Origin of the sequence: Flavobacterium ajazii (genome assembly GCF_010614725.1) — a bacterium.
Classification (GTDB): domain Bacteria; phylum Bacteroidota; class Bacteroidia; order Flavobacteriales; family Flavobacteriaceae; genus Flavobacterium; species Flavobacterium ajazii.
Genome location: NZ_JAAEHL010000015.1, coordinates 1 through 57,671 on the forward strand (window position 1 = coordinate 1; position 57,671 = coordinate 57,671).

The 57,671-nt window shown below is 33.8% G+C and carries 43 protein-coding genes, 2 tRNA genes and 1 pseudogene (1 of these 46 running past the window's edge); 22 read left to right on the forward strand and 24 right to left on the reverse strand.

The genetic code is table 11. The features are described from left to right. Positions 1-131: 131 nt before the first annotated feature. From GWR14_RS21435 to GWR14_RS21475, 9 genes are all read left to right on the forward strand, one after another. Positions 132-1,226, forward strand: a complete 1,095-nt coding sequence (locus GWR14_RS21435) for a hypothetical protein (RefSeq protein WP_163411198.1) — start codon at positions 132-134, stop codon at positions 1,224-1,226. A 168-nt stretch (positions 1,227-1,394) separates the two neighbouring features. Continuing rightward, positions 1,395-2,048: a hypothetical protein gene (locus GWR14_RS21440; RefSeq protein WP_163411199.1), complete on the forward strand. Its 654-nt coding sequence runs from the start codon at positions 1,395-1,397 to the stop codon at positions 2,046-2,048. 65 nt (positions 2,049-2,113) lie between these two features. Further along, a complete protein-coding gene (locus GWR14_RS21445) occupies positions 2,114-2,485 on the forward strand; it encodes a nuclear transport factor 2 family protein (protein WP_163411200.1) in 372 nt (123 codons plus the stop codon). A gap of 149 nt (positions 2,486-2,634) precedes the next feature. Continuing rightward, entirely contained in the window at positions 2,635-3,189 is a 555-nt protein-coding gene (locus GWR14_RS21450) for a PH domain-containing protein (RefSeq protein ID WP_163411201.1), read from the forward strand. A gap of 40 nt (positions 3,190-3,229) precedes the next feature. After that, on the forward strand, positions 3,230-3,658 hold the full coding sequence (locus GWR14_RS21455) for a hypothetical protein (RefSeq protein WP_163411202.1): 429 nt from the start codon (positions 3,230-3,232) through the stop codon (positions 3,656-3,658). A 109-nt stretch (positions 3,659-3,767) separates the two neighbouring features. Further along, on the forward strand, positions 3,768-4,487 hold the full coding sequence (locus GWR14_RS21460) for a hypothetical protein (RefSeq protein WP_163411203.1): 720 nt from the start codon (positions 3,768-3,770) through the stop codon (positions 4,485-4,487). A 76-nt stretch (positions 4,488-4,563) separates the two neighbouring features. Continuing rightward, positions 4,564-4,926 (forward strand): nuclear transport factor 2-like protein, encoded by a 363-nt coding sequence (locus GWR14_RS21465; RefSeq protein ID WP_163411204.1) that lies wholly within the window; start codon positions 4,564-4,566, stop codon positions 4,924-4,926. A gap of 190 nt (positions 4,927-5,116) precedes the next feature. Next, entirely contained in the window at positions 5,117-5,998 is an 882-nt protein-coding gene (locus tag GWR14_RS21470; RefSeq protein WP_163411205.1) for a toxin-antitoxin system YwqK family antitoxin, read from the forward strand. 289 nt (positions 5,999-6,287) lie between these two features. Further along, a complete protein-coding gene (locus GWR14_RS21475) occupies positions 6,288-7,739 on the forward strand; it encodes an FAD-dependent oxidoreductase (RefSeq protein WP_163411206.1) in 1,452 nt (483 codons plus the stop codon). A gap of 75 nt (positions 7,740-7,814) precedes the next feature. Here GWR14_RS21475 and GWR14_RS21480 read toward each other — a convergent pair whose 3' ends face one another. From GWR14_RS21480 to GWR14_RS21490, 3 genes are all read right to left on the reverse strand, one after another. Beyond that, positions 7,815-9,767, reverse strand: coding sequence for a hypothetical protein (locus GWR14_RS21480; RefSeq protein ID WP_163411207.1), 1,953 nt, complete (start codon positions 9,765-9,767; stop codon positions 7,815-7,817). Then, a complete protein-coding gene (locus GWR14_RS21485) occupies positions 9,707-11,938 on the reverse strand; it encodes a hypothetical protein (RefSeq protein WP_163411208.1) in 2,232 nt (743 codons plus the stop codon). The genes GWR14_RS21480 and GWR14_RS21485 overlap by 61 nt, the downstream gene beginning before the upstream one ends. 410 nt (positions 11,939-12,348) lie before the next feature. Then, positions 12,349-13,122, reverse strand: coding sequence for a T9SS type A sorting domain-containing protein (locus GWR14_RS21490; RefSeq protein WP_163411209.1), 774 nt, complete (start codon positions 13,120-13,122; stop codon positions 12,349-12,351). A gap of 389 nt (positions 13,123-13,511) precedes the next feature. Between GWR14_RS21490 and GWR14_RS21495 the strand changes: the two genes are divergently transcribed. Continuing rightward, a complete protein-coding gene (locus tag GWR14_RS21495) occupies positions 13,512-14,426 on the forward strand; it encodes a DUF6625 family protein (RefSeq protein ID WP_163411210.1) in 915 nt (304 codons plus the stop codon). A 72-nt stretch (positions 14,427-14,498) separates the two neighbouring features. After that, a pseudogene (locus GWR14_RS21500) lies at positions 14,499-14,982 on the forward strand (nuclear transport factor 2 family protein). Between the two features lie 245 nt (positions 14,983-15,227). Here the strand turns inward: GWR14_RS21500 and GWR14_RS21505 are convergent. From GWR14_RS21505 to GWR14_RS21520, 4 genes are all read right to left on the reverse strand, one after another. Next, complete coding sequence (locus GWR14_RS21505) at positions 15,228-15,608, reverse strand: hypothetical protein (RefSeq protein ID WP_163411211.1); 381 nt, start codon at positions 15,606-15,608, stop codon at positions 15,228-15,230. A gap of 2 nt (positions 15,609-15,610) precedes the next feature. Next, complete coding sequence (locus tag GWR14_RS21510) at positions 15,611-16,516, reverse strand: hypothetical protein (protein ID WP_163411212.1); 906 nt, start codon at positions 16,514-16,516, stop codon at positions 15,611-15,613. Positions 16,517-16,579: 63 nt separating this feature from the next. Then, the gene (locus GWR14_RS21515; RefSeq protein WP_163411213.1) at positions 16,580-25,141 is read right to left on the reverse strand and encodes a T9SS type A sorting domain-containing protein; all 8,562 of its coding nucleotides are present in this window, start codon (positions 25,139-25,141) and stop codon (positions 16,580-16,582) included. Between the two features lie 10 nt (positions 25,142-25,151). Next, entirely contained in the window at positions 25,152-26,024 is an 873-nt protein-coding gene (locus GWR14_RS21520) for a tail fiber protein (protein ID WP_163411214.1), read from the reverse strand. 486 nt (positions 26,025-26,510) lie between these two features. Between GWR14_RS21520 and GWR14_RS21525 the strand changes: the two genes are divergently transcribed. Further along, positions 26,511-28,223 carry a tetratricopeptide repeat protein gene (locus tag GWR14_RS21525; protein ID WP_163411215.1) on the forward strand — a complete coding sequence of 571 codons (1,713 nt, stop codon included), beginning with the start codon at positions 26,511-26,513 and terminating at the stop codon, positions 28,221-28,223. A gap of 149 nt (positions 28,224-28,372) precedes the next feature. Here GWR14_RS21525 and GWR14_RS21530 read toward each other — a convergent pair whose 3' ends face one another. Then, positions 28,373-29,575, reverse strand: a complete 1,203-nt coding sequence (locus GWR14_RS21530) for a PQQ-binding-like beta-propeller repeat protein (RefSeq protein WP_163411216.1) — start codon at positions 29,573-29,575, stop codon at positions 28,373-28,375. A 341-nt stretch (positions 29,576-29,916) separates the two neighbouring features. Between GWR14_RS21530 and GWR14_RS21535 the strand changes: the two genes are divergently transcribed. The 4 genes from GWR14_RS21535 to GWR14_RS21550 are packed head-to-tail and all read left to right on the forward strand — an operon-like array spanning position 29,917 to position 32,680. Beyond that, positions 29,917-30,732, forward strand: a complete 816-nt coding sequence (locus GWR14_RS21535) for an oxidoreductase (protein WP_163411217.1) — start codon at positions 29,917-29,919, stop codon at positions 30,730-30,732. A 27-nt stretch (positions 30,733-30,759) separates the two neighbouring features. Beyond that, positions 30,760-31,200 carry a DUF2147 domain-containing protein gene (locus GWR14_RS21540; protein WP_163411218.1) on the forward strand — a complete coding sequence of 147 codons (441 nt, stop codon included), beginning with the start codon at positions 30,760-30,762 and terminating at the stop codon, positions 31,198-31,200. Further along, positions 31,197-31,745, forward strand: a complete 549-nt coding sequence (locus tag GWR14_RS21545) for a sodium/proton-translocating pyrophosphatase (protein ID WP_163411219.1) — start codon at positions 31,197-31,199, stop codon at positions 31,743-31,745. The genes GWR14_RS21540 and GWR14_RS21545 overlap by 4 nt, the downstream gene beginning before the upstream one ends. Positions 31,746-31,771: 26 nt before the next feature. Next, complete coding sequence (locus tag GWR14_RS21550) at positions 31,772-32,680, forward strand: helix-turn-helix domain-containing protein (protein ID WP_163411220.1); 909 nt, start codon at positions 31,772-31,774, stop codon at positions 32,678-32,680. Between the two features lie 272 nt (positions 32,681-32,952). Here the strand turns inward: GWR14_RS21550 and GWR14_RS21555 are convergent, their stop codons facing one another. Continuing rightward, positions 32,953-33,522, reverse strand: coding sequence for a hypothetical protein (locus GWR14_RS21555; protein ID WP_163411221.1), 570 nt, complete (start codon positions 33,520-33,522; stop codon positions 32,953-32,955). 178 nt (positions 33,523-33,700) lie between these two features. On the opposite strand from GWR14_RS21555, the gene GWR14_RS21560 reads away from it, so the two are divergent. Both GWR14_RS21560 and GWR14_RS21565 read left to right on the forward strand, forming a co-directional pair. Beyond that, complete coding sequence (locus GWR14_RS21560) at positions 33,701-34,591, forward strand: winged helix-turn-helix domain-containing protein (protein WP_163411222.1); 891 nt, start codon at positions 33,701-33,703, stop codon at positions 34,589-34,591. Positions 34,592-34,973: 382 nt separating this feature from the next. Further along, the gene (locus tag GWR14_RS21565) at positions 34,974-35,276 is read left to right on the forward strand and encodes a VOC family protein (protein ID WP_394367941.1); all 303 of its coding nucleotides are present in this window, start codon (positions 34,974-34,976) and stop codon (positions 35,274-35,276) included. A gap of 133 nt (positions 35,277-35,409) precedes the next feature. On the opposite strand, the gene GWR14_RS21570 is transcribed toward GWR14_RS21565, so the two are convergent. The 4 genes from GWR14_RS21570 to GWR14_RS21585 all read right to left on the reverse strand — a co-directional run bounded on the left by GWR14_RS21570 (position 35,410) and on the right by GWR14_RS21585 (position 40,935). Then, positions 35,410-36,531: a PDDEXK-like family protein gene (locus GWR14_RS21570; RefSeq protein WP_163411223.1), complete on the reverse strand. Its 1,122-nt coding sequence runs from the start codon at positions 36,529-36,531 to the stop codon at positions 35,410-35,412. Between the two features lie 196 nt (positions 36,532-36,727). Beyond that, on the reverse strand, positions 36,728-36,919 hold the full coding sequence (locus GWR14_RS23760) for a hypothetical protein (protein ID WP_187356556.1): 192 nt from the start codon (positions 36,917-36,919) through the stop codon (positions 36,728-36,730). Positions 36,920-37,232: 313 nt separating this feature from the next. After that, on the reverse strand, positions 37,233-40,340 hold the full coding sequence (locus tag GWR14_RS21580) for a metallophosphoesterase (protein WP_163411224.1): 3,108 nt from the start codon (positions 40,338-40,340) through the stop codon (positions 37,233-37,235). 190 nt (positions 40,341-40,530) lie between these two features. Beyond that, entirely contained in the window at positions 40,531-40,935 is a 405-nt protein-coding gene (locus tag GWR14_RS21585) for a helix-turn-helix domain-containing protein (protein WP_163411225.1), read from the reverse strand. A 487-nt stretch (positions 40,936-41,422) separates the two neighbouring features. On the opposite strand from GWR14_RS21585, the gene GWR14_RS21590 reads away from it, so the two are divergent. Together GWR14_RS21590 and GWR14_RS21595 are read left to right on the forward strand one after the other, a co-directional pair. Beyond that, complete coding sequence (locus tag GWR14_RS21590) at positions 41,423-42,166, forward strand: ferritin-like domain-containing protein (RefSeq protein WP_163411226.1); 744 nt, start codon at positions 41,423-41,425, stop codon at positions 42,164-42,166. A gap of 24 nt (positions 42,167-42,190) precedes the next feature. After that, the gene (locus GWR14_RS21595; RefSeq protein WP_163411227.1) at positions 42,191-43,003 is read left to right on the forward strand and encodes a ferritin-like domain-containing protein; all 813 of its coding nucleotides are present in this window, start codon (positions 42,191-42,193) and stop codon (positions 43,001-43,003) included. A 385-nt stretch (positions 43,004-43,388) separates the two neighbouring features. Here GWR14_RS21595 and GWR14_RS21600 read toward each other — a convergent pair whose 3' ends face one another. Then, a complete protein-coding gene (locus GWR14_RS21600; RefSeq protein ID WP_163411228.1) occupies positions 43,389-44,024 on the reverse strand; it encodes a transposase in 636 nt (211 codons plus the stop codon). Positions 44,025-44,584: 560 nt separating this feature from the next. Beyond that, positions 44,585-45,772: a leucine-rich repeat domain-containing protein gene (locus GWR14_RS21605; protein WP_163411229.1), complete on the reverse strand. Its 1,188-nt coding sequence runs from the start codon at positions 45,770-45,772 to the stop codon at positions 44,585-44,587. A gap of 319 nt (positions 45,773-46,091) precedes the next feature. Here GWR14_RS21605 and GWR14_RS21610 point away from each other — a divergent pair, with 319 nt between their 5' ends. Beyond that, on the forward strand, positions 46,092-48,239 hold the full coding sequence (locus GWR14_RS21610; protein ID WP_163411230.1) for a response regulator: 2,148 nt from the start codon (positions 46,092-46,094) through the stop codon (positions 48,237-48,239). 214 nt (positions 48,240-48,453) lie between these two features. Here GWR14_RS21610 and GWR14_RS21615 read toward each other — a convergent pair. The 9 genes from GWR14_RS21615 to GWR14_RS21655 form a co-directional block, all read right to left on the reverse strand. Then, positions 48,454-48,534: transfer RNA gene (locus GWR14_RS21615), tRNA-Tyr, on the reverse strand. A gap of 166 nt (positions 48,535-48,700) precedes the next feature. Then, positions 48,701-49,732, reverse strand: a complete 1,032-nt coding sequence (locus GWR14_RS21620; protein WP_163411231.1) for a PDDEXK nuclease domain-containing protein — start codon at positions 49,730-49,732, stop codon at positions 48,701-48,703. 121 nt (positions 49,733-49,853) lie between these two features. Then, positions 49,854-52,838: a DEAD/DEAH box helicase gene (locus GWR14_RS21625; protein WP_163411232.1), complete on the reverse strand. Its 2,985-nt coding sequence runs from the start codon at positions 52,836-52,838 to the stop codon at positions 49,854-49,856. Between the two features lie 237 nt (positions 52,839-53,075). After that, positions 53,076-53,156: transfer RNA gene (locus GWR14_RS21630), tRNA-Tyr, on the reverse strand. A 531-nt stretch (positions 53,157-53,687) separates the two neighbouring features. Continuing rightward, entirely contained in the window at positions 53,688-54,428 is a 741-nt protein-coding gene (locus GWR14_RS21635; protein ID WP_163411233.1) for an SDR family NAD(P)-dependent oxidoreductase, read from the reverse strand. A 46-nt stretch (positions 54,429-54,474) separates the two neighbouring features. Next, positions 54,475-55,065: an NADPH-dependent F420 reductase gene (locus tag GWR14_RS21640; protein ID WP_163411234.1), complete on the reverse strand. Its 591-nt coding sequence runs from the start codon at positions 55,063-55,065 to the stop codon at positions 54,475-54,477. 24 nt (positions 55,066-55,089) lie between these two features. Next, positions 55,090-55,419, reverse strand: a complete 330-nt coding sequence (locus tag GWR14_RS21645) for a MoaF-related domain-containing protein (RefSeq protein WP_163411235.1) — start codon at positions 55,417-55,419, stop codon at positions 55,090-55,092. Positions 55,420-55,522: 103 nt separating this feature from the next. Beyond that, positions 55,523-56,320: an alpha/beta hydrolase gene (locus tag GWR14_RS21650; RefSeq protein ID WP_163411236.1), complete on the reverse strand. Its 798-nt coding sequence runs from the start codon at positions 56,318-56,320 to the stop codon at positions 55,523-55,525. A 196-nt stretch (positions 56,321-56,516) separates the two neighbouring features. Continuing rightward, on the reverse strand, positions 56,517-57,095 hold the full coding sequence (locus tag GWR14_RS21655) for a Crp/Fnr family transcriptional regulator (RefSeq protein WP_163411237.1): 579 nt from the start codon (positions 57,093-57,095) through the stop codon (positions 56,517-56,519). 392 nt (positions 57,096-57,487) lie between these two features. Here GWR14_RS21655 and GWR14_RS21660 point away from each other — a divergent pair, with 392 nt between their 5' ends. Continuing rightward, positions 57,488-57,671, forward strand: the beginning of a protein-coding gene (locus GWR14_RS21660) for a class I SAM-dependent methyltransferase (protein ID WP_163411238.1). It continues 446 nt past the right edge of the window; 184 of the gene's 630 nt are visible here — the first part of the coding sequence; its start codon is at positions 57,488-57,490; the stop codon falls past the right edge of the window.

Genomic DNA, 57,671 nt, shown 5'->3' on the forward strand with positions numbered 1-57,671 from the left:
TCACTTACAACTCGTGTAAATAACTATTTTTGGGTAAACGTAGTTAACTAAAAAGGGTTTTTAGACGAACTGACGTTGTGTGCCATTCTAAGAAAATTAGCAAAAACATTAGACCATAAAGCAAACAGATAATGAAAAACATTTTAAGACTTTTAATTATTGGAGCCTGTATCTCAAGTTGTAATAACAACAAAACAACATTGGACAACAAACTAACATCTGATAACAAACCAAAACCTGATGCAAAAACTGAAATTAGAAAAATTAACGACCTCTTAAAACAATATGAAGAACCTTCACAAACGTTTAAAGTTTCGGCTGACAAACCTACACAAGTTACAGGTAAACAAGGAACAATTATTTCAGTAAACCCAGCCGACCTAACTACAGAAAATGGACAGCCATTTGGAAAAAATATCGAAGTAGAATTAAAAGAACTAACGAATCAAGAACAACTCTTTCGGACAAACGCACAAACAACCTCTAATAGACAGCTACTTGTTTCAGGAGGTGCTTACTTTATCAATATAACCTCCGACGGGAAACAACTAAAACTTAAAGATGGTAAAAGTTTAAGTGTTGAATTTCCTAAAATCACAACAAACAAAATGTCTTTATTCTACGGACAACGAGACACTTTAGGACAACTCAATTGGCAAAAAGCGAAACAAAATTTTGAGAGCAAACTAAAACCGAAAGCAAAAGTTGTTTCAACAAAAGATACAATAGCAAATGAAACAGATGAAATAGAGGATATACTTGAATACATAAAAAACGAAGACAGAAATCCTTTGACAAAAAAAGAAAAGAAAGCTTTAAAAGACCAAGAGAAAAATATAGCACTTGCTGACAAAGTTTATAAAGCAATTGAATTAAAACAGTTCGGCTGGATTAATTGTGATAGGTTTTATGATGTGCCTAACAAAACAAACTTGCAATATGCTTTGAATGACAAAAGTTTTATTAGTGCAAATGTTTATCTAGTTTTCAAAGATATCAATAGCGTTATGCAAAGCTGTTATCTTTCATTTAAGAACAAAAAATTTAACTCCGGATTCCAAAATATTCCTATAGGTGCAAAGACAGAACTTATTGCATTTTCAATCAGGAACGGAAAGACCTTTATCCATAAATCTGACTTAACAATTAAAGCAAATGAAACAATTCAATTGGTACTGAAAGAATTCAGCCAAGACCAAGTGGATAAAGTATTTCAATCCAATTAACAGAAGAAAATGACATACAACAGGCATTTAGCAAGACTGGAAATTATATGGCAAAATTCACGTTTTCGTTTTCACGAAATTTTATCTTTAACAGAAAAAAGCAGTTAGGAAACTCGCAAACAAAAGCGTATGAACGTTGACTGAAACAATATCAAATAACCATAAATAATGAAAGAAACAGATGATTTGTCATTTTATGAAAATTTATTATTAACACAAATTTATTGCGACCAACAACTTCTGAATTCTGAAAAAAACATTGCATCAATTTTCAGGAGTATAAACCCGATTCGGAATGGAAAGAAATTATTCGAGTTTAAGATTACGGACTATGGATATACTCCTGGTACCCGATTCAGCTTCTCAACAGAATGGACTCAGGATCCGATAGATTGGAGTTCTGGTTTATTTATAGAATTATTTAATTTCCAGCTTTTAAAAAAGCGAGAGAATATAAAAACTACCGTTTCCGACCAGGAATTCCAAGGGAAAATTTTAGTAGCGGAAATCGGTAACACGGTTACAGATGGTGTGTCTGAAATTTGGTCAGACGGACTAATTGATTTTTATGATTATCCTCCTATTGATACCTGGTTCCATCTTGAAAACAATCCAAATGGACGGCTTCTTTTTGCATGGATTCCAATAGAATTTGTATACAATGCAACTGAGGCTATGACGGTAAATTGTGTAGATTGTCTCTATTGGTTTGACGAAGAACAAACTGAACAAAAAGAAAAAGAAGTTGAACGTCGGGGCGACAATTCAGAAAAATCATTTTACAATAAAATTAGGCAGTTTTTAAGAAAAAAGAAGGAATAAAAGTAAATACAGCTAACAACTGCAGGTTTATATACTATTCGAAAAACTACAATAAATAAATAAGTATGACGGCAACCGAAAAAATAACCCAAGCTATTAACAATTTTGTTAAAGGCGGAGACAATAGCGATACTGATTTACTGGACAAAGTCCTGCACCAAGACTTTAGGGTAACCAATAATGGATTTATGAGGACTCCGGGAGTTACTATCATTGACAAACAAAAATATTTATCAAATATCAGAGAGGGTGTTTTTGGAGGGCTTCCAAGGAAAATGATAATTGAGGATTTGACTTATGATTCAACAATTGCAATGGTTAAACTTCGTTTAGAAAGTTCAGAAAATTATTTTGTATCCTATAATTCTTTAGTCTTAGACATTGACAATGAATGGAAAATCATAAATAATCTTGCGGTAGTGAATTCTAAAAAGTAGCAAAAAATTATAAAAAAACGCTGCGAAATATAGCTCCTATAATGAATTTCGTATTTGAAATCATTTCGCAAGTCTTAATTGAACTCAATTTAGTTTCAAACCTGCAGTAGTACCGGAAAACCAATATATAATAATTGAAAAATAGATTTATGACAAATTACGACATTGAAAACGAATTAAGACCTAACCTGAGTTTAGACGAAAAACTTATTTGGACCGGAAAGCCAAAAACCGGAATTATATTTAGGAGTTCAGACTTCTTTTTAATTCCCTTTAGTTTGCTTTGGGGTGGTTTTGCAATATTCTGGGAGAGTACTGTTATCATGACAGATGCTCCTTTCTTCTTTAAGCTTTGGGGAATTCCATTTGTATTAGTTGGGCTTTATATAACTATTGGACGTTTTTTCATTGATGCCAAAAAACGAGCAAATACAATTTATGGAATTACATCTGATAGGATAATTATTAAATCAGGGATATTTGACAGAGATATCAAGTCCCTCAATATCAGAACACTTTCTGATGTGACTATAAATCAAAAAACTGATAATACAGGAACAATAACGCTAGGTCCAACAGACTCAAGAAGTTCAATGATGCAAGGAATAGAATGGCCTGGAGTTAAACAAACTCCAAGGCTTGAATTTGTTGAAAACGTAAAAAGTGTTTATGATAAAATCATTGAATTACAACGACAAAAATAATTACTTATAAAAGCCCATCGGTAAACAGATAACATAAGCCATGAAAAAAAACGCTATTCAAAAAGAACTAACCGACGCTGTTAAAAGTCTTCTTGAAATGGCCAGGGACCTGACCTTTAATAAAATCTCAAGCAATTGTTTCTTTATAACTTCAGAAATAGAACGCAGCGAGCGGAATTCCTTTGAGCAAAACAAAATCAGAATAAATTCAAACAATAAAAAAACAGCCAAAACTTTAGCAGATGTTATACCTGACATTGAAAAGTTATATGACAATCTTTACGACTTAAATCTTTATGTTTACAAAACAGAAAAAAAGCAAACGATAATTGAAATACAATATTACCCACTATCTTCTCTTGACTTCGATTATCAAAAAAAAATAGAGAGAACAGAACCAATGTTACACTTTAAGATTTATACACCTCCATATTATTCTGAAAACAACAAAAAATTTGATATACATTAGCAATTCGGCACATTAAATCACAAATGGAAAATGTTTTGGTGGAATCGAAAAATCAACAAAATTATTCAACAAAGAAATTTAACCTAACCCATAAAAATAATACAACAATATGAATGAAATATTTCAAATCAGAGCCAACGGATTTAATGAAATCAAAAAGCAAATGATAATCAAATCAATACCAACACTTTTAATCTCAATGGGATTTGGAGTTGGTATCGTATTTTTTAACGCAGAAGACAAAGAAAGTCTTATAAGTATTCTTCCTTTTATGATTCCACTTTTAATTTTGTGCTTAGGATTTGGGCTTTACACAGGGTTAAAAAGACAAAAAATGTTGTTTCAAAGCTATAGATTAATACTATCAGAAAATAATATTGTAAGAGAACAGGCAAACACACCAACCGTTAATATTCCGCTTACAGACATCCAATCCATCATTAAAGACAAAAAGGGAGGTTATGCCATAAAGGGAAAAACGGCTGTAGAAACTATTTTAGTCCCTGCCCAAATTGAAAATCACGAAAAATTAGAGCTATTACTCGACCATATTAAACCCGTTGAAGAACTTACTCAGCCTTCATTTGATGAGAAATACAGATTTCCAATTCTACTTTTGATGCTTATCTGTATGGCGACAGTCTACATTTCATTTAACAAAATTCTTGTTGGAGTTTGTTGTTTAATTGTCAGCAGCCTTCTAATCAGATCTTCGATTCAGATTTTAAAAAATAAAAATATAGATCATAAAACCAAAAGAGTTGGGTATTATTCACTTGTCGTTTTGGCATCTGTTGTTGCTGTTACAATTATGAAATTTAATTTATAAATGATATTAAAAAAACGTCAAGTAATATGATTCCGAATAGAGAAATATCTTAAATAAAAAATCAAAAATGACAAAAATGGCAAATCAATTTCAGGATATTATCAAAAAAGCTTATACCGCTTTTAACGAAAGAAACATCGACAAAGCATTATCAACAATGCAGAACGATGTACAATGGTCAAAAGCATGGGAAGGCGGCTACATAAGTGGTCACGATGAAATTAATCTGTATTGGACTAGACAATGGACAGAGATAAATCCGAAGGTAGAGCCGATTGGTTTTACTGAAAGAGAGAACGGAAGTTTAGAAGTAAAAGTGCATCAAAATGTAAAAGATCTTCAAGGTAATATACTATTTGACGGATTAGTAAAACACATTTACACCTTTCAGAACAGACTGATAAAAACTATGGATATTGAATTAGCAGAAAACAATTAGTCAAATCTACATTTTACAATTCGGATTATTATTGGGTTTGATTTCAACAATATTAAAATAATTTTCAAAATAATTTTCACTTAAATAAATTTAGCTGTTTAAATTCGTTTTTCTCATAATAAAAGATTTTTTCTATATTAGCTGATATTAAATTCAATTTCCTGAAACAAAGCCGGTTCAAATTGGATGAATGAGAGCCCTCTTAGGGCTGACGTGTGTAAAATCGGATTATATTATTATGATTAAAAATATTCTTTCTCTCTGTTTTATTTGTTTAGCCATAACTGTAAATGGTCAAAACAGCAACAAAGCAATCAAAGTTTCACAAAAAGCGCTGGAACTCGTTAAGTCTAAAAAAACCAATGACTTAATCCAATTATTTGAAACAGAAGTTCTGCCTGTTTTAAGTGAGGAAGAAATGAGTAAATTTATTGATCAGTCTTTAAAAACCATCAACAACGAACCAATTGATTTTAAAAACTACAAAACAGATTTAATCAAATCGGATCAGGATAATTCTAAAGAGTTTTATCGATTCAGGTTTCCGTTGGGAAGTAAAGGCGATGGAAAAGATTTTTTCCAGGTCACTTTTTTAGCTGCTGGAAATTATGAAAAAGTATATTCGCTCAATTTCATACGCATCGAACGAATGAAAGATGTTACGGTAACGTTTGGAGCAGAAAACGAAAAAATCCCTGGTGTTGGCGAGGTGAAAACAGAGCTTTACAGCGATACCGGATTCATAAAAACGATTAAATATCGTGATTTTCAATATTTCATTATAATTGAATTTGACGAACACCAAAACAAAGTTTCTGAAAGCAAATTTCCATTGGACAATCTGACTTTCAAAACCCTTACACAATTTTATTCCAACGGAAAAATTGAACTGATAGCCACTTATGAGAACGGTTTCATAACAGGTCATTTTCAAAAATTCTACGAAAATGGTAACTTGGAACGAGAAGGCTTTTACATCAAAAAACTGAAAAAAGAAGGATACTGGAAATATTTTTCAGAGAATGGAAGTCTTGATAAAATAGAACAGTATGTTGATGGAAAGAAGATGTAGAACGTTGTATTATTAACCCGTTTGGTAAAATTAAAATAGGTGTCAGGCTGAGCCCATTCGACTTCGCTCAGGATAAACTTAGTCGAAGCCTCTTTCGATTAAAAAAATAATCGCAATCTTTTTTTCACTAAAATAAAACTCAAAGACTAAATACAATCTCAAGGTATTAAGTTTCTTGCATTATGAAAATCCTAAACCATTTTCTTAATCATTTGTCTTAAATTTGCACAACTGTCACGGACAGCAAAACACTGAAAAATATATTTTTTCACGTTAAATTTAAGAGGAAGTGAAAAGTGAAAAAACAAGCTGGTCCATTTGTCCGGAATGTCAGGGACAAGGCAAGAAAAAGCAAAGACTCAGCAAGAAGGTAAAACTTCAATACCAAAGGACATTAGAACAATTTGAGAAAACAAATGGAGAAGGAACAGCTCCCGCTCGTCCTAAACCTCATCTATACCAGTGTTTAAACTGTAACGGATCCGGATTAATTTCTACTGACACATACCCTCTTCCAGATAAAGTCAATTATCCTCACGTTGCTATTATTGGCGGCGGTATAGGAGGTACTGCTCTTGCTGTTGCCTGTCTGCACCGCGGAATTCCTTTTACACTTTATGAACGCGACAGTCACTTTGAAGCACGATCACAGGGTTATGGACTCACTTTGCAGCAAGCCAGTAAAGCGATTGAGGGATTCGGTATTTTTTCGTTAAACGAAGGAGTTGTTTCAACACGTCATTTGGTGCATACAACAGAAGGAAAAGTGATTGGCGAATGGGGAATCAGAAAATGGATTCCGTCTGATGCGAAAACTTCTCCAAAACGCACTAATGTACATATCGCCCGACAGGCTTTACGCTTAGCCCTGCTTGAAGAACTTGGCGGAAATGACGCTGTTCAGTGGGGACACCAGTTAACAGATTTAAAACAATCAGAAAACAACAGTATTGAACTAAGTTTTCTAGTGAATGGAGAAACAAAAAACATCAAAACAGACCTTGTAGTTGGTGCTGACGGTATTCGCAGTTCGGTACGCAAACTGCTGATTGGAGAAGACATTACTCCCCTACGTTATCTGGGCTGTATTGTGATATTGGGGATCTGTCCATTGAAAGCTCTTGAAGGACTTGATAGTTCTTTATTAGATTCTGCCACCGTTTTTCAAACTGCCAATGGCAATGAACGAATTTACGTGATGCCTTATACCTCTGACTCAGTTATGTGGCAGCTTAGCTTTCCGGTGACAGAAGAAGATGCTAAAATATTAAGTGCAAAGGGAACTAAAGCATTAAAGGAGGAAGCATGTCGAAGAACCCAATGGCACTCCCCTGTTCCGCAAATTTTAGAAGCTACACAGGAAACTCAGATTTCAGGTTATCCTGTTTATGACCGGGAATTGCTTAAATCTGAATTGCTTCAAAAAGCGAGTCAGGTTACTCTTATCGGGGATGCAGCGCACCCAATGAGTCCCTTTAAAGGACAGGGTGCAAATCAGGCACTGCTGGATGCACTCACACTTGCACGTGAAATCACAAAAGGCTGCAGACCTTTATCGAACTGGAGAAACGCAGGAATCAGGGAAAGTGTATTAAATGAGTTTGAATCGGAAATGCTAAAACGCAGTGCTGTCAAAGTAAAAGATTCAGCGGAAGCTGCAGAATTTCTGCATTCTGAAATTGTACTTCGTGAAGGCGATGAACCCAGAGGACGATGTCTGAAGAAAAAAAATAAACCTTAATCTGAAACCTCATTTATAAAAAAAATCCCGATTACGTTATGCAACCGGGATTTGTTCAATATATTTAAAAAACAATCAATGAGATATTACTTGTTTCGAGCTAGAGCCGATATTAGTAATCACCCTTATAAAATAAATTTGTGGTACACCTGTATTAAAATTATAGTTGACAATAACATCTCTGTCTGTGTCACTTCCATCAAAAACATCAGATTGACTATAAACTACTGTTCCATTTGTATTAAAACTTCTCACCTGTATTGTCACATTGGTAGGATAGTTAAAATTATAATGAATGGTAGGATAATCAACTATCGGAACCGGATAAACAACAAACGAAGCTCTGTCCTCAATACAAGTCAAAGGAGTCTGGTCGTAGCCCATTGAAATTTTACAGCCGTCAAATGCATTGTTAATTATATCAACAGCATTCGCAAGTCCTGACAAAGTTATACCTGCCGGAAGAGGATCTCCTCCCAAGGCTTTATTTGCCATTTCAAACAATCCCTGAACTGTTTTGTTTGGTAAAAGATTTACAATCGCGGGTATATCATAATATTTGTACTCGTTAATGGTTGGCGTATATTCACCATAAGAACAGCTTCTTGGCTTTGGAGTGTTGGATCCGCATCCTCCCTCAGGCTCTGCAACAGCCAGTTTTCCGGAATGCAGTTCAAGATGACCTAACTGGCTGTCAATACCTAAATTAAGTCCCAGAGTAATAGTCTGAGCCAACAAAGTATTATTTATAGTTCCTTTTTTCAGGTAACTGCCGGATATTGTTGTTATTTCTTTGTCACCGCCCAAAGTTAATGCATAACTGTTTCCTCCGCCAGGCAAAATCTCTATAATTTTATCAATATCAGCAGCACTGTCTGTCATCCAAAATGAATTTCCGGCTTTTCCGATAACCATTTTATGATCAGGATAAGAAGATAATGCTTTGGCAATTAGTTCTTTTGTTGAATACGTAACCCCGCCTGCACAAGATTTACCTCCCAGATTTCCATAGTATCCCTGAGTATAGGTACATAAAGCAGTGCTGCAATTACTAACTACTATTGTCGCATTAGCCGATTTCTGACAACCTGTTACGGAATTCATATAGGTATAAGTCACGGTATAAGAACCAGCAGAAAGACCTGTTGCATTAAAAGTATTACCTGTAACATTTTCCCCACTCCAGGTTCCGCCAGAAGGAGAACCCGTAAGTCCGACAGTACTTCCGGAACAAACATTTTTAGCATCTGCTGTTACTGTTGGCAATGCGTTGACAGTGATTGTAGTATTAACACTTCTGGAACAGCCATTAGCACCCGAAATGGTATAAGTAACCACATAAGATCCCGCACTAAGGCCATTAGCACTAAAAGTATTTCCTGTTACATGGTCACCACTCCAGGTTCCGCCTAAAGGAAGCCCGGTAAGATTTACCGAACCATCAATACAAACATTTTTCGGATCTGCAGTTACTGTTGGAATTGTAATAACGGTAACTGTTCCTGAGGCAGATGGACTCGGACATCCATTCAAAGTATAAACCACAGAATAAATAGTAGTTGACGATGGACTTACGGTTATCGAAGCTGTAGTTGCACCTGTATTCCACAAATAAGTTCCGCCAGCAAGTGAAGGCGTTGCAGTCAAAGTTGCTGATGTACCGTTACAAACTGTAGGACTGTTAACACTGACTGTTGGTACCGGTTTTACAGTAACGGTTCCTGAAGCTGACGGACTTGGACAGCCGTTCAATGTATAAACCACAGAATAGATTGTAGTTTCTGATGGAGTTACAGTTATAGAAGCTGTAGTAGCACCAGTGTTCCATAAATAAGTTCCACCTGCAAGTGAAGGGGTCGCAGTCAAAGTAGCCGATGTTCCGTTGCAAACAGAAGGACTGTTGACACTAACTGTTGGTACTGGTTTTACGGTAACGGTTCCTGAAGCTGATGGACTTGGACAGCCATTCAAAGTATAAACCACAGAATACGTACGGTTATAGAAGCTGTAGTTGCTCCTGTATTCCATAAATAGGTTCCACCAGCAAGTGAAGGTGTCGCTGTTAAAGTGGCCGATGTACCATTACAAACTGAAGGATTGTTCACACTAACTGTCGGTACTGGTTTTACCGTAACGGTTCCTGAAGCCGATGGACTTGGGCAGCCATCCAAAGTATAAACCACAGAATAAGTAGTAGTTGACGATGGACTTACAGTTATCGAAGCGGTAGTTGCTCCTGTATTCCATAAATAGGTTCCACCAGCAAGTGAAGGTGTCGCTGTTAAAGTTGCCGATGTTCCGTTGCAAACAGAAGGACTATTGACACTAACTGTCGGTACTGGTTTTACGGTAACCGTTCCTGAAGCCGATGGACCTGGGCAGCCGTCTAAAGTATAAACAACAGAATAGATTGTGGTTTCTGATGGAGTTACAGTTATCGAAGCGGTAGTGGCTCCTGTATTCCATAAATAAGTTCCGCCCGGTAGTGAAGGAGTTGCAGTTAAAGTTGCCGATGTTCCGTTACAAACTGAAGGACTGTTGACACTAACGGTCGGTACTGGTTTTACAGTAACGGTTCCTGAAGCTGATGGACTTGGGCAGCCATCCAGAGTATAAACCACAGAATAGATTGTAGTTTCTGATGGAGTTACGGTAATTGAAGCAGTAGTAGCTCCCGTATTCCATAAATAAGTTCCTCCCGGTAGTGAAGGAGTTGCAGTTAAAGTTGCCGATGTTCCGTTACAGACTGAAGGGCTGTTGACACTAACTGTTGGTACCGGTTTTACAGTAACAGTTCCTGATGCAGATGGACTTGGGCAGCCATTCAAAGTATAAACTACTGAATAAATTGTTGTTTCCGATGGACTTACAGTTATCGAAGCGGTAGTAGCGCCTGTATTCCATAAGTAAGTTCCCCCTGCAAGTGAAGGAGTTGCTGTCAAAGTTGCCGATGTGCCGTTACAAACAGAAGGATTATTGACACTAACCGTTGCTACTGGTTTTACAGTAAATGTTCCACTTCCTGATAAAGAAGGACAGCCTTCCTGATTGGTAATAATAACCGAATATGTTCCTCCTATTGTTGCACTAAAACTGGCTACATTACCAGGATTATTAGCTCCCTGAGGCACAGTCCATGAATAAGTATAATTTCCCGGGCTGCCCGGAGTAGCTGTAATGGTAGCGCTTTGTCCATCACAAACTGTTGGTGAATTTACTGTTACTGTAGGCACGTTTCCTAATGTACTTCCAATAAAATCATCTAGTGAAGCAGTAACTGACTGAGAGGATCTTGTTTCAAGCAAAACGGTTGCAGAACAGGTAAAATTGGTATTACCGCCTATCGCTCCCAAATCTACGAAACCTTCATAAAATTCATTTGCCTGATACTGTCCTGAAGTAAAATTCCATCCGGCAGGAACAGTAGAGTTTCCTGTATTATTTTCTGCAACAATACTCGCAATATTTGTCGTTTCCAGATTGCCGTCTGTGTTCGGAACAACTGATGAACCGGGTGTAACTGCTCCACCTCCTATCCATCGGTACACTTTTACGGTACCTAATCGACCACCTCCTGTAAAATCTGCCAAAACCAGCAAATCTCCCCGAACATGTGGTGGGGCAAAATACCTGCTGCCATTAATCTCTACAGGGGCTGTTGCATTTAGATAAAACCAGAATCCAATCTGGGCGTCTCCATTGTTTGATGTCCTGTCTCCTGCAAAAACAAGGAAACTTCCGTTAAGGGTTTGTGTTACATTATTGGCATCAACATATTTTACCTGATTAGCCAATCCGAAACCTCCATTGGCAATATCATTTTTAGCTTTGGTTTGTCCTATTACCCAGGACAAATTTGAAGCCAGTAAAAAATCTTTAGACCCTTCGGTAAACTGATTATCAACCACACCATTACCAAAAGCATCCTGCACATGCTTGACGCTGGAATTACCAGACCAGTCACCTGTTTGCCCATCAATAGTAATTACCTGGGCTGCTGAAAAATTAGAAAACAAAAAAAGTCCAATCAGTAAAATTAAACTGATTATACTTTTACCATCGCTCGACAGATTTGAACACTCATGTTCATTTACATCTTCCGAAAAATCCTGTTTTAAACTGCTTACTGCTACATCTCTGAAAAAGGGATAGTTAGTACCAATACAGTTACAACAAACTGACAAAGTAAATTTTTTCATGATACATAAGATATTAGTTTACAAGAAATTAGAAGTAAAATATTTTATGTAAATTAGGGATGAATCCGATCGCTTTGCAGTAGGTAATAGATCGAATGTTTTAATATGAAGTAAAATTATAGAAGTGTTTTTAATTCGGAAAACTTTCTCCATTAAGTATGCTATTTCATCGACAAAATACACACCCATCAAAAACAAATCACTAACAATCAACAATTTAAACCTACTTTTCTTATTGTTTTATTTTTTTGTAAAACTGATTCCTATTTTCAGATTTTAATAATGATTTTAAAACTAACCATAAAGCATTTTTTAATCTAAACAATACAAAACCAATTAATCTCCAAAAGTAAAAAAGGGCCTTAAGTTTTAACTTAAAGCCCTACTATAAAAATCCTTGTTAAAGAATTTTAATTTTTTATAAACTTCCCTGACTTATCTCCCAGTTTGTAAATATAAACTCCATTCTGCAATGCACTAACATCTATTTTAATCTCTTCTTCTGCATGTTTTTCTTCTAATACTTTTTTACCATCTGCAGAAAATATTTGCAATGTTGAAGCTCTGCCTGTATTACTTGTATTCGAAATATTGATTACGTTGTTACTTGGATTCGGGAATACGACGGTTTTTTGAGTCAAAATATCCTGTTGCTCCGTTGATAATGTTCCTGTTAGTCCATAAACATCATAATCGTATGAATTTGTAGCAGGATTTTGCAGTGCACCTGAAACAATCATTTTGTAATTGTTCGAATTATCTTTAACTATTCCTGCATAATACTTACCTGGAAAACTCTGCAGAAGAACTCCCGTATCATTACACAGGTACATTTTTTTATTATCAGTATCACCAGTCTTATATGATTTGTACAAAAACTCAATCTGGTTATCATTATTAAAAAGCTTATCTGTTACAAAAATAAACTCTGAAAGAAAATGCCCTGCATCCAATGGGATAGTAAAAGAAGTTTCTAGTACATGAGATTGATTGTAAATTTCGACTAAGTTGGTTGATCTGTTGAAAGTATAATATTTAAATCCATTAGCGGTATTAACTCCCAGAACACCAGACATATTTGCTTTTTGTACACCAGAACTATACGTATGCTCTAAAGTTCCCTGAGAGTAAGAATAACTATAACTAAAAAGGGTTGTTAATAATAAAAAAGTAATTTTCTTCATGAATTGAAATTGTATAATTGCCCTACTTTCAGATCTTTTAAAGTCGCTGTTTCGGTTTTCCGACTTAACATTATTTTTATTTTACACACTAATAATCAACACGTTGCTAAAATTCCATTTTTTCCTGACAAAACCTCGTTAGAGCTGATTTTATCAAGGATTCTCTTCAAAATTTAGTAAAGCTAAAGTAGGAAAAGTATTTTAATTTTTATTTACTCTTTTACTTTTTCAGATTAATAATTTTAGTTATTGATTCAGTACAATTGAGAGAAGATATTTACAATTGTAAGTTTATAAAATTTCAAAAAAATAGTACATTTGGATGTAAAAACAACTTTTTTTAAGCCTTAAAAGTTTTCGCTAATATCATTTTAGAATAAACACAATTTATGAGTCAGCATTCAATAGCCCTTCTTACCTGTTGGTATGGGGATTATCCATGGTATTTTCCTTATTTTATCAAATCCTGCATTTATAATCCAACAATTGATTTTATAATTGTAACCGGCAATACACAGGAAATCCCAAATAAACCCTCCAATGTTATTATAATCCACAAATCATTGGGCGAACTGAAAGCCGAAGCTGGCAAAAGGCTGGGTTTTGATCTCAATTTTGATAATGCGTATAAATTCTGTGATTTCAAACCAGCCTTCGGTCTGTTTTTTCAGGATCTACTGGGAAAATATGATTTTTGGGGACATGGCGATATTGATATGGTTTATGGGGATATCAGAAGTTTCATTATACCAGATATTCTAAACAAATATGATCTCATAAGCGCCCATAAAGACTTTATTACAGGAACATTTTGTTTGTACCGTAATAATGATGTTATGAGAACTTTATTTATGGACAATCAGGATTATCAAAAAGTATTTTCTGCCCCGGAATATTTAGGTTTTGACGAATGTGATTTTTTATTTGACGAATTACAGACATCAGACAAATCAGTTTTTGACTATCCGGACAATATTAGCATGACTCATATTGTCCGAAAAGCAGAAAAAGAAGGCAGGATAAAACCTCTTTTTGAATTGTATTTCTACAAAACCATGCATGACAAGATCAGGTGGGATAATGGTCGCATAATATATTCCAACAGAAAGGAGTTTCTGTTTTATGATCTGATAAAGTATAAAAATGAGTGCGAAAATAAAACTGTAGCTCTTCCCTTGCCCGAAATATTTTATTTCAATAAAAAGGGTATTAATAAAAATAGTTTTTGGAGGTTACTGGGATTAAAATTAATACCGAAGAAAAAATATTTAAAAAAAGTTCAAATTCTTCAAGGGGCAAAATAACCCAAAATTTATTTAATTAAAAATAATGAAGGTAATTTTATGTATTCTGATAAAGGCGGAGATGCATTTTACATGGCAGACAGCAGGTTTGTAACCGGACAAGACCCGAGTGCTGCTTCTAAAGTAGCTAATGAGGTAATCGCAATTTTAAAAACGAACTTTAAAAACACTCACACCATTATAAAAAATGATTCAGATCAAATTACAGAAATCCTGCAGGATTACATTGAAGGTACAGCAAACGGACAGCCCGAAAGACTCCGAAAGGCTTTTCATCCCAATTTTAATCTGTACAGCGTTGCAAATGACACGTTATGGACACGCTCTGGCGAAGAATACATTTCGAACATAAAAGCCGGCGAAAAATCTAACAGAATTTGGTCGTATTATTTCGATTGATATCGAAAAAAATACCGCAATAGCAAAAGTGGAAATTATTGTACCCAATTGGCGGGCTTTTACAGACTATTTTTTAATTCTTAAATATGAAGATAACTGGAAAATAGTACATAAAAGTTACAACTGGAGAGAACTCCCAAGAGTGAGAAAGAAATAAAGAGCCGCTGTTCAGCTTCTTTGGTTCTTAAGGCATATCCTTTTTATCATGGGGAATTCCGACTCAACTTCTATTGATAGTAATAATACTGTTTTATCTTGTCAAAATTGATAATTTACAAAGCAGTGATCAAAACAGAATCGATTAATTAAAGCTGAAAAATTTAGACCTAAAGACAAATACGACTAAAAAAAGAGCTGTCAATAATTTGACAGCTCTATCTTAAAAAACTTTGGCTTCTTTATTTATTCTACCAGTTCAAAATCGCCCTGGTCAACATACTTGAGCACTGCTTTATGGTCAGTTCCTACTATTTGTGCTGCGTTATCACCATTAGTCAGCGTGATTGGATTAACCTGAGACGTATTTACTGTAAAAGTCATTGCATATATCACTCCGTTTACAGAATAATCTACCCTAAAAGGTCGGTTTATATCAACAAAATTAGTTTCGATTTTTATTCCGTATTTTACATTTGGGCTGATACATTCATTTTCGGATAATTCTGAACCATCAGCATGCACAAAAGAAATGCTTTTAGCATAAATAGTTCTTTCTTCAATATCTGAACAAGCCAAAAACAGAAACATGACTAATGTCAAAATATAGTATTGCTTAATTTTCATTATTATTGTTTTTGATTTATTACTATTTCTTTTGTAGTACCACCTATACTCACATTGTATTTACCGGCTTCCAGATTGCTAAAAATGGTTTGGCCATTCTGAATGTTTTGAGTACTAATTTTGATACCGTCTTTTGTCAAATCAGCTATGGCTTCATTCTCACCGTACAAAACTTTGATAACCCCGCCGGCATAACATACCGCATCTTTTTTGTAAAATTGTGCAGTACCTAATTTAACAGTCACTGTCCATTGTTTTACGACTGACTGATCTTCTGAAAGTACCTGAAACAATACAGGGTTAGTAAAATCTATAGCATTTGATCCTGAAATTTTATTGGCTGTTCCAATGAACAAGCTGGCTCCGGGGCTTAATTCAAACAAAGCATTCAATGCCGAAACATTTGTGCCTTTAGCAGCGTAAAGTGTTATTTGTGAGCCATCAATAATTTTAGCAGTTTTTAAATCCTTAAAACTGAAATCTAAAATTGCTGCTTCAGTTCGCAATGCCGGGCTTGCAAAACTATAAGCCTGGAACAAATCACCATAGTGTTTGTTATTTTCAAATACTTTTGTTTTTTCTACATTTTTTACAGCATTGTTTGCAGCATCGTAGATTTTGAAATTGACTACTTCACTGTCTGTATTGGAAAAAACCGTTAAATAAACTACGTACTTTTTTTCACTTGCTACATAAATCGGGCTGGCAATTCCGCGGCATTCTCCATTTACAAAAGCGGCTACTTTATCATTGGCGCTTGTTAAGTTTTTTCCGTCAACATTAACGAAACCTTCAAATGACATGGTATACTGAAATTTATTTTCATTTACTGACCAGTCCGGCGATTGGCCAAATACAGTACTGCTTAGTACAAAAAGCAATAGTATTATATGGATATAATTTCTCATTTTTAATTGATTATAAACTCCTAAAACAAACTTTAAAAGCTGTTTTAGGAGCTCAATTTTTAATTATTTCTTTTTTACAGCTTTAGTTCTTACCACTTTTCCATCAACTTCTACTTCTACTATATAAATAGCTTCGGCTATATTTGGAGAAATTGAAATCACATTGCTGCCGCTTTCAATAATCGCCTTTTGGCTAAATACCAACTGACCGTTTACTGCGTAAAGCTGAACGTTTACTTCCTGCTTTTTAGCTGCATTAAGTTCGATGTTCAAAGTTGTTGCAAAAGGGTTTGGATAAATACTGTTTTCACTTTTTGAAACTTCTTCTAAAATAACCGGATCCGTAATGGTTCCCAGTACTTCATTTCCTTTAAAAGTGAACGATTTAGAAGTTCCTTTTTTCGTAAATCCGTCTCCCAGCGTAAATGAAAGTTCTTCTGTATCTTCACCAAAAATGGTTATGAAACTTAGTTCTTTTCCGTTTATCGTCTGATTTTTTGCAGTTCCTTTCAGAACACCTTTTGAATCGTACACAAACAATTCATCGAATCCCTGCGGAAGTAAAACAACCGCATTCATATTTTGTGAATACTGTTTGAATTCTGATGCGATCGCTTCCTGCTCATTGTTTGAAGCCGGTTTTCCGGTTTTGCTTTTCTCTAAATTATCAGGATACTTAAAAGTCTGGTCTTTACTTGATTTAATCATGTACCCTTTTCCGGCTTCTAAATATTTTAATGTTCCGTTCCATCCAATAATAGGATCATAGATCGCAAACAGATTCTGAGATTTAATAACATCTCCGTCAGCTGCATCAAAATAAGCCAAAGCCTCATTTGTAGTCTGATTAGATCCTAAAGGATAAGCAAGCCAGTTCCAGTTTTCTTTTATTGGGAAACTCCATGTCGTAACATCTACACTTTTTCCTTTGATTTTTAAGGTCTGCTCTTCTGTAACATTTATTTTGTACATTTTAGTAGAAGAAAGTCCTCCGTTAGCACTAATCGTACCGGACCATCCGCTGTTTGCAGGATTTGATTTATCTTTAAAATAAGTATCTAACAACGCTGGAGAATGACTCAAAATACGGTTAGAAGTTTCTAAAGTTAAATTTTTTGTCAGTGTATTTAAATCTGAAAAATTAGTGTCATTGGCATTTAAAGAAATCCATGTCCATCCTTTGTTCAGTTTAACTTCCTGTTCTATTAAACCTGAATTTACAAAAATATAAGGCTTGCTTAAGGTTCCTAATACTTCGTTATTCATAAAAGTAACAGATAAATTGGACTCCAAAGAAGCTTCTAAAATTTTGCCCTGAGACGCATCCCAGATTTTAAATTTCAGATTTTCCCCTGAATTTGTATTGCTGTAAATCGTCAAAAAGGCAAAATATTCTTTATAAGCTTCATTGTAAACCAGTTTTACAGATCCTCTTGCTTCTTCATTATAAAAAGCAGCAATTTTATCGTAAGAATCTGCAGAAAGTACGCCGTCTACTTTTACTTTTCCGATGATGTTCATACTGTAATCAAAACGGGTCGGATCAACACTCCAGTTTGGTTCCGGAGCCAGCACTCTTAATTTTACCTGTAATTTCTGATCGTAACCAAAATCAGTCTGTAAATACAAATTCTCCAGATACTCGCCAACAGCAACATCTTCATTGACTACAGCCTTAATAATCGTTTTACTGTTAGGATCAATAGATCCGGTTGTTTTGCTTAAACTTAACCAGCCTGGTACATTACTAATGGTATACGGCTGTTGTTTTCCTCCTTTGTTAACCAGTGTAATTTCGAAAGTTTTGGTTTCGCCGCTATTCTTTGTTAGGTCAACAATTTCATTGTATCCTTCGGCAAACCAGCTTACTTCGTTACGATTAACATAAGCAGTCCATGTAACCGGTGATTCCTGCATATTATTGGCACTGTCAAACATTCTGTGCACGGTAATATCTAAAATCTGTCCTTCTAATGATGCCCAGTCTGTAACGACCGGTGCAATAATCATTTCACCGTCTTTAATAACATTTGTGGTGACAAATTTAACCAGCTGTCGTTCAGGCTGAATCGCCGGTGCATCATTTGAATAATTTACAGTTCCGCTGCTTAAGACTGCGTTGTTTACCACTACAGTCTGATTGGTGTCTGCATGATAATATCTTGGTCCGTTTGCCGTAACCGGATCCGGAACATTCAATCGTGAGTACAATAATAAACCGATACTTTCAACATCAACCTCATTGTAACTGTCTCTGTTGATTTGCTCGAGATTACGAAGCGTATTCCACAAACGGAATTCGTCTATCTTACCCGTAAAGACACGATCAACAGTTTCTTTTCCTGAAAGATCTTTTGCTCCCCTTGCTCCGAGCCAGATTTTATTTCCGGAGAAACCTCCAATAGCTGTCATCTGGTTTGAAGATACTAATTGTGTATCTACATAAGTTCTTAACGAACCGGCTCTGTTGAACAATAAAGTTACATGATGCCATGTGTTATCAGCAACCGTTTTTGATGTCAATACATAAGATTTACCTTCACTGTTCAGTAAAAGATTACCTGTGTTAGTCATATCAACAGACCATTTATTAGACAATCCATTGCTTTGAACAACGTCTGTACCATCTCCTTTTCCGTTGGAGAAAATAGTAGCTTCCTGTGAAGTACCTGTTTTAATCCAAAACTCCATAGTAGCGTCCATTTCTTTAGTTACCTGAACAAAATTAACATTGTCCATAACCAGATACTGTCCGTTATTAAAGTCGTATGAATTTCCTTTTGGCTTGATATCCCATGAAGTATTTACAGTCGCATGCTTAAATCTTGCCAAATCTTTGGCTAAAGCATCTCGTCCTTCATTCATTGGCCAGAAACCAACCAGATTAGCTTCATTACCAATTAATTTAGTATACATTTTTGCATAAGAATCTTCTCTGCTCACTGTTTTATTCCATAAACGAAGATCATGTACATTTCCTGCAAATGTGTTTCCTCCAACTGTCAACGTATTGTTATTGGCAAATTGTGTATTGGCTTTACCACTTTTGGAACCAATTTCAACATCATCTTCAAAAATTCTGTAATCACCGTTACTGCTGTTATAGGTAAAGGCATAATGATGAAACAGATTATCGTTTTTAAATCCACCTTGTACGGTAACGTCTCCTAATGTAAACGAAATATTTCCATTACTTAATCCTATATTTAAACCACCATCCTGAGAAATGACAGAAGCAGTTGAAGCTTTGGTTTCATTATTCATCCAGAATTCAAGACTTAAATTTCCTGAACTAATTCTCGGATTATTGATTACTGCTGTATTGCTGCTTCCTTCAAAATGTAAGCTTACATTATGATCAATTTTTAACTGATTTGTCTGTCCTTTTATTTCGATGGTACTTACTGCCGGGTTATAGAAAATATTTTCGTTAAAACTTACTTTCAAATCTTCTCCGGCACTTAAAATACCGTTTGTCGGCAGTGGTGTTCCAAATAACTGAGGCGCACTTAAATCAACAAGCCCTGAAATGATTTCAGATATAAATTCTGTATCATTCGTACAGGTGCTTCTGGCTCGAATTTGATAATTGCCATTTGCTAATTTTAAAGCTGCAATATCAAAATTGTAGGTTAAACTTACCGCTGCACCTATCGATGTGATTTGAGTTTCATTGTTTTTTACAGCCTCATTATAAAATTCAGGAGTTCCGTAATACGTATGCAGACGAATCCAGTTTGGACTTGTCGCTAATTTATACTCCAGATCAATTTTCTTGAAACTCTTAAACTTGGTGTTATAACCCGTTAAATTTATTGCTAACGGCTTGGTTGATCCATCTGTATTAAACGCTTTTTCTCTATTGTAAACCCAGTTGTTCAGCGGTGCGCTTACCGTTACACTAGAACATGACGGAACGAAACTTGCCGAAATAAGCACTTCTGAACTTACATCTGCACCATCACATAATGACTGTAGTCTGATTTTTATGTCTTTATAATCATAAATATCTGAAATAGATTTACCTAAAGTCAGTTTATAGATCACTTCTTTTCCATAAGGTACATTTACAATCGTACCATTTGGCTCAACATTAATTACAGCATTATTTGGATTAGTGGTATTGTCTACAACTAATAAGAAATCAGCATCAGCACCGGATGCACTGTTGTTTTGAAGCTTTAATTCAAATTCAGCATTTTTAGTTTCTACTACATTGCTAACATCACTATTTGTTACCATAAGTACAGGAACTTCCACTTTTTGAGTAGCAAAACTTAATTTTTCACGTTTATCTTCCGGCAGCTCATTAATCGTAGTTGCTGTAGCGCTATAGTCTGTTTTATTATAAAAATGAGTTTGCTCTGCATCTTCATACGGACAAGAAGTTCTTCCTCCCTGAGTAATAAAGACAGGCCCGTTACCATCAAAAGAATTGACTACATCTACGCTTAAAAAGTTCGCTTTATCATTATCTTTAAAAGTATAATTTATGTTTGTCGTTGTTGCTTTTTCTGTAGATAATGATGAATTAAAATCTTGTTGAAAAAACGCTTTTGTGTTAAATTCCAGACCAACTTTATTTACTGAAGTACCAAGTATCGCTGCTACCGACTGATCAATAACTACATTATATGAAGTAGATTCTGCCGATACTACACTTGTTTCTACACTACGGGAATACGATCCTAAACCTGCATCAAAAGAAATGTTTTTCTCAAATTCAGATTCAAGCATATTTTTAATCAGATTCGACTGAGTAAGCTGATTCGACAATTTTTCTTTGGATGCCGCAAAGCTAATGTCATCATAAGCTTCTTTAACTCCTTTAGTAAAGTTTGCTATCACGCCTGCCAGACCTGTTTTATAGGCAGCACGATCATTTTTAGCGGTATATTTAACTCTTTCATTATCCAGAATCACTTTTCGCCACAGTCTTATCTTCTCTTTATATTCTTCTCTCTTCTGTACATTTGCAGCAGAGTTAGGATCCGGGCCATTCAGATTAGTTGTAATAAACAACTCATATTCCGGAATTAAAGTGGTTAAAATATGCTTCTGCGAATACATAAAAAATGTTTCGGTAGGCTTATCCACAAAACTAAGCGCCTTTTGTTTACTCACATACACCGGAGCATTTGCTGTACCTAAGTTTACATATTCTGCAGGACTTAACGGAACAGCCACACCATTTACAAATTTTTGTGGTATTGTTTTAGACGTTTCGATGTTATCATACGATCCATAAAATATGTTTTTTGAGTTTCCGATGTATAAATCTCCATCAGAACCTACATAATCAGGGGCATCACTGGTTGAAATTGCCTTACTAAAGGTATAGGTGCTTGTTACACTTTTACCATCCTGAGAAGTTTTGGAAATACCTACACCTGTAACTGCTGAATTTTCCTGCTCTATTGATACTTTTGGTGTAGGAACTAAACCTCCCTGAAGTTCAAAGTACATTCCGCCTGCAATGGTAAGCTCTTCCGATACTCCTTCCTGATGCGCAAAAGTAGCTTCGGATGTAAACGAAATACTTTCGCCTGCTTCAATTGTGGCAAAACTATTCGATCCCGGCGGATCTCTTAAAATAATTGCAGGAATATCCGGTGCTGCTGTTACAAAAGTCTGGCTTCCGTCAGCTCTTCCACCTAAAATAATTCCGGTATCTTTAAAATTCTCAACCGGATAACTGACTTCGTTTAATCGGTACTCTAAAGTGCTTTTGATCTCAAACGGAGGTGTAATGGAAGGAATTCCTCCTTTAAATGCATATGTCAAAGTACTTCCATCTGCTGTAATCGTTTCTGAATCCGGCAGAGCAAGGTTGTTTGTTTTTACCAATTCACCATCTGTTACAGGGACTTTTACTTCTACAGCAGTTCCTGAATCATTGTTGGTGTAACGTTCAAAACGATTCATAACAATTTTATACGCCATAAACTGTGTGTAAACGGGTGTTGCAAAATTGTCTGTCGCTACTTTTGTTCCTCCAACATCGATTGTCTTATCAGAAGTCTGCTCTGTTACCTGTAATACCGGAGTTGATCTGTAGGTAAAACTTTTCTCGTAATGATATGGAGCTGCGGTTAACGTTTTATCGATACTGTTTTCTTTATACTTAAATTCAGGCGTTTTAGCAACTGGGATCACAGAAAAATCAAATGTTTCAGTAGTTCCGGCTTTTAATAACTTAATGCCTGTATTGCTATTAATTACCAAATCATTGGCCTCCAGATTATATTTTAATGGCATTACTGCAACTCTGTATTCTCCCGAAGTCGTATTGGTGGTATAATTAAACTTGGTATAATCGGTTACATTGGCCCCAACCGGTGCATATCCTAATTTAAAACCAGCTTTACCAATATTGTTTTTAGCGCTGACTTCCAGATTTTTTGTAATTCCGGCATCGGTAATAGTTTTTGTTACCACGCCTTCACCTCCAAAACCAATCGGTTTTTCAGCTTCTACAGAGCCTCCTACTACTTTACCTACTACGGTAACTTTAGTGTTGTTTACAAAATAGACCGGTTCATTAGAATCTTCAAAAAACTCTTTAAATTCACTTGTTGATGCCGGAAAACGTCCATCATAAACAAATTGATGGCCGTCTTTTTTTATCGTGATATAATGTTTTCCAATAGGAACACTTACATCAAAATAACCATTGTCATCTGTAACTACCGGAATATTATTGGCATCCAGTACAATATTTCCGTCAATGTATACATTCGCTCCTGCTGTGTATATAGTCGCATAACGATCTAAATAATCATCCGATTTATCATCCGGAGTTCCTGCATCATTTTTCCAGTATTTCCCTTTAGAATACTTTTCACCATTGATTTCATAATAGTTGTATCCTTCATCAAGAATATTAGCTCCTCCTGCTATCCATGCATCATTTTCATTGTTAGCTTTTTTACCGTCTACTGATACATAAGATGGAAAAACGCCTCTTGTATCAAATATTGCCACACCTTTAAAACTAAACGAAGACTGATCGACAAAATCAATTTTATTGACTACTTCAGACCCCAGTCCTAAATAAACCAGCTGCTGGTTTGGTTCAAATTTATGCTGACCGTACATTGGAGTAATATTATAAGATTCTCCTGTACCCGAATACTGAATCGCGCTGATTTGGTAATTTCCTTTGCTGTCAGTTACACCTAAAACACCTAATTGGGATGTTGTTGGATAATTATCTGCCTCAGCTGCCCATAAAACTTTACTGCTTTCTGCTGTATTGGCATCCCAAAGTTTACCGTGATTTTGATTAAAGTTAAATCCGCTTCGGGATAAATCATAAGCATATTTTCCTGCTTTTTCATTTGCTCTCAGGTAAGTGACCATTCTGGAATCGTTTCCGCTAATGAATCTGGAATAATCAGTTCTGATTACAGCCGATTCTAATGCCGCCTTCCAGATTCTTATTTCGTCAACATAACTTGATTTTCCTCCTCCAACTTTAGCATTATCCCAGGTCACACCAGAAAGTTTTGTTGTACCGGTAGGGATTGTTGCTTTAAAATAAGGAGCAGTATAAGAGGCATCAACACCTTTCAGTTTACTGTCTGCCTCCGTTACATAAGCCTGTGTAATCTGTCTTCCGTTAATATATAATAAAGGAGTCTGGTTGTCATTTACTACAACAGAAAAATGTACAAAAGACTTATTGAATTCTGAAACAGGTACAAGCAGATCATTTCCTCTTGAGTTTAAATTACCTGAAGGAAAATAGTTCTCTATTGTATATTTATTCCCGCCAATAGTAACATCTATTGATTTACTGACTGCATTCAGTTTTACTGTAACATCAATATTATCACTGCTTGTCGAACTGGAAATATTAAACAGTCTGATCGCAGCTTCTGAATCGCTTGCATAAGCTCCATTTGGTTTTACCCATGCCTGAAAAGTTGCTGAATTCGAAATTACTGTTTTTAAATCTTTAATATCTACAAAACCCGAAGCAGGAATATTCAAAGCACTTCCTTTTACAACAGCACTGCCGCTTGGAGTTGCTGTTACCACAACATCACTAACTGGATTTCCACCTTTATAACTAATATTTCCCGTTACAACAGCGGTAGGATTTCTGTATCCTATACCGGTAATATAAGTACTATACAACCCCGGTGTTCCGCTAATTCCCTGGGCTTCTACCTTATATTCATACAAAACGCCACCCTCTACATATTTATCTTCATAAGTAGTTTCTGAAGAAGAAAGGCCTACTACTAAATTATAAGGAAGATTTCCCGTCTCTGTGTAGACTCTTCTGTAAATCTTGATACTTTTTACCAGGTTTTCATTGGCTCTTAAATTCCATGTAATCAAAATCTTATCTCCATAAAACCCTTTTGAAACGTCAAAAGATTCTTCTGCAAATGTGTTATATAAATACAGTGTATTCCATGGAAAACGAATATCAGCAGGATTCGTACGCCTTGTCCCTGTTTTATTTTGTCCTAAAAACGGAAGTCCAACCTGTATGCTGAAACCATTTTTTTGAATTGCCTGCGAAACGGGTACTATTTTAGCTCCATTAGTATTTTGAGCATAAAGTCCCGCTCCCAGAACAAACATTCCGAGAACTGCAATTATTTTCTTCATAATTACAGCCTTACAATTTAATGATATAGTTTACACCGTAGTTAACAGGTCTTGTTTCTGTATCTCCTGAATTTGCTGTGGTTACAGATATATTTGCATGTCCGGTATCACTAGTTCTCCTAATTTCAAGCCCCATATTATCATTATCTGTATTACCATTTATTCCTATATTACTAGTTACAGTAACTGTACCTCCTTTACCGCCTTCAGAATAAAATACGTCCCCATATCCATGAGTATGCCCGGAATCACTTGCTGATGCACTATGATTATGGCTTTTAAAAGCGTCCCCTTGTGTTCCTTTTAAAGCAGGTCCTGCCTGACTATTTACAGGGCTTGTTCCGGTTCCTCTTAGAAACATACCTTGCAAGTTTGGTGCATTACTTCCTACCATTGCAATCAAAGCCTTTGCTGTTGTTGGCAAAGCAGCTCCGTTGCAAAGTGCCCATCCTTCAGGAGCAACAGTACCAATAAAAGGCATAATAGAACCTGTGGGAACACCATTATTAGCAGAAATAGCATATGGTACATGACGTAATTTTTCATCAGAAATAACCTCTGTTCCTTTCTCAATTCTAAGATAAGCGGGATTATTAGCAAATAAGCTGTTATTAACCGCTGTTGGATCTATTACATCAGAGAACACCCCAAAAGCATCAGTCGTTACATTTTTAGTGATTTTATAAATAGTCTGTTCAATACTCGAGGCATCCAGGTAATACAGCGTAAACGTAAGATTAATAGTCTGATTTAATAAAGTAGTATTATTAGCATCTCTGGCAATACCCTGCACTGCGATTCCTGACTGAGAAGCTGAACTTTGTGCATAATTTGACATTGTTGCACAAAAAAGACACAACATTAATAGTAATTTTGTTTTCATAAACATCATTTAAAAATTTAATAATTTGGTGTGATAAAAGATCCTTTTAGATATGTTAAAATAAACGCCGAAATTATTTTAAAAAAAATGATTAACTAAATAATCGGGAGAGACAAAACGAGGACAAATTTGAACCATAAAAACACAAATAACTAGTTTACAAATACTTCAAAAAAACATTCTTTCTTAGCATTCGGAAAAGAGTGTCAAAGCAAAAATTTTGGACTTTCTATTACAAATATTCCACAGCAATTTCTTCTAATTTCATTACATAAAAATATTCCCACAAACCATAACAAGTGCCGCCAGATATTTTTCAAAAAATTTCTTACCATACTTAAAATGATTTTTTAAACCGTATAAGAAAAATTTTATATTTAAGATTTTCAGACTATTACCATGAAATAATTTAGTCCTGTGTTCAACTTTTTTTTAACTAAAACATTATTTTTTATAGTTTAGCTACCTCTAAGCCCCTGTCACAAAATGATTTTCTCTACAAAAAAAATTAGATTATTTTTTGTCTTATTCGCCTTTGTTTCTATTACACAATTATATGCTCAAAAACCATCTTCATCTTCTACAGATTTAATCAGTGATATTGAATCTGTAATCATCAAAGAAAATAATGCTAAAAAAGACACTGTAGCACTAAAAAAACGTTTGTCTTTTTTAAAGAAATCTTCAAGTAAAAAATCACATATTTTATACCATGCACTGCTTGCAAATGGCTTTTCTGTATTTTTTGACAAAATAAATCAAAGAAGTGAGCATTATTTTTTAAAATCAATTGAAGAATCCAAAAAACTAAATGACCCCAGTCTTATTATCTGGACCCAATTGAATTATTCAAAATATTTATATTTCTATTGCCAGATTGATAAACTAATTCCAATTGTACTCAAAACAATGGAAGAAAGTAGTCAGATTGATGTCTCAGAAATGATTTTACCCGAAGAAACTTTTAAATTCTTTGGCTGGATAATGTCTACCGTAGAAGATAATTCTGCTATTGGCTATTATAAAAAATCCATGCAGTATATGGAAAAACCCTCTTCAGAATCTGCGGGAGTTTTAAATGCAATTGGCAACTGTTATTTGAGAACTAATGATTTATCAAATGCAATGCGCTATTTTAATCAATCTGAAACCATCGCATTAAAAATAAATGACAGCGTCAGATATGCAAAAATATTAGGCGACAAAGCACTTGTTTATGAAAAAAAAGGAAATCTGAAAGATGCTGTACGTTTCTTAAAACAAGATATTTTCTATTCTCAAAAATTCAATATTGACAAGAATGAGATGTATGCTTCGATACTATTAGCCAAAATTCTTTTAAAGCTGAAAGATACATTTCAAACTGAAAAAATTTTGGAAAGAGCCGCAAAAATTGCAAGTTCAAAATCGTACTACAGAAGTTCATTAAAAGAAATCATTGAATTAAAGCTCAGTATTCTAAATGGCAAAAATCCTGAAAAAGAACTAATGTTAAGACGCCAGCTTAAACAAATTGAAGAATATCTTCTTAAAACAAACGGCAATACAGTATTGCAAAGATCGTACTGGCTTATTCAAAAAGAGAAGTATGAAAATGATACGAATAAAATTCGATTACAATTAGAACAGGGTGAAAAAATCAAAGGTATCTTAATTCTAATTTCAGTCTTAACAATAGTATTAAGTCTGATTACCTATAGCTATTTAAATAAAAAATTACAGACAAAAAAAATAAAACTTGAAAATGACAGGCTGCTTTTTGAAAAGAAGCTTAACGATGCCAGTTCTGATATAAACATCTATGCTGAATACCTTAAAAATAAAAATAAGCAGATCTCAATTTTAGAAAATGAACTGGAAGAAATTAAAAACTCCTCTTCAATACATCTTGAAGAAAAAAAGGTAAAGCTGCAGGAAATATTAAAGTCTCATCTGATGACCGATGAAAACTGGAATTCTTTTAAAAGAGAATTCATAAAACAGCACGGTGATTTTTATAATACAGTAATGGAAAATTTTCCGGAGTTAAAAGAATCTAACCTTAAAATAATAATGCTTCAAAAATTAGATTATAATAATTACGAAATGTCCAGTTTACTGGGTGTGACAATCGATGCTATCAAAAAAAGCAAACAACGGTTAAAGAAAAAACTAGGTGACAGATATGAGCTGCTATTTGAAATTATAGATTATAAATAGTTGAAATCTAATTTCTAAACGTTCTCTTTAAAACCTGGCAGTTGCAACTATTTCTTTTTCAATCAGGAATAATACTTTACAATATACAAATCAAAAAGTTTATACACAAAAAAAGCTGCCTCACCACTGAGACAGCTTTTTTCTATTTGTTATCGAATTATTTTCAGATAAGCGCTATAAATATTATCAAGAATAGAAGTTCGCATGTACATTACGTTTTCGTCCTTGCCTTCCAGTTCATATTGAATCAAACCGGCATCGCAATAATAATATATAGAATCTCCTTCCGGAAATTCAATATTCGAAATAGGCTGTGTAGTCAGTTTTGTTTCAAATGCTATTTCGCCATTATTTATGTCCAGTTCAAATAGTTTTCCTTTACGGGTATACCCCCAGATATTATCAGTATCCTCAGTAATGTATTCAATATTGTCCCCTGCAAAATCCCTTTTCCACAACTGTGTTCCTGTTTTTGAATCGACAGCATATACCGAAGAAACTTCCGGTCCTTGTGCTCCAAAATATACTTTTTTGTCTTTGCAAAAGATACGCTCCTTACTATTATTTTGAGTTTCATCAAATTTGAATTCCCATAAAACATCCGGTTTAGAAGGACTTAAAGCAAAAAGTACATTTTTTTCGTTTGTTATAAATATATTTTCACCATCTGTTACGGGTTTTCCGGTCACAGCACTCTCAAAGTTTTTTTGGTAAACAACTTTTCCGGAATTGGCTTCAAAACAATAAAAATTAGAGCCGCTTTGAACAAACACCTTATTATCAAAAGAAAGCACAGGAGTATGATTATTTAGTGCATCCAGCCTATAGCTCCAGGCTAAACTACCGTCTTTTATATTGATAGCGTAAATGCTGCTGTTTTCATTTTGAGTAGTAATGTACAGCTTCCCGTTACTTATAGTTGGTATCTGGTCTTTAAGTACAACCTGATCGGTAATAGTTCCTATTCTTGATTTCCAGAAAACAGTTCCGTCCTGGTTATCAACAGCAAAAATTTCACCATTAATAAATGGAACATATACAACCCCATCATGCAGTGTCACGCCATTGGCACACATTGGAGTAAAGGAATCTGCTGCTTTTACAGTCCAGCCAATAGTCTCTGATTCCAAATCATAAGAGAAAAAAGTACCGTCATAATCATACATCAGGATTGAAGCAGTATCTAACGGAACCTTTTTAACCGCACTTACAAATTTAGTAGAGAACACATCAGTAGCAGCTGCAGCCTTAGTAGGATCATTAACTTCAGCTGGGCTGGATGTAGTGGGCACCTGTCCAAACACATTGACAACCGTGAAGACGAATAAAAGAGTGATTAACTTTTGTTTCATTTTTAAAATTTTGATTTGAGAATTCGATTTGGGGTAGAATTATTTGAAATGAGACTAAATATTTAACGCAAAAGATTGATTAATTATTAGACATCATTACACAAAATCCAACATATTAAAACCAATAAACTAACCAATATCTATGCCAAATATAGTGAAAATCTATTATAGCGTTTTAGAAGTAAATTCTTTGAATTGTAAATTATAGCCCAGAATAAGAATAGGTAACAACTAAATAAAACTTATCCCATCCGAAAAAACTATACAACAATCAGGGATCTGTATTAATTCCCGATGCTAGTCTCAAACTAAATTTGCCTCATAATTAATAACTTATAAAAATGAAAAAAGTAATTTTAATAACCGGTGCAAGTTCAGGTATGGGAAAAGAAACTGCAAAAGCGCTAATCTCACAAGGGCATATTGTCTATACTGCAGCACGAAGAATTAATCAAATGCAGGATTTGAAACTATTAGGAGGATATCCAATTCAAATGGATGTAACCAATGAATCTGAAATAGAAGAAACTGTCAATACAATTATCAGGAAAGAAGGCAAAATTGATGTTTTATGGAACAATGCTGGTTTTGGTTTGTATGGTTCAGTGGAAGATGTTTCGCTGGATGAAGCAAGAAGACAGTTCGAAGTAAATGTCTTTGGGATAGCAGCTGTTACGAAAAAAGTTGTTCCCCACATGCGTAAAGAAAATTCCGGAACCATTATTAATACATCATCCATGGGTGGAAAAATGTATTTTCCTATGGGAGCCTGGTATCACGCATCTAAACATGCCGTAGAAGGTTTAAGTGACTGCCTGAGATTAGAATTAAAAGAGTTCAATATTAAAGTGGTAATACTTGAACCTGGATTTATTGCTACTGAGTTTGGCTCTGTTTTAATTGATAACTTTTCAAAAATATCAAACCAAAGTCCTTATAAAAATAGTATGACCAAAATAATGGAAGGTACTAAAAAAGCTGCTGAAGGAAATGGCTCATCTAAGCCATCAGTAATAGCAAAAACAATAGTAAAAATTGTAAACAGTACAAATCCGAAAACACGATACAGAGTGGGAAAATTTGCAAAACCTATGGTTTGGATGAGAACTTATTTGGGCGATAAAATGTTTGATAAAATTGTAATGAGTCAGATGTAAAGAAAGATAAAACCAGCTAAAAATATTATGAAAACAATTAAAATAGCAGTTGTATTACTAATAGTTATACTCTCAAAAATGCAAGCCCAAACCAGTGACAAAAATATTATTGGGGTTTGGGAGTCTGATAAAAAAGATGTCCGAATGGAATTTTTTAAAAATGGAGACCAATACTGTGCAAAGCTCTTATGGGGCAACCTGGTGGTAGAAAAAGACGGGGTAACATCAAAAAAAGATCTTAAAAATCCCGCCAAACAACTAAGAAACCGGAATATTATTGGTATTACAAGTTTAACCGGATTAAAATGGGACGGTAAAGAATATATTGATGGTAAGATTTATGACCCTCCCAGCGGTGATACCTACACCTGCAAAGCTTGGATAGAAAATGGTAAACTTTCTTTGAGAGGCTTTTTAGGAATTTCAATATTAGGAAAAACAGTAACCTGGCATCGCTATAAATCATGAGTTTTTATAACCACACACTAAATTGGATCACGGGTGAATTATTTGAATCCTATTTCATTACTTATTTTGGTTCGATTACCATCATAACAGGTATTCTATTTGGAAAATTTGGCTATACCCCAAATTCAAAAGCATTATTAATTCCTCTGTTAGTCGTTGGCATTATTTATACCGCAATCGGTTTATCAATAATTGTCTCAAACAACCAAAGAATGACAGCTTACAGACAAAATTTCGAAAAAAACAATACCGCTTTTATACAAAATGAAAAAAAACGCGTAGAGGATTTTCAGTTTGGATATACAATATCAAAAATCGTAGCAACAATATGTTTTCCTCTTACATTATTTCTTTTCTGGTATTCTAAAAATCCGAATGTAATGGCAGCAGGAATCGGACTCTCGCTTTTTGCTTTGTCAGGACTTATTGTTGATTATTTCTCTCAGGAAAGAGCCAATGAATATTACAAGAGAATCGTGATAGAATTAAAACTACAAAACAATCCAAAACAGAAAACCCTCTATAATAAAAGTTATTTACCGTAAATTAGTAAAAGCATAAACACATTACGATGAAACCGATTATTAATTTAAACAGTATTTCTGATATAAATAAGTTTGTACAGCAAGGAGCCGTAAACCATCCGTTGATTGCCATTATTGATTTTAGTAAAGTAGATGAATACGTTGAAGAAGGAACCAGAATCTGCTGTGATTTTTATTCCATAATGTTCAAGAATTATTGTATAAACGGCCTGAAATACGGAAGACAAAATTATGATTTTCAGGAAGGAAGTCTAATTTGTATAGCTCCTAAACAAGTGCTTACTATGGATACTGAAATTGAAAAACGGGATGATATGATGGGATGGGGCTTGTTCTTTCATCCTGATTTAGTGAGAAATACTTCTCTTGGGACAAAAATAAAAGAATACAGTTTTTTTTCTTATGAAACTTCTGAAGCATTACATCTTTCTGAAAAAGAAAAACAGATTCTCTACGACTGTGTCATAAAAATCCAAAATGAACTTCTGGAAAACATTGACAGTCACAGCCAAAACTTAATTGTATCTAATCTGGAAGTTCTTCTGAATTATTGCTCCCGATATTATGGCCGCCAATTCATAACCCGAAAAAGCACCAATAAAGATATCGTTACTAAAATCGAATCATTATTAAAAGAGTATTTCGATTCAAAAATCGAAAACAAAACCGGATTACCAACTGTAAAATATTTAGCAGAAGAAGTACATCTGTCACCAAACTATTTAACTGATTTACTGAAAAAAGAAACCGGAATGAACGCTCAGGATCATATACATTATTTTTTGATTGAAGAAGCAAAAAATATTCTTCTCAGTACAAACAACTCTGTTGGAGAAATTGCTTATAATCTGGGATTTGAATATCCTCAATATTTTAGCAAGCTGTTTAAACTCAAAACAGGGCATACTCCAAAAGAGTATAGAAACTTAAATTAAACCTTTTTTAAATCTGGATATAAATAAAATATTCATAACCCTTTGGGTGAAATTGATTAAAAAAATTGATTTGATTATAAAAAGTATAAAAATAGGTAGTGAAACATCATTTATAACTCAAGAAATTGATGTCACCCTGAGCGGAGTCGAAGGCTTTTGAACACAAAAGGGCTTCGCTAAGTTTATCCTGAGCGAAGCCGAATAGGCTCAGCCTGACGCTTATTTTTAATTTCACCCAACGGGTATATCTTAATGCATTTCTAATTTATTACTTAACAGCCGTCTTTGCGAGGGATACGTTTATAAATTACTTTATTATCCCGTTCTACATAGTCACCTGATATTATGGGATATGAATACTTGGGCGCATACGATACGCTATGGCTTTTTAGAATTATTTTGTCATTAACTTTCAGGCTCTGCAGTTGCTGAAGTTGAGACTTTTCCGGGTCAAATCTCAGAATATAATCTTCATCATTAATCCTGACCATCACTCCGAAACCTAATTGCGATCCTGGCGGAAGAGAAAGACAGGTTACAACAGCCTCCATATTCGTAAAGGCACTCGTATACTTACTTATTTTAGCAGCATCGGCAAACACTTTTTGACCTTGGGGAGACACTTTCCACTTTTTGACCTTTATACCATCAGGGGTAGCTTCCCATTTTTTTAATTCAGCTTTCCTTTCGGCAGCAGAGAGTACTTTTGGGATTGTTTTTTTAGGAGTTTCATTTTTAATTTCGCAATTTGCACCCGGGCCGTAGGCGAACAGATCAAAGCTAAACACTAGTCCACTGACCACAACCAGCGGTAAGATCAGCACATAAATGATTTTTTTCATATTTTTTATAGGTTAAATTAAAATAGATCTATCTCCTGATAAATCTGTTCATGTAAAGCATTCTTTTTACTTTTTACATCCTTTAAAGTTATTGAACAAAATTACTTTGATATATTTCAGTCTGAGCAACTTAGATTGTAAATAAAAATGTAAACTTTGTAAATAAAATATTGACACTATGTTGAATAGCCAAAATCTCCTGTCCGGAAAAAGAAAATACCTTGTTGGATTGATGTTCCTTTTCCTTGTATCTGCAATCTGCCTGGCTTTTACTATGACTGATAATGATGACTTTGCTATTGCAAGAAGGGAAGTTTTACTTCGCAGAATCGGACATGAACTGCTTTTACAATCGGGAGACAGCGCATCAAGGGTTCTTCCCGTAAAAAAGATTACTGAAAATGAATATCAGATCAGATTTGAGAATGAGTTCACTTTTCAAACCGACTCTTTGGTGAATACTACCAGGCGTTTATTAGCCAAAGATCCGCTCACAAGTGATTATGTTGTAAATGTCTTGAACTGTGGTAATACCAGTGTAGCTTATGGATATGCAATGTCAAAGAATACGAAAGATGATATTGTAGCCTGCATAGGGAGAAAGCAGCCCAAAGCATGTTATAGGATCAACATTAAATTTAAACCGACCGGAATAAATACCGTAAAAAATGGATACCTTCTGGGAGGGTTGTCTTTTTTAGCCTTTATTGGATTTATTTTTTTGAGATCAGCTAAGCCGAAAGCAACTTTACCGGATAACAATCATACTAATTTGTTCACTTTAGGTTCGGTAGTGTTCGATGCAAAGAATCGTAAGCTAATCACAAATGAAAAAACATTAGACCTCACTGGAACAGAAACCCGTGTATTACTCATTTTTGCATTGTCTCCCAACCAAACCATAGAGAGAAGCCGACTGCAAAAAGAAATCTGGGAAGATGAAGGTGTTATTGTAGGCCGTAGTCTGGATATGTTTATCTCAAAACTTCGAAAAAAACTGGAACATGATCCAAACATCCAAATTGTGGTTATACGCGGCAAAGGATATAAGCTTAATATTACTTCTTAAGCTGAAACTGTTATCATAACGTGCTGGTACGAGGCCAATGTCATTATGTTAAACCCGTTGGGTGAAATTAAAATAAGTGTCAGGCTGAGCGGAGTCGAAGCCCTTTTGCGTTCTTAAGCCTTCGATGAAGTTTATCCTGAGCGAAGCCGAATGGGCTCAGGATGACATCAATTCTTTACGTTATAAATGATGTTTTACTTGCTATTTTATTCTTTTAATTCATTTTAAATCAATTCTACCCAACGGGTTATATTAAATATTAAAATGCTGATTTTTGATTTCTGATATAAAAAAATCTCAAAATCGACAATCTAAAATCTCTTAACTTTAATGACAATGGAAATACGTTTATTGGTTTTAAGAACAGGCGACACAAAAAACTATCCGATTTTACAGCCTGTTCGGGTTGACTTTTGAGTATCACAAACACGGAAATTCGCCATTTCATTATAGTGCGACTATCGGAAAAACCGTTTTAGAAATTTATCCTTTAACAAAAAGCCAGACTCAGGCAGACAAAAACCTAAGATTAGGATTCGGAATTGACAACTTCGAGACCACAATTCAAAAATTAACTACCTTAGAAGTCGTGTTTGCATTGCCTCCCACACAAACAGAGTTTGGATTTATGGCTATAATTGTAGACTTTGAGGGAAGGAAAATTGAGTTGTATAGAAATAGCTGATTGAAATATGAAGCTATTACTCTAACCAATTTTTAGAGAAAATATTTACTTTTAATATTTACTTTTAATATTTACTTTTAATATTTACTTTTAATATTTACTTTTTTAATAATTAATAACATCAAGTAAAATCTTATATTTTATTTAACACTTGATTTTCAAATGCACTGATATCTTTTTGAGGATATAGATATCTAATTACATCAATAGTAATATCTGCAAAATCATTTTTAATTTTGTCTAAAACAATATCTGAAAAATGTGTCAATTCGTCAATAGTGAGAGTATATTCTTTACAAAGAAAATGTACATAAGTACCTTTTGATTCTCCTCTTTTTTTATCTAGAAATTGAGAATGAGTTTTAAATCTTTCTTTTATTTCCTCCTCACGATCTTTATCTTTTCGGTTTAATTCTAAAATAAGCATAAAACTTAAATTATTGCCTTCTACTAAATCTTTAGTTATTAAAGTAAAGTAAGTATCGATGTGATTATCTTCATCCCAAAAATTTCTCCAAGTTACTTCATTTCCATATGACTGCCATCCAATTTTGTTTGCAATTAATTGAAATTGATTGTTTAAAAAAAGATGCGCTTCATTTAAAGTTTCATTTGCTTTAATTACCTGAGATGTATTTTCAAAATAAAATCTTGCCGATTCATTCATTGTGTTTATACGGGTTAAATTTTCAATTGTATTGATAAAATCACTTATGTAAATCTTATAATTATCAGTAAAAGATTCTGGATAAAAATTTTCCTTTACCTTATTAATCCATTCTATGTGTGTTATGTTTATAAAATTTCCTTTTACATTCTCAGGTATTTCATGTTCATAAAGTGTAAGCAAAACACCAACTTTTTTTGAAGCATCTATTTTATAATGATTCCAGTAATCCAATAAGTCATTATGTAAATAATGATAAATTTTGTTTTCAATTAAAATTACATTCCCATAATGATAGTCTTCTAAAACAATATCAATCCTTCCATTAGAAGTTGTTGCAACTTCAGTACTTACTCTATCATTAATAAATGAGAAGTGCTTGCCCGTTTTTTCTATAATAAGTAAAAGTAATGCTTCTAAAAAAAGTGACCGAACTTCGGTAATTTCAGAACTTAGAAAATGAGCATATAAATTACTATTTATATTTTCATAATGCTGTTTCCTAATTATTTCTAAAAAACCAATTTTGTTTTTAACAATTGGGATAGTTTTATTAATTAAAAAATCTTCTAAGGATTTTAAGTTCATACCTATCTTATAAATTTATAGTTGTTTATAATAATTTTTTAGCCATCAATTCTCTTCTTTCTTTAGAAAACGTTCATAATCTAAATGAGTCGCTTGTCCTAAAAAATCTGGAATATCGTTATTGAATAAGTTTTGGTTTATATTCTCTAAAGAATCTATGGCGCTTATTTCATTAGTTTTTTCAGATATTTGAATTTTAATTTACTGATAGATATTTGTTTCTTGCTTTTGAAATGGATATTTCATCATTAATAATAGGATGAATATTATCTATCCATAAGGGGCTTTTTTCTACAGCTTTATTTAGCACCTCAAATCTTTCTTCCAAAGGATTAAACGCAATACGAATCGTATTTTCTTTGTAGTTTTGTCTACTACTCGCTGTCATACAATGGCAGATGTTAAAGGAGTAATACGTTGTTATCCATCAATTAGAACTCTTTTCCCTGCAGATAGCTGTCCATTTTTTAATTTAACACGTGATTACGCAAAGTAATAATATAACCAACAGGATAACCTTGACATAAAGAATTGATTAAATTTCTCACTTTATAACCATTCCATACAAACGGACTGAATTTCTGGGATTGCAATGTCGCCAGATTTGATCCAACTTAATAAAGTTTCTACTGATTGTTAATGTTACACTGTATTTTGCCATAAATTGATTTTAGTAATTGATAATAATGAAAATTTAATTATTATTTTCTAATTGATGATGTTCCACCAATCAACCTTTGGCTTTTCATTGAAATATCTAATAAAGTACTTGCGCGTTGTTGATCCTGTTCTTTCATTGGAATCATTCTCATAAAATTAACACCAAGACGTCGAAGGATATGAAACGCAAGAGGATTATTTTTAAGGTCTTCAGCTAAACGTTTAACATCTTTTTCTGGAAAAGTTTTACTATACTCAAAAATGACAGCAATATCAATTAAAGATATAGCATTATTTTTTTTCTCACCTTCAGAAACTGCCAATTTAGTTCGCACCTCATTAAATGTTATTTCTAAATCTTTAGAGGCAATAGAAGATGAAATACGCTTAAATATTGAATATGAAACCATATATAATAGATTAAACATAAGTTGTTTAGCTAACTCTTCCCTTTCACGAACTGTTAGCGATCCATTGGGGTCTTTTTTTATTAAATCAATAATTTCACTTTTAATATACTCTTCTCCATCCAATAGTGTTTTAAATAAAAACGTTAAGGAACGTAAACCTAATTTATACAATTCTTCTACTAAATCAGATTTATCTGTTCCTGTTAATGAAGCATATCTATTTTTAATAATATAACCTAAAATTTCTATAGTCTTAAAGGCCTTATTAACTTGTGAAATACTATCAATTTCATCATTAATGTCATACTCATTATCCTCTTGAATTTTAATTTCTAAGTTGTGTTCGTCAGAGTCTACTGTTTCAACTTTTCCTTCGAAAACTATATCAACAACTTTTTTATCAATTAAGCTATTTACTTCCTTAATATCATCATTAAATTCTATAATATTTTCTTCTTTAAATAGTTCTCGCGCCCTCTCTAAAATTTGTTTCACTATAAATTTAGATTTGCTATGATGAGATAAGAAAATATAAATATTTGCACTTTCCGTCTGATATAATCTATTTGATAACTCAGTCACTTTACCTTTAATGATTTCGTCTTCTAAATTGTCCGAAAAATATTTACCTATAAAATAGAAATAAATATATTTATATTTGAATTTATATAATGTACCATTTTTTTGAATTAAATTACAATTTTCTAAAGTTTCAGTAACTTCTCGAAAACTTAATTGAATACTATACTTTTTAATAAAAAATTGATGAAATTCTATAAAATTGTTTTCATCTATTTCAATAGTTTTATTATTATAAAGAAAAAATGATAATTCTGTTAAATATGAATAATACTTTTCTATTTCAGCATTTGCTTTAATTTTTTGTCCGAGAGCAGATTTAATTAAGACATCATAATAGTGACCAAAAGTACTTTGTTCAAAATTTGTTGCAGTACTTAGTTCATTAGCTTGTAAAATTGTTAATATATATATAGGAAGCGAAGGGATTAAATTTTTACCTATAACTGTATTTACTATTTTTGCTAATTCTTTAATTTCAAATTCTTTAGATTGTTCATCTTCAAATTCGTCTTCCAGTAAATCGATCCATTTTCTAATTAGTTCCAACCTTTTTTTACCACTAAATTTCAATATTTCGAATACTTCAACAGTTGTAACTTGAGATTCAAGCAACTCACTTAATGTAAAATATTCATCCCAAGTTATTACAGTTTGAAAATTAAAAGAATAAAGATTTAAAATGAAATTCTTTTTGCTTTTTTGAGGAAGTTTACAGTTGTTTAAGTCATCAATAATTACAACCAAATTTTTAGTAGTCAAATCAATATCTACTTTGTATTGCTTTCTAAATTCCTTATTGATTAATTTAAAAATATCTTCTTTAGTAATCTTTTTGATATCTCCTCCCTTTACAAAAATCGGAACTGTATTATTTACAGCTACTGTATTTGAATATATTTTTTTACAAAATGACGTTTTACCACTATTTTCTTCTCCTAATATTATTGTATGATTAACATCTTTATTGGTAATTCTATTTAAAATGTCTTCTGATTTAAAAGCTCCACTTCCTTTTTCGTCATCATCATTTAAACTAAATTGTTCCATAAATGGAGCAACATAGATATCGTTAAGGGTTAATGTTTTACTTCTATGTGTAAAATTGGCACCACTATCATTTAAGAAATCATAAAAATCATCTTCTACAGACTGCATATTAATAGCTTCATTCAAAACCATTGGTGAATTAACTATAATTTCCCAAACTCCTTTATCACAAACATCTGTATTATCTACAAAATTTTTATGATCATGAATATACTTAAAAAAATGACATTTAGCATTTTCACCATAATCAATAACACTGAATCCATTTCTATAATTACTTTCAGTCTTCCTAATTTGATTTAGCCCTGAAGGAGATACTATTCGCAAGCTTGTTCCTGTCAAGTTTTGTACAAATTCTACATCAGTTTGATGAACATGTCCACTAAAAATTAAATTGTAATTTTGCGACATATGACTTTTAATAGTCTTCGATTCAACTTCTGATATCCAATCTAATTGATGGTGCATTAATGCTATTTTAATGTCACAATCATTTATAAATTTATAATTATCATTAATTTGATTTTCTCCAACAAGAAGGTTATTAAAATCATCATCACTATAACACCTCCAAGAAGAATTTAAAGAAGAAATTCCTATAGATTTTCCTTTTATATTTAATTTAGTAGAGAATTTAAACTTTGAATGAAGTTTTTCTTCAATTCCTTCATATAATTTAAATTCAAAATCTTTATATTCTTTCATTCTTTGAATTCCGTCATAATCGTCTTCATTCAAATTTGTAAAAGAATTAATTTTATCAATTGAATCTAAATCATGTTTTAATCCACTTTCATGAAAAGGTTTGTCTGCATTTCGATTAATATCATGATTACCAGGGCAAATGATAAACCTCGAAATATCTAAATTTAATTCTATTAGAATTGGTGATATAACATTTTCTTTAAACGAATATAAAGCATCCGAAACAGAACCAAAATCTTTACCGGCTTTATCAATCATGTCACCAGTAAATAATACTAAATCAATATTTTGTACATTATTAATTTCTGTAATTTTTTTTAAGAAAGGTACCTTCAGAAAATCATTCCAATCTTTTAGAGTTTTAGTATTTAAATGAAAATCAGTTAAGTGTAAAATTCTAATCATTTTTTTCAGTTTTATATTTCGGTTAGTTACTATTTAATTTTTGTCAATTTTAGCAATTACACTAACAATAGTTCTCATTAGCCCTTAATGTTTTTATATTACACTCCTTCGGATATTCAATCTATTCTTAATTATTATAAAAATAGGCTCAACCAAAAAGTTGAGCCTATTTTATAAGTTAGTAATAAAACTATTTATTAATTAGTCTTTCAAGTCTTCCCATCATCTCATCTTTTTCCTTCAACATCCTTTCAAACAAAGCAATTTTCTCTTCTTGAAGTTTTTTGATTTCTTCGATAGGATTGAAGTTGAATGTAGAATTAGGATTTCCAACACAAGCATTATCTCCAAATGTATTAGAAATAATATTTATCGCTTGCTCCTCATCAAAATTCTGAAAAGCCTCAACCGGAATTTTTAATACAGCTGAGATTTGTTTCAGCAAACTATCCTCAATTACATCTTTCTGCTCCAGCATAGAGATTTTCTTCTGATTCCAGTCTTCGCCCAGATCATAAGCCAATGCCTCCTGCTTTATGTTAAGCATTTCTCTGAAACGTTTTACGTTTCTTCCCTGATGTATTTTTTGTTCCATATCGAGTACAATTTCTGAAGGCTCAAAGATAAAGCCATCTGCATTAAAAAGTGTGAATTTCAAAGATAAAAAAATATCCGTAAAATATCCCTTTGTCAGATATTATATCCAAATCAGGAATAGTTTATCCTTTACACGATCTGGTCATTGAAGGCAAATTAATATACTTTGACAAAGACGATGAAGAAGAATAAACTTCGAGGCAAAGCAGAAACAATTGTCATCCTGAGCGGAGTCGAAGGCTTATGAAACCAAAAATCCTTCAATACCTGTATCATAAATCCAGACAAATTCATTCTAAAATCTACTTTAAATTACACAATCAGGCAGTTATCATAAAAAATTATTCATCATTTACCCCTTTAAAAACGGACCTTTTTAAAAATTAAAAGAAAATTCTTAAAGAATAAGTCAATATTCAAAAACCGCACATCATAAAATTTCGTTAATACTAAAATACATGTTATTAACCGATAAAAACTTTATTATGAAAAACGAAGTTAAAATTCAGGAAGTCAACCCAATCCTGGACAGCAGAAGGAGCTTCCTTAAGCTCAGCGGACTTACAATGGTTACCGCAGGTTTGGTTTTGGCTGGCTGCAGCGACAACGATAATGACGATATGCAGGATAATTCCCTGCCTGGAATAAAAAATGGAATATTTGATTTAGGTTCCGGAGATTTTGGAGTCTTAACCTATGCCTATGCTCTCGAACAATTGGAAGCTGACTTTTATACCAAAGTCGTAAATTCATCCAATTTCAACACCACATTTAATGACACTGAACGTGAAGTATTAACAGATTTGTATCATCACGAAGTGGTTCACAGAGATTTCTTTAAAGCAGCTTTGACTCTTGCACTTCCTGATCCGGGTACACAATTACTTCCTTCCTTAGCTTTTAACTACGGCTCATTAAATTTCAACAGCCGCAATGAAGTCCTTGCGACTGCAAAGGCACTTGAAGATACCGGTGTTGCCGCATACAATGGAGCAGGAAAACTTATCAAAAGTGCCGATTACCTTCTGCTGGCAGGTAAAATTGTTTCTGTAGAAGCCAGACATGCTTCGGCAATTAGAAGCTTAATCAATCCAAATTCTAAGGATTTTGCAGGTGATGATATTGTAAGCGCTTCTACAGGTTTAGATGCAGCTTCTAACCCTTCCAAAATTCTTCCAATTGCAGGAGGATTTATCACCACAAAATTTACTGCAAAATATTTGCCTTAATGCTAACCGTTAAAACTAGAAATTATGAATATTTTAAAATTTATAGAATCCTTCACAGATGATAATACAATGAGAAGCACCAGCTCCCGAAGAGACAGTTTCTCACAATTTGGAAATATCGGTAAAAATCTGGCGTTCGCTTCAATTCCGTTTGGTCTGTCGGCTCTTGCCAGTAAGGCAATGGCTAAAGATATAACCGCGACTCCTGCAACTCCAATCGGGGCACTTCAGTTTGCCCTTACATTAGAATATCTTGAAAATGAATTTTATGCTATGGCCTTAGATCATGGAGTAATTCCCGCATCTGAAAACGGCGGACGCGATTTAAAAGTCTTTCAGCAGATTGCGGATCATGAAGCAGATCACGTCAAATTTTTAATAGCAGGTCTGGGCGGAACAGCCAGCGCAAACTTTGTTCCAAAACCTACCTTTGACTTTACTGTCGGCGGGGCATTTGATCCGTTTAATGACTATCCTACATTTCTCGCATTAGCACAGGCTTTTGAAGATACAGGAGTAAGAGCATACAAAGGCCAGGCAGCCAATTTAATTACAACACCTGATTTACTAACTGCTGCATTACAAATCCATTCCGTAGAAGCCAGACACGCCTCTGAAGTCAGAAGACTTCGCGGTCTCAAGGGATGGATTTCTAACGCAGAAAGAGGAGCCGGCATGCCACCGGCAACACAGGCTGTTTATGACGGAGAGGGCGTAACCATACAAGCCGGATTCAATACCGCTGCCGCCTTTGGAGCAGCAGCAGGATCAGAAGCGTATGATGAACCCTTAACCACACAACAGGTTGTAGACATCGCCAATATATTTATTGTTTAATAAAAACTAATCGCCTTATAAAACCATCTTTGCTGACAAAGTAGAGATGGTTTTTTATATAAATAAACAAGGTGAAAAATAATTTTAGAGCCAGCTTACACCTGTTTCATCCTGAAAAATTTTGGATGGGTCAGAATTATAATAAAAAATTTAGCCATGAAAAAACAGCTGTATAGTAAGTTTAGGATTAAGAATTACAGGTGTATAGCTAAAACAGGATTTATTTAATAATCTGTATAGTTATTTTAGGACGGGTTATAGGACGGGTCAATCCAAAATCAACGATATAGATAAGCCATAGATAAAGCATAGATAAAGCATGGATAGTGCATGAATAATGCATGAAAACCAACACCCGTTTTCAAACATAAAAAAGAAAACTTACTCATTTCTTATGGTTTAATTTGTCATTTTCCCAAACGATCGGATTTTGTATAATATAATCCGCTATTCTTTGATATTCAAAACCATTTCTGACAATGTGATCGTGGTAATTCGGTTGAAAAAAATGATTTTGTTTATTGTATTTTGGTATTGGTAAATGATGTTCGTCAATATAATCGTCAATTTTGGTATTTACCCCCGATTTGAATCCGGCAATAAATGATGATATGGATTTGGGTAATCGCACAGGACGATTCGGTTTTATCGATTGCCATTGTAGAACCGCACGGCCGTTCGGTTCTACGTCGTACCCGTGCGGTTGTACGTTATCCCCGTTATCAATCAAATCGTTTGATTCATTCCCGGTATGACATATTTCCACAATCATATGCAAATGGTTAGGCATTATGATATATTCGTGCAAAAACAATTCATTTCGAATTGCAAATGATTTCAAAAATTCATTTTCTACAATTTTACCCATTTCGGATAATTTTATTTCCCCGGCGATAATATCACCCAAAATACATTCCCTATTTTGGGTAACAATGGTAAGAAAATATAAAGCGTTTGAAGAATAATCCCAATTACGTAATCGATGTGACCCTATTCTATATTTATTCTTGTATTTATCCATTTCAAAATGATAGTCTGTGAAAATAAACAAATTATATAAATCCTATCTGTATTTATCTTACAAATCCTGATTGAAGCACTATCTTAACGGATTAGTTGAAAGTTGAGGATTCAGTAAAAAGATTAGAGAATCTTAATCCATAAACAATAAAATCCATGAGTTTAGAGAATAAAAAAACTCCAAAGTCATAAGACTTTGGAGGACTCTAAATTTTATAATTCTTAATAAACCACACTCCCCTTAGAGTTCTTATTAAAAATTGAAGTATTATTCCAGCTTTATTAATTTTATACAATTTTAAGCCATAAAAATACCCTGTCAAAGTCTCCGGATTTAACTAAAATTCTGCCCCTGTAATTAATTAGAATTCAAAACACCGACAACTGAATGATCTGCTTTTTATTAGTTAACAATCCAAAAAAAATATTTTGAAAAAGAAACCGGAAGACTTTTAAGGGATTTAATATTTACCTAAACATAAAAAAATGTGCAAATTTTTGCTCTGAAACATCACTTTAACTATGGGCAATCGGCTCAAAACCCATCGCCGAAAACTTAACTTACAACTTAATTAACTTTGTTGTCTCTTTGTTTGTTTTTAAAAAATAAACTCCATCTGTAAACCCGGACAAATCTACTTGTGAAACTTCTCCCGTAGTTTTTTGAGATTTTACTTTTTTGCCTGAAATATCAAACACTTCCAGTGTAACATTTTCCTTATTGTTAATATTAAAAATACCAGTTGATGGATTTGGATAAACTAAAACTTTCTCTTGTTTCCCGAAAGAAGGTGTGCCTAAAGTTGCTCCGGTAACAGACATGAAATCGGTCCAAACCGCGGTATTCTCATAAGCCGGCTCCTTGCCCGCAGGAACAATTAGTGGAATAGTAGTAATATTTACACCATTAAAAACATTTGCATTGATTGCTACAGGCGTTGGGCTTAAGGTTGTTACAGAAGTTATCGCATCGCAAGAGGCAAAAGCAGAATCCCCAATACTCGTTACCGAATTACCAAGCACTACAGAAGTTAGCCCATAGCAAAAATAAAAAGCAAAACTTCCTATGTTCGCTACAGAATTTGGAATTGTTAAAGAAGCTAGCTTAGTGCAATTATTGAAAGCATAATTCTCAATGCTCGTTACAGAATTACCAATCGTTAGAGAAGTTAGCCCTGTACAATCTTCAAAAGCACGACTCTCAATGCTCGTTACTGAATTAGGAATCACAATAGTGTTTAGAAATTTGCAATATTGAAAGGTTTTAGATCTAATAGTAGCGATTGAATTGCCAAGCGTAATCGAGGTTAAACTTTTGCAATTTATAAAAGCAGCCTCTCCAATACTTGTTACAGAATCAGGAATCGTTACAGAAGTTAGCCCTGTGCAGAAATAAAAAGCCCCAGATCCAATATTTGTTACAGAATTAGGTATCGTTACAGAAGTTAGCCCCGTGCAATTAAAAAAAGCATAATTGCTAATATTCGTTATCGAATTAGGAATCGTTACAGAGGTTAGTCCCGTGCAACCATAAAAAGCATTAGTTCCAATACTTGTAACAGAATAGGTCGTGCCTGAATCCGTAACACTTGCAGGAATAGCTGCTGTAGAAATTGTCACATCTTTCATTTTCACAGCCACATTCGTCCCCGAAGTTACCGTATAAGTCAGATCGCCTTGTGTAAAAGTCTGTGCCAAAATTGACATCGGAACAAATAATAAGGTAAAATACAGAAGTAATTTTTTCATCATTTTTTAATTTTTAAATGGTTAGTTTTTCAGGATATTTGATTCCAGTGATGGGCTTTAGTTTTGAGTCACAGACTTTCGGTAATCAATAATGAACCGAAAGACTATTATCTCAAAAAAACGGCTGTCTTTGCAGTCAAAATCCAGTGCTGAAATTTCCAATGCAAATTTAAAATAACCGATAACTCCAATTGAATCAGCGAAGTATCCATTTGATTCAAAAAACATCTATTTGCTTCAATTTTTAAAATTGTCGTTCTGAAAGCTTGTACAGCAAAATAAAAAAACTAAAATTTGTCTCATCTAAAGTTCGGAAATCATGAATTTAACCCATCATACAAGTGTCAAAAACACTCATAGATCGTATGAAAAACAAATCAAAATTTTAAATATTTTTTGTATCGTCTGGATGTGTGTCGTGCTTTTTATTATCTGCATGAATCTTTATATGGATGTCGTGCCTCTTTATTTTGAAAAGAAAATTTTCACACACCAATACATCAACTGGGATATATTTTTTGGGCATTCAGTTTGCGAAATTCTTGTATTAACAGTCTATTTTTTAAACCGCAAAAAAAAGTTTAAGCTTGCCCGGGTACTTTTTATGATTTTTGTTTTTGCGCACTTCAATTTGTTTACACTTTTTGTAAATCCCGGAAGATTTATAGAGTATTATTTTTGTTTCTTCGCAGGTATTGCACTGCCTTTTTTCAGGAAAAACACGCTCCCTTTTGCGTTTATGATACTTAGTTATATCTGCTTTTTGTGCCCGTACTATGTGTATGTTGTTTACCCGCAGGACATCATCGACAGATTAATGGAAATTAGTACGTTTTGTCTTTTCCTTTCTGTTTTTTTACTGATGACCTACTTCAAAAAACTAAATCTTCAAAACGAAACTCTCCTGGAAATAGAACGGGACAAAGTCATCGAAGACAAAAATATTATTGCTCAGAAAGAAAGTGAACTCCGGGAATTAAACGAATTTAAAACCCAGTTTTTCATCAATCTTTCGCACGAAATCCGAACCCCGCTCACCCTTATACAAGGTTATGTTTCCAGAATTGATTTTGATGAATCCCAATCGGAAAATCAAAACAGGATAGCCGTTATCAATTCTCAAACCGCACACATTCAAAACATTATAGACAACATTCTTGATTTAAGCAAAATAGATTCTAATGAATTTAAAATCAATACCGCTCAGGTTCCGTTGATTCCTTTTTTGAACAAACACTATCAGGAATTCAAGGAATTGTTTGATAAAAAGCAAATTCACTTCAGTCTGCAGCTCGAAATTCCGACTTTGGAGGTACAAATGGATGAAAGTTTAATTTCTAAATCGATCAATAATTTACTGGCAAATGCTTTAAAATTTACACCCGAAAAAGGAAAAGTACAAATGAAGGCCATTTTAAATACTGATTTGCAAATTAGTATAGAAGACAGCGGAATTGGCATTCCTGAAGCAGATTTAACTAAGGTTTTTGATCGTTTTTATCAATCAAAAAATGATATTACCAAAAGTCAGGGCAACGGTATTGGTTTGTCCTTTACCAAAAGTATCATCGAAAAACACCAGTTTAGCATCGATTTGACAAGCGAACCTTCGGTTTCTACCGTTTTCACCATCACAATTCCTGAAAAATTCGTTTCGGTTTCTACAACTAAAAATCGTTTAGAAGTTAATAATGACAATAAAAGGACTGATACAAAAACAGCAGCTGTTTCAACGTACAATAGTCCGGTCAGAAAACGTATTTTGCTGGTAGAAGACCATCAGGAAATGCAGACGTACATTCAGATGGTCTTGCATCAATTTGAGGTTGTGCAGGCGTTTAATGGCAGCGAAGCCTTGCAGATACTAAAAAATCAGACTTTTGACATTATTATTACCGATTATATGATGCCTGTGCTCGATGGCGAATCGCTGGTAAGGGAACTAAAGAATCAAAACAACAAAACACCCATTATTGTTTTGACTGCCCGTGCCGACCAGCAGGGAAAACTCAATATGCTGCGTTTGGGTGTAGATGCTTACCTGAACAAACCTTTTGTAGAAGAAGAACTGTTGCTTTTAATTCAAAAATCGCTCGAATCAGCAGAAGTCATCAATGCTGTTTCACCAACATTAAACAAAGAAGAACAACAATGGCTGGAAGAATTTTCGCAGAAATTTAATGCCGATTTAAACGATTACATCCACGCCAATTTAACTCAGGTTAATTTTGGTGTCGAAGAACTTGCATCTCGTTTTTCGATGTCAAAAAGTACTTTAAACCGAAAAACAAAAGCTGTTTTGGGGCAGACACCACAGGAAATCATCACAGAAGCCCGCCTGCAAAAGGCAAAGGCTTTACTCAAAGAAAACCCGTATGCTACTAAAAAAGAAATTGCCGGAGCAGTAGGCATAAATAATAGCGGTTATTTATTTAGCAAACTCAAAATCCGGTTTGCCATAGAATAGGCTTTGGGTATTGGTCATTTATTTTTAGCACAATAAAGCGTTTAGATCACAGTTTAGAGGAGTGAGAAAAATAGATTTCTTCTTATTCAGATTATCTAATCTTTTTGCTTAATCCCCAGCTTCTCGATACAATATAATGTAAACAATAAAATCCATAAGTTTAGGAAATAAAAAAACTCCAAAATCGCAAGACTTTGGAGTTTTTAGTAATTTGTGGGGAGAGCAGGATTCGAACCTGCGAAGTTCACACAGCAGATTTACAGTCTGCCCTCGTTGGCCGCTTGAGTATCTCCCCAAATTTGAATGTCAATCTATCAATCCGTCGACACTCGGAAAATCATAAAAAAATCGAACGATTTTATACAGGATTTGAAAAAACTTTCGATAAAAATAGAATTAGTTTTTTTGTTAAATTATCTTCTTGAAATGCTATTAACAAATATTTGAAGTTACTTCGGTTATTATTCCTCGTTTTGGATCATTTTATCAATATTATCTTTTACCAATTGTTCTAACTGATAGGTAGCTACTCCCAAAGGCTTATCAAGTCCACGCATTGCATACTCCACTTTTATATTACTTTTTGATGCACAAAGTAGTAAACCTATTGTTCGCTCGTCAGTTGGAGTTTTGAGTTTATCGTCAATAGCACTAATGTAAAAATTAAGTTTAGAAATATACTCAGGCATAAATTCCCCTGCTTTAAGTTCTATAACAACATAAGCATGTAAGATCGTATGGTAAAAAAGTAAATCAATTTTATAATCAGTATTGTCAATTTCAATAGTGTATTGTCTTCCGATAAATGCAAATCCTTTTCCCAATTCCAACAAAAAGTCTGTAATCTTCTGTGTTAAAAGTTTTTCAATTTCAAGTTCTTTTACTTTTGCAGAAAGCATTAAAAAATCAAAATGATAAGGGTCTTTGAAAATACTTTTTGCTAGATCAGATTGGTATTCGGGTAAAGTTTGTTTAAAATTGTTTAATGCTTTTCCGCTTCGTGAATATAAATTGCTTTGTATTTGCAAAAGCATAACATCTCTACTCCATTCGTTTTTGGCTGTTTCTGCTATATAGAAAGCTCTTTCTGATGGGTCTTTTACTTTGGTAAGTAAACTGATATGATGATACCAGGTAATTTGTGCAAGTGCCACTTGCACAAATTCATTTTCAGATTGTGCAAGAGGTACTTCCACGATTGGAAAATGAGGGTAAGCCTCGGAAAAAGCTCTCATATACTTTAAATTTCGAACAGAAAAACCTTTGCTATCGGGAAAATTATGAATCAGATCATTAGCTAAAAGGTCGATAATTTTACTTCCCCAGCCATTTTGTAGTTGTTTTTCGATGATGGAATTTCCAATTTCCCAATACAAAGTGAGCATTTCAGTATTGACCTTTAATGCCGTTTGGGTTTGGGCACGTTTTATCTTGTTTAAAATAAATACTGACCAGTCTTTGTAATCATTGCTTTGGATAATTTCATCACTCATATAAAGAGGTAAAACTTTGGTTATTGGCAAATATAACAAAAAGGCTCTGCTGTTTTATCGCAAAGTCTTGATTAATTATTATTCTCTTAATTTTTCAAAAATTCTATAATCGCAATTAATTTCAGTAAATTAGTCCGTTATAGACCAACCGTTCCTCTAATTGTCCTTTCCAAATCGTAAATCCTTTGTTGTTCTCTGAATAATCATGGACAATTCTTGAAAAGTTTAGCGGATTAGTTTCCAAATAAGTTTGTCGTCCTTTTTCTCGAATAATGTTTATTTCTTTGTCTATTTGTTTGATTGCGTCAATTAGTAATGATTTACTTTTTTCTATGTGCCAAATGTAAGTAGCTTCTTCGGTATCTAATGTTTCTAAAATGATGTGATATTTTTGTTCTCCTGCTATTAAAAAGACTAATGAAAACGGCTGTAAAATAAATCTCAACTTCATTAAATTTCTTTCGTGTATCTTAATTAAAAAATGAATATGTTGTGAATGTTTGTATTGTTTCCCTTTTAGTAAATCTTTCAAAACATCTTCTACATCTGCATAAATATTTTGGTCTTTGGGCAATTCGTTTGTTGTAAGAATATTTTGTTTTGATGTAGGGATTTGATTAATGAACGTTTTATTCAAAAATTGGAACTTTACGCTTTCAACAATTTCTTTGTTGATATTTTCAATGTCGTCAGAAGTTGCCAATTGCGATAAAATCACTCCGTTTTCTAATTCTACATAAATATCAATTGTAACAGATTTTGAATTCAAAATTTTGATAAAATAAGGTTTCAAAACCTCAAATTCAGGTCTGAATTCTTCATTTTCTATTTCAAAAACAAATCCTTCGTTACTTTCTTTATCTATATATTCAAAACCTACATTACCATATCTAAAATCCAAATCATCTATAGCGATTTTGATTTGTTTTTTAATTACCATACTTTGCTTTTCAGGTATTGATTCTGTTGGTTCATCAAACAAATCTGCTTGCTTGATTATTTGACGGTAATACGTGTTTCGTTTGAAAAAAAGTTTATTCAAATAATCAATTTTGATGTCTCGGTAATCGTAAATTGTGGGATTAATTTCTGAACGCTGTACTCGTCCAATATATTGAACCAACTTGCCTTTAAAAGAAAATGGATAGACCAAAAACAAGGAATTGATATTTGACAAATCCGAACCCTCACCAAAATATTGTCCTGTAGTAATCAATATTTGAAAATTGCCTTGTCGTAAATTTTGCCATTTTGATTTTCTGTTGGATTCTGAATCTTCTCCACTTAGTGTAACGACTTCGTAAGATTGTTTGAGAAAAAGGTAAAGTGAATCAATATGCTCTTTTCTTTCAGTTATAACTGCTATTCGCTTTCCTTTTGAAAGTTCAATTTTAATGTCATTTATGATAAGTTTGTTTCTTTCCGAATCATGCACTAAAATCTTTGAAAGTGTTTCAAAACTGTCTGTTTTTGAATTGAATGGAATATCTAAATCAGTATTTTTGACAATGATTTGAGCGTGTTTGAAGTTTTCAATGTCAGAAGTTGTAATCTCCGAAATTATTTCTCCAATAAAAGCAAAAATCAGTTTGTCATCATTGTATTTTCTGAATGGTGTTGCCGTCAATCCATAGAGATAAAATGTTTCTAATTTTTCAATAGTGTTGCGAAATATTTCGGCTGGAATATGATGGCATTCATCGATTAAGATAGTCCCGAACTGATTATGTATTTGTTCAATTTGTTTTGGTAAGCTTTGAATGGTGGCAATAGTAATGTGTTTGCCGATTTTCGCTTTGCCTTGTGCAATGATGCCGATTTCGTTTTTTGAAATTCCTAGAAATGCTTGAATTCGCTCTTGCCATTGCTGCAATAATTGTTTGCGATGAACAATGATTAAAGCAGGTTGTTTTTTCTCTGCGATAATCTTCAATCCCATAATAGTTTTTCCTGAATTTGGAGGAGCCACGATAACTCCAAAATCTTTTTTTGATGAAGTTTCAATTACTTTATCTTGATGATTTCTCAATGTTGCATTGAATGAGAAAGGTATTTCTTCCTTTCGTTTTCTGCTGTCCTTAAAATCAAATTCGAAATTTTGATTTTTACAGAAGCGAAGTAATTTTCTAATAAAACCTCTTGGAATGATGATTTCGCTTTCTGTTTCTTCAACAAGTTTAAAATAGCGCTCTGTTCCAAAAGTATTTTTTCCCGATTTTTTCTTGATAAAGAATTCCAAATTGGCAAAATTCAATTCTTCTTTGAGATAATTGATTAACGAAGTAGTTAATCCATCTCTTTGGATAAGGATGTTTTGTTGAAGCGTGATAGATAGTTTACCATTGTTTCTTTTGGGAATTGGTAGATTTTCTGTTGTTGAAATTTCTTGATACAAATTTTCTAATATTTCAATCGAAACTTTTTCTATATCATTCAAAAATTGCCATTGATTAGCTATGGGTTCAAATGTTTCGGGATTTATAAAACAACTATTTCCATTTTCCATTGCAGGTTTAAAAAATGGTAGAGCTATCAAATTGCCCAAGCCTTTCCCCGAAAGAAAATCCTGATTAGGAAATAATCGGTCGAAACTGGAACTTTTGTCAAACATTGAAAAAGCTCCCGACTGTTCCAAAATAGAAATAAAAATCTTTCTGCTTCTAATTGCCGGATAAGATTTGTTGAAAAATATCCAAACATGTCCACCATTTCCAGAACGGGAACGCTCCAAGTAGGCTGGTATATTTTTCTTCATACAAGTTTTTTGAAAAGCTAAAGCTTCTTCTTTCCAGTTTTGTTTATCAAAATCAGCTACTATAAACCAAGATGTATTATTCTGTAGTAATGGATAAATGCCAATTTGTTGGATGCCGTTTAAATGTTTATAGATTTCGGCTTCAGTAAGTGATAGATATGTTTTGTGAGGATAGTTTTGAAAAGTTCCTCCATTCATTTTATATACCCGATAATGGTATGGGTCATATTGATAAGCTGGTATATATCCGGCCTTTCCAGATTTTTCCCAACGAACAGCAAATACATCATTCCGACCTATGAAAACAGATTTGAATAGCTGAATTATATCTAATTGTTCCGCAGAAGACATTCTTTTGATTTTTGAATAAAGTTAGTCAAATATAGCAAACATAAGGTTTAAACCTGATTTTTAGAATGGGTGATTATAAAGTAGCTTGAAATTATAAATATGAAAACCTTAAGAGGTACGAACCTTTTATTTTAGCATATATAGGTCTTCCATGTGATGTAGTACAAAAAATGACAGTTTTTTCGAACCATAAAAAAAACTCCAAAATCGCAAGACTTTGGAGTTTTTGGTAATTTGTGGGGAGAGCAGGATTCGAACCTGCGAAGTTCACACAGCAGATTTACAGTCTGCCCTCGTTGGCCGCTTGAGTATCTCCCCAAATTTGAATGTCAATCTACAATCCATCGACACTCGGAAAACGGTAAAAAAAACTCCTTAATTTCTTAAGGAGTTTCTTTGTGGGGTGTCAGGGATCATAGTCGAACACCTTGTGCCTATTTTGACTCTATTCAGCGAAAAGTAAAATATTTAAGTTATTGATTTATATTGTTTTAATTGATGTTTTGAGGTATGCATTATTTATGCCTTAAAATTCTATATCTCTTACTTTTTTATAGGTCTCGTTTTAATTACTATCAAAATTATGTCTAAATCGTGTACATTTAATGTACGAGGGTTCTATCGAACACATATTAATTAACCATGATATGAGTTTAAAAATTAAAATGAAATGTCCCGTCCTAAAATAACTATACAGGTTTGATTCTAGAATCTAATACTATACTTTTTAACTTTTTTAATGGAGATTATTGTTTGATTTGATTCCCTTTTTTGGGTGATGGATTTCTGAATCTAATAAAAACTAAAATCCCTTTTCAGAATTGCTTGAAAAGGGATTTTAAAATTTAATTAGCTGGCAAAACCACCATCGATATTTAAACTGGCTCCGTTTATATAGCCTGTTTCTGAACCTGAAAGATATGAAACCAAGCTGGCTATTTCTTGTGGTTGACCATAGCGACCTACCGAAATATGTGTTTTTAGATAATCTGCAAATTCTCCTTCTTCCGGATTCATTTCGGTGTTAATAGGACCGGGTTGAATGTTGTTTATGGTAATTCCTAATGGACCAAAATCACGGGCTAATCCTCTTGTTAAACCTTGAATGGCTGCTTTACTCATGGCATAAACACCACCGCCTTGAAATGGCATTCTGTCGGCATTAATGCTTCCGATATTGATGATACGACTGCCTTTTTTCATGTGTTTAACGGCAGCTTTGATAGCGACAAAAACGGCTCTGACATTGATATCTATAGTTTTATCAAAATTCTCAAGGGTAAATTCTTCAATTGGAGCAACAATTCCAATTCCAGCATTGTTGACTAAAATATCCAGTTGTCCAAATGTTGCTATCGTTTTTTCAACGGCCGCAATAACTTCCTCAGGATTTTGATTGTTTGCTTCGATAGCGAATGCTTTTCTTCCTGTTTTTTCGATTTCTTTAACCAGTTCTTCTGCCTTTTCTTTATCAAAAACATATGTAAAGGCTACGTTTGCTCCGTCTGAAGCTAATCTTTTTACAATTCCGGCACCAATTCCACGGCTACCTCCGGTTACTAAAGCTGTTTTATTTATTAATGTTGACATGATTTTAATGTTTTAAAGTGAATAAAAATTTATAATGATTTAAAAATTACATTTTGATTAAGTTAAGTGCTGGCAATGCTCCACCCGGAAACTGCTGTAACTTTCCACCTTCGTTAAGACGATCCAAATCGATTCCTGCAAATCCGATGCGGTTGATAATGCCCGAAACAATATCTTTGGCATCGTCATAATTCCCTGAAAAGAATAATACTCTGTTTCCTCCGTTTTGAATTGGATTTGAAGCTAAAAGTCCAGGTTGTAAGGTGTTGAAGGCTTTTACCAGTTTTGCTCCTGAAACCCACTCCTGTACCACTTCACTTGACGTTTTATTGCCCAAATTGGCTAATTTAAAGCCCGGTAAGATTGGGTTAGTTGGGTCAATTACAATTTTTCCTTCCCAGTTGATGCTTTGTGTTACTTGCTCAATATGTTGCCACTGAAGAGCAAGGAAGATTACTTCGGCAGTAGCGGCTTCTTCAACGCTACCTGCTTTTACATTTCCACCCAATTGGGCTACAATTTCTTTGAGCGATTCTGCTCCTCTGCTGTTACTGATTACTACGTCATAACCTGCGTCTGCTACTTGTTTGGCGAAAGCCTGTCCGATGGCTCCTGCACCGATGATTCCTATTTTCATGATATTAATGTTTAAAAATTAGTATTATTTAATGTGTTTAATTGTTCCTTTAGTTTGATAAAATTTACCGTTAGTCATTGTTATATTGGTGTAAACTAATTCGTTTTCTAAATCTTGAACCTGACTGATGGTTGTTCCTGAAATTTCTTTCCAAGTGATTAGAAACAGATTTGTTCTCAGTTTAATAATGTTTGTTTCTACTGTTTCGGTGTATCCGTTTTCAATTTTTCCGCCTCCGTCAATGATTGTAAATGTCATTTTGGATTCTGTTTCAAAAAACATTTGTAATGTGATGGAATTCATTTTTACTTCCAATTTGCTTTTTAAATACGCTTTGTTGTCAATTGTTTCCATGATTTTTTAGTTTGATTTTCTGTTACAAAGTTGCAACCGAAAGGGCATTCTGTCCATTGATAAAAGGCAAATAAAACTCTTGACATTTATCAAGAAAACAGCATTATTTAGCTTGTTCCGAAAGAAATTGGATTAGTTTTTCAGCTTGTGCAATGAATGGTGTGTGGCTGGCTTTCAGGAATACCAGATTTTCTATGCCTGCATCTTTTGCCATCTTTTCCTGTAACATGATGCCAATAGTGTTGTCTTCGGTAGTTAATAAAGCTGCTTTTTTAACCTTTCCAAATTGAGTACTGCTGAGTTTTACAGGCGTAGTAAGAGGTAATAACGGTTCAGGTTGAATTGTTGAAGCAATGTAATCGCCAATATGTTTAGGGGCATCGGCTGCAAAAACTTCTATTACACCTTCTTTTGCAATCACAACTGTACCTTCTTTTTCATTTACTTTAAGGTATTGACCAATGCGACTTTGTGAGTCAGCTTGTGCTATAGAAAGTAAGCTTTCCCCATCTTTTGGAATATAAGCCGCTATATAAATCAGTTTTTGAATTTGTTTAGGCAATTCTTCTGCTACCTGACTGATGACGATACCTCCGAAACTGTGTCCTACCAGAATTATGTTCTTTTTCGTTCCAATGACTTTTTTTACTGCATCAACATACGTTTGCATAGTAATAGTATTAACAGGAGTTTTATCGTCTCCATGTCCTGGAAGATTAACGATTAGAACTTCATGATCTTTTGATTTTAAAGCATTGGAAACATTTTCCCAGTCTGCTGCTTTTGACCATGCTCCATGCACAATAACAATAGTGTTTTTTTCTTCTGACGAATTTGTGTTTGCTTGACTGCCTATAAATGTTGTTAGTAATAGTGCAGTGATGATAAATTTTGCTTTCATAATTATTGAGTATTTAATTGATGAAATCCGCTTTGAATTTCTGTTACAAAGTTGCAACAGGAAGTACACTCAATCCATTGATAAAAGGCAGACAAAACTCTTGATATTTATCAAGAGTTTAAAAAGCAGTAATGAATTAGGACTATACAGAAGAAAAAAACACTTACCGTAATGAGTAAGTGTTGTTGAGAAGGTATTATTTTTTGGCTATTTGATTTCGTATTCGGCTGAGTGTTTCAGGAGAAATTCCTAAATAGGAAGCAATCATGTGCTGTGGAATTCGGTTAGTGATATCAGGGTAGGTTTTGATAAAATCGGCATATTTTTCTTCGGCTGAATAGCTGATGCTGGCATGAATACGGTTTTGAGAAGCTATAAAACTACGTTCTAACAATGCTCTGGTAAATTCGCCAAATTTAGGAATTTCAATTTGCAAGCGATCAAAATCTGCTTTTGGGATGAGTACAATTTCAGCATCTTCCAAAGCTTCAATATTAAATGCTGAGGGTAATCCGGAGTGATAACTCTGTCTGTCGCCAGCCCACCAATTTTCGATGGAGAATTGTATGATGTGTTCCGTCCCTTTTTCATCTACTCGATACGTACGCAAAACACCTTTTGCAACAAATGCATTCTTTTGCCAAACATCCCCTTCCTGCAAAAGATACTGTCGTCTGCGAAGTTTTTTTACTGTGCATACCTGGCTGAGCATTTCCAATTCCTCTTCGGTTATCGGAAATTTATCTTTTAAATACTCTAGGAAAATGTTTATCATAGGGCTACTCAAAGTTGGTGTTGTCCTACAAATGTATGAGATGTAACTAATTTTTGCAATTATTCAGTGTAAAGTATTGCATTTTGTTTTTTTAATGAGAGTTGTTGGTTGAGTTGATGTTGGTTTTTTGAGTGGTGGATTCTGGAATTGGAGGTTTTTGATTCTAGAATCAAGTACAACAGTTTTGAACTTTTTAATAGAGTTTATAAGTAGGGATTTTATCCACTATTATGCTTATAAGAATAAATAGAAGTGGCCGAATGATGGTTGGAAGAGTAGAAAGAAATAGAGTTGCTGAGGCATCTTTTTTGTCTATTGTGATATTTTAAGGATTATTTAAAAAGTCATATATTTGATGTTATAAGCTAAATTAAAATCATCCTGCAATTCAAATGGAAAACTTTGACAGAAAAAACCATTGGGAAACTATCTATCAGACAAAACAACTTAATGATGTTAGTTGGTATCAACCAACACCTGAAACTTCATTGGAGTTTATAAAACAATTCAATTTGCCAAAAACTGCCAAAATAATCGATATAGGTGGTGGTGACAGCTTTTTGGTTGACCATTTGC

What these genes read in the sequence shown, in the direction of transcription:
- GWR14_RS21435 (WP_163411198.1), top strand. Translation starts at nt 132, where the DNA reads ATGAAAAACATTTTAAGACTTTTAATTATTGGAGCCTGTATCTCAAGT.
- GWR14_RS21640 (WP_163411234.1), bottom strand. Translation starts at nt 55,065, where the DNA reads ATGAAAATAGGAATCATCGGTGCAGGAGCCATCGGACAGGCTTTCGCC.
- GWR14_RS21490 (WP_163411209.1), bottom strand. Translation starts at nt 13,122, where the DNA reads ATGAAGAAAATTACTTTTTTATTATTAACAACCCTTTTTAGTTATAGT.
- GWR14_RS21570 (WP_163411223.1), bottom strand. Translation starts at nt 36,531, where the DNA reads ATGAACTTAAAATCCTTAGAAGATTTTTTAATTAATAAAACTATCCCA.
- GWR14_RS21625 (WP_163411232.1), bottom strand. Translation starts at nt 52,838, where the DNA reads ATGTCTTCTGCGGAACAATTAGATATAATTCAGCTATTCAAATCTGTT.
- GWR14_RS21635 (WP_163411233.1), bottom strand. Translation starts at nt 54,428, where the DNA reads ATGTCAACATTAATAAATAAAACAGCTTTAGTAACCGGAGGTAGCCGT.
- GWR14_RS21550 (WP_163411220.1), top strand. Translation starts at nt 31,772, where the DNA reads ATGAAACCGATTATTAATTTAAACAGTATTTCTGATATAAATAAGTTT.
- GWR14_RS21595 (WP_163411227.1), top strand. Translation starts at nt 42,191, where the DNA reads ATGAATATTTTAAAATTTATAGAATCCTTCACAGATGATAATACAATG.
- GWR14_RS21655 (WP_163411237.1), bottom strand. Translation starts at nt 57,095, where the DNA reads ATGATAAACATTTTCCTAGAGTATTTAAAAGATAAATTTCCGATAACC.
- GWR14_RS21480 (WP_163411207.1), bottom strand. Translation starts at nt 9,767, where the DNA reads ATGGAATACAGGAGCAACTACAGCTTCTATAACCGTACGTATTCTGTG.
- GWR14_RS21645 (WP_163411235.1), bottom strand. Translation starts at nt 55,419, where the DNA reads ATGGAAACAATTGACAACAAAGCGTATTTAAAAAGCAAATTGGAAGTA.
- GWR14_RS21530 (WP_163411216.1), bottom strand. Translation starts at nt 29,575, where the DNA reads ATGAAACAAAAGTTAATCACTCTTTTATTCGTCTTCACGGTTGTCAAT.
- GWR14_RS21600 (WP_163411228.1), bottom strand. Translation starts at nt 44,024, where the DNA reads ATGGATAAATACAAGAATAAATATAGAATAGGGTCACATCGATTACGT.
- GWR14_RS21580 (WP_163411224.1), bottom strand. Translation starts at nt 40,340, where the DNA reads ATGATTAGAATTTTACACTTAACTGATTTTCATTTAAATACTAAAACT.
- GWR14_RS21510 (WP_163411212.1), bottom strand. Translation starts at nt 16,516, where the DNA reads ATGAGAAATTATATCCATATAATACTATTGCTTTTTGTACTAAGCAGT.
- GWR14_RS21620 (WP_163411231.1), bottom strand. Translation starts at nt 49,732, where the DNA reads ATGAGTGATGAAATTATCCAAAGCAATGATTACAAAGACTGGTCAGTA.
- GWR14_RS23760 (WP_187356556.1), bottom strand. Translation starts at nt 36,919, where the DNA reads ATGACAGCGAGTAGTAGACAAAACTACAAAGAAAATACGATTCGTATT.
- GWR14_RS21440 (WP_163411199.1), top strand. Translation starts at nt 1,395, where the DNA reads ATGAAAGAAACAGATGATTTGTCATTTTATGAAAATTTATTATTAACA.
- GWR14_RS21455 (WP_163411202.1), top strand. Translation starts at nt 3,230, where the DNA reads ATGAAAAAAAACGCTATTCAAAAAGAACTAACCGACGCTGTTAAAAGT.
- GWR14_RS21605 (WP_163411229.1), bottom strand. Translation starts at nt 45,772, where the DNA reads ATGAAAAAATTACTTCTGTATTTTACCTTATTATTTGTTCCGATGTCA.
- GWR14_RS21515 (WP_163411213.1), bottom strand. Translation starts at nt 25,141, where the DNA reads ATGAAGAAAATAATTGCAGTTCTCGGAATGTTTGTTCTGGGAGCGGGA.
- GWR14_RS21560 (WP_163411222.1), top strand. Translation starts at nt 33,701, where the DNA reads ATGTTGAATAGCCAAAATCTCCTGTCCGGAAAAAGAAAATACCTTGTT.
- GWR14_RS21545 (WP_163411219.1), top strand. Translation starts at nt 31,197, where the DNA reads ATGAGTTTTTATAACCACACACTAAATTGGATCACGGGTGAATTATTT.
- GWR14_RS21520 (WP_163411214.1), bottom strand. Translation starts at nt 26,024, where the DNA reads ATGAAAACAAAATTACTATTAATGTTGTGTCTTTTTTGTGCAACAATG.
- GWR14_RS21460 (WP_163411203.1), top strand. Translation starts at nt 3,768, where the DNA reads ATGAATGAAATATTTCAAATCAGAGCCAACGGATTTAATGAAATCAAA.
- GWR14_RS21525 (WP_163411215.1), top strand. Translation starts at nt 26,511, where the DNA reads ATGATTTTCTCTACAAAAAAAATTAGATTATTTTTTGTCTTATTCGCC.
- GWR14_RS21465 (WP_163411204.1), top strand. Translation starts at nt 4,564, where the DNA reads ATGGCAAATCAATTTCAGGATATTATCAAAAAAGCTTATACCGCTTTT.
- GWR14_RS21610 (WP_163411230.1), top strand. Translation starts at nt 46,092, where the DNA reads ATGAATTTAACCCATCATACAAGTGTCAAAAACACTCATAGATCGTAT.
- GWR14_RS21505 (WP_163411211.1), bottom strand. Translation starts at nt 15,608, where the DNA reads ATGAAAATTAAGCAATACTATATTTTGACATTAGTCATGTTTCTGTTT.
- GWR14_RS21470 (WP_163411205.1), top strand. Translation starts at nt 5,117, where the DNA reads ATGAGAGCCCTCTTAGGGCTGACGTGTGTAAAATCGGATTATATTATT.
- GWR14_RS21495 (WP_163411210.1), top strand. Translation starts at nt 13,512, where the DNA reads ATGAGTCAGCATTCAATAGCCCTTCTTACCTGTTGGTATGGGGATTAT.
- GWR14_RS21590 (WP_163411226.1), top strand. Translation starts at nt 41,423, where the DNA reads ATGAAAAACGAAGTTAAAATTCAGGAAGTCAACCCAATCCTGGACAGC.
- GWR14_RS21445 (WP_163411200.1), top strand. Translation starts at nt 2,114, where the DNA reads ATGACGGCAACCGAAAAAATAACCCAAGCTATTAACAATTTTGTTAAA.
- GWR14_RS21650 (WP_163411236.1), bottom strand. Translation starts at nt 56,320, where the DNA reads ATGAAAGCAAAATTTATCATCACTGCACTATTACTAACAACATTTATA.
- GWR14_RS21585 (WP_163411225.1), bottom strand. Translation starts at nt 40,935, where the DNA reads ATGGAACAAAAAATACATCAGGGAAGAAACGTAAAACGTTTCAGAGAA.
- GWR14_RS21540 (WP_163411218.1), top strand. Translation starts at nt 30,760, where the DNA reads ATGAAAACAATTAAAATAGCAGTTGTATTACTAATAGTTATACTCTCA.
- GWR14_RS21450 (WP_163411201.1), top strand. Translation starts at nt 2,635, where the DNA reads ATGACAAATTACGACATTGAAAACGAATTAAGACCTAACCTGAGTTTA.
- GWR14_RS21485 (WP_163411208.1), bottom strand. Translation starts at nt 11,938, where the DNA reads ATGAAAAAATTTACTTTGTCAGTTTGTTGTAACTGTATTGGTACTAAC.
- GWR14_RS21535 (WP_163411217.1), top strand. Translation starts at nt 29,917, where the DNA reads ATGAAAAAAGTAATTTTAATAACCGGTGCAAGTTCAGGTATGGGAAAA.
- GWR14_RS21555 (WP_163411221.1), bottom strand. Translation starts at nt 33,522, where the DNA reads ATGAAAAAAATCATTTATGTGCTGATCTTACCGCTGGTTGTGGTCAGT.